Annotated in this window: 52 protein-coding genes (2 of these 52 running past the window's edge); 30 read left to right on the top strand and 22 right to left on the bottom strand. The window is 70.6% G+C overall.

Annotated elements, in window-relative coordinates; translation table 11 throughout:
- From C4V41_RS38105 to tsaD, 10 genes are all read left to right on the top strand, one after another.
- Positions 1–1,305, top strand: partial view of an NAD(P)H-hydrate dehydratase gene (locus C4V41_RS38105; protein WP_103960849.1) — the 3' portion only. 147 nt of this gene lie to the left of the window's left edge; 1,305 of the gene's 1,452 nt are visible here — the last part of the coding sequence; its start codon lies beyond the left edge, outside the window; it ends in the stop codon at positions 1,303–1,305.
- A gap of 77 nt (positions 1,306–1,382) precedes the next feature.
- Positions 1,383–2,504, top strand: coding sequence for an alanine racemase (alr, locus tag C4V41_RS38100; RefSeq protein ID WP_103960848.1), 1,122 nt, complete (start codon positions 1,383–1,385; stop codon positions 2,502–2,504).
- Between the two features lie 60 nt (positions 2,505–2,564).
- The gene (locus C4V41_RS38095) at positions 2,565–3,614 is read left to right on the top strand and encodes an alpha/beta fold hydrolase (RefSeq protein ID WP_103960847.1); all 1,050 of its coding nucleotides are present in this window, start codon (positions 2,565–2,567) and stop codon (positions 3,612–3,614) included.
- Positions 3,614–4,072, top strand: coding sequence for a tRNA (adenosine(37)-N6)-threonylcarbamoyltransferase complex ATPase subunit type 1 TsaE (gene tsaE / locus C4V41_RS38090; protein WP_268808738.1), 459 nt, complete (start codon positions 3,614–3,616; stop codon positions 4,070–4,072). The genes C4V41_RS38095 and tsaE overlap by 1 nt, the downstream gene beginning before the upstream one ends.
- A 210-nt stretch (positions 4,073–4,282) precedes the next feature.
- A complete protein-coding gene (locus tag C4V41_RS38085; protein ID WP_146103942.1) occupies positions 4,283–4,933 on the top strand; it encodes a hypothetical protein in 651 nt (216 codons plus the stop codon).
- A gap of 3 nt (positions 4,934–4,936) precedes the next feature.
- Positions 4,937–5,473, top strand: a complete 537-nt coding sequence (locus C4V41_RS38080; RefSeq protein WP_235030640.1) for a class F sortase — start codon at positions 4,937–4,939, stop codon at positions 5,471–5,473.
- 32 nt (positions 5,474–5,505) lie between these two features.
- Positions 5,506–6,435: an aminoglycoside phosphotransferase family protein gene (locus C4V41_RS38075; RefSeq protein ID WP_103960845.1), complete on the top strand. Its 930-nt coding sequence runs from the start codon at positions 5,506–5,508 to the stop codon at positions 6,433–6,435.
- A 55-nt stretch (positions 6,436–6,490) separates the two neighbouring features.
- Complete coding sequence (gene tsaB, locus C4V41_RS38070) at positions 6,491–7,138, top strand: tRNA (adenosine(37)-N6)-threonylcarbamoyltransferase complex dimerization subunit type 1 TsaB (protein ID WP_103960844.1); 648 nt, start codon at positions 6,491–6,493, stop codon at positions 7,136–7,138.
- A gap of 11 nt (positions 7,139–7,149) precedes the next feature.
- The gene (gene rimI / locus C4V41_RS38065; protein ID WP_103960843.1) at positions 7,150–7,581 is read left to right on the top strand and encodes a ribosomal protein S18-alanine N-acetyltransferase; all 432 of its coding nucleotides are present in this window, start codon (positions 7,150–7,152) and stop codon (positions 7,579–7,581) included.
- A complete protein-coding gene (gene tsaD / locus C4V41_RS38060) occupies positions 7,574–8,605 on the top strand; it encodes a tRNA (adenosine(37)-N6)-threonylcarbamoyltransferase complex transferase subunit TsaD (RefSeq protein WP_103960842.1) in 1,032 nt (343 codons plus the stop codon). The genes rimI and tsaD overlap by 8 nt, the downstream gene beginning before the upstream one ends.
- Positions 8,606–8,638: 33 nt before the next feature.
- Here tsaD and C4V41_RS38055 read toward each other — a convergent pair whose 3' ends face one another.
- On the bottom strand, positions 8,639–10,471 hold the full coding sequence (locus C4V41_RS38055; RefSeq protein WP_103960841.1) for a hypothetical protein: 1,833 nt from the start codon (positions 10,469–10,471) through the stop codon (positions 8,639–8,641).
- Between the two features lie 257 nt (positions 10,472–10,728).
- Entirely contained in the window at positions 10,729–11,895 is a 1,167-nt protein-coding gene (locus C4V41_RS38050; protein WP_103960840.1) for a class I SAM-dependent methyltransferase, read from the bottom strand.
- A gap of 303 nt (positions 11,896–12,198) precedes the next feature.
- Here C4V41_RS38050 and groES point away from each other — a divergent pair, with 303 nt between their 5' ends.
- Entirely contained in the window at positions 12,199–12,510 is a 312-nt protein-coding gene (gene groES, locus C4V41_RS38045) for a co-chaperone GroES (RefSeq protein ID WP_043623565.1), read from the top strand.
- 70 nt (positions 12,511–12,580) lie between these two features.
- Complete coding sequence (groL, locus tag C4V41_RS38040; RefSeq protein WP_103960839.1) at positions 12,581–14,200, top strand: chaperonin GroEL; 1,620 nt, start codon at positions 12,581–12,583, stop codon at positions 14,198–14,200.
- Between the two features lie 368 nt (positions 14,201–14,568).
- Here the strand turns inward: groL and C4V41_RS38035 are convergent, their stop codons facing one another.
- Both C4V41_RS38035 and C4V41_RS38030 read right to left on the bottom strand, forming a co-directional pair.
- Positions 14,569–16,233 carry an RNA polymerase sigma factor gene (locus tag C4V41_RS38035; protein ID WP_235030639.1) on the bottom strand — a complete coding sequence of 555 codons (1,665 nt, stop codon included), beginning with the start codon at positions 16,231–16,233 and terminating at the stop codon, positions 14,569–14,571.
- A complete protein-coding gene (locus tag C4V41_RS38030) occupies positions 16,230–16,580 on the bottom strand; it encodes a YciI family protein (RefSeq protein ID WP_103960838.1) in 351 nt (116 codons plus the stop codon). The genes C4V41_RS38035 and C4V41_RS38030 overlap by 4 nt, the downstream gene beginning before the upstream one ends.
- Positions 16,581–16,703: 123 nt before the next feature.
- On the opposite strand from C4V41_RS38030, the gene C4V41_RS38025 reads away from it, so the two are divergent.
- Positions 16,704–17,297 (top strand): DUF7711 family protein, encoded by a 594-nt coding sequence (locus tag C4V41_RS38025; RefSeq protein ID WP_146103941.1) that lies wholly within the window; start codon positions 16,704–16,706, stop codon positions 17,295–17,297.
- A 16-nt stretch (positions 17,298–17,313) separates the two neighbouring features.
- Here C4V41_RS38025 and C4V41_RS38020 read toward each other — a convergent pair whose 3' ends face one another.
- Entirely contained in the window at positions 17,314–17,541 is a 228-nt protein-coding gene (locus C4V41_RS38020) for a hypothetical protein (protein ID WP_103960836.1), read from the bottom strand.
- Positions 17,538–18,140: a type IV toxin-antitoxin system AbiEi family antitoxin domain-containing protein gene (locus C4V41_RS38015; protein WP_103960835.1), complete on the bottom strand. Its 603-nt coding sequence runs from the start codon at positions 18,138–18,140 to the stop codon at positions 17,538–17,540. The genes C4V41_RS38020 and C4V41_RS38015 overlap by 4 nt, the downstream gene beginning before the upstream one ends.
- Positions 18,141–18,464: 324 nt before the next feature.
- Here C4V41_RS38015 and C4V41_RS38010 point away from each other — a divergent pair, with 324 nt between their 5' ends.
- Positions 18,465–19,100, top strand: a complete 636-nt coding sequence (locus C4V41_RS38010) for a sigma-70 family RNA polymerase sigma factor (RefSeq protein WP_103960916.1) — start codon at positions 18,465–18,467, stop codon at positions 19,098–19,100.
- Positions 19,101–19,209: 109 nt separating this feature from the next.
- On the opposite strand, the gene C4V41_RS38005 is transcribed toward C4V41_RS38010, so the two are convergent.
- Together C4V41_RS38005 and C4V41_RS38000 are read right to left on the bottom strand one after the other, a co-directional pair.
- Positions 19,210–19,587: a DUF5319 domain-containing protein gene (locus C4V41_RS38005; protein ID WP_103960834.1), complete on the bottom strand. Its 378-nt coding sequence runs from the start codon at positions 19,585–19,587 to the stop codon at positions 19,210–19,212.
- 39 nt (positions 19,588–19,626) lie between these two features.
- On the bottom strand, positions 19,627–20,616 hold the full coding sequence (locus C4V41_RS38000; protein WP_235030638.1) for a helix-turn-helix transcriptional regulator: 990 nt from the start codon (positions 20,614–20,616) through the stop codon (positions 19,627–19,629).
- Positions 20,617–21,055: 439 nt separating this feature from the next.
- Between C4V41_RS38000 and guaB the strand changes: the two genes are divergently transcribed.
- The 5 genes from guaB to C4V41_RS37975 all read left to right on the top strand — a co-directional run bounded on the left by guaB (position 21,056) and on the right by C4V41_RS37975 (position 26,021).
- The gene (guaB, locus tag C4V41_RS37995; RefSeq protein ID WP_103960832.1) at positions 21,056–22,537 is read left to right on the top strand and encodes an IMP dehydrogenase; all 1,482 of its coding nucleotides are present in this window, start codon (positions 21,056–21,058) and stop codon (positions 22,535–22,537) included.
- Between the two features lie 16 nt (positions 22,538–22,553).
- Positions 22,554–23,663: a GuaB3 family IMP dehydrogenase-related protein gene (locus C4V41_RS37990; protein ID WP_103960915.1), complete on the top strand. Its 1,110-nt coding sequence runs from the start codon at positions 22,554–22,556 to the stop codon at positions 23,661–23,663.
- Positions 23,664–23,783: 120 nt separating this feature from the next.
- Positions 23,784–24,032, top strand: coding sequence for a hypothetical protein (locus tag C4V41_RS37985; protein WP_103960831.1), 249 nt, complete (start codon positions 23,784–23,786; stop codon positions 24,030–24,032).
- Positions 24,029–25,204, top strand: coding sequence for an RNA polymerase sigma factor (locus tag C4V41_RS37980; protein WP_103960830.1), 1,176 nt, complete (start codon positions 24,029–24,031; stop codon positions 25,202–25,204). Before C4V41_RS37985 ends, C4V41_RS37980 begins: the two co-directional genes overlap by 4 nt.
- Positions 25,205–25,235: 31 nt before the next feature.
- On the top strand, positions 25,236–26,021 hold the full coding sequence (locus C4V41_RS37975; protein WP_103960829.1) for a GNAT family N-acetyltransferase: 786 nt from the start codon (positions 25,236–25,238) through the stop codon (positions 26,019–26,021).
- On the opposite strand, the gene C4V41_RS37970 is transcribed toward C4V41_RS37975, so the two are convergent.
- Genes C4V41_RS37970 through C4V41_RS37955 form a run of 4 tightly spaced genes read right to left on the bottom strand, consistent with a single transcriptional unit; the run spans position 26,011 to position 29,756 of the window.
- A complete protein-coding gene (locus C4V41_RS37970; RefSeq protein ID WP_103960828.1) occupies positions 26,011–26,835 on the bottom strand; it encodes a class II fructose-bisphosphate aldolase in 825 nt (274 codons plus the stop codon). The genes C4V41_RS37975 and C4V41_RS37970 overlap by 11 nt on opposite strands.
- A gap of 10 nt (positions 26,836–26,845) precedes the next feature.
- Positions 26,846–27,754 carry a 1-phosphofructokinase family hexose kinase gene (locus C4V41_RS37965; protein ID WP_103960827.1) on the bottom strand — a complete coding sequence of 303 codons (909 nt, stop codon included), beginning with the start codon at positions 27,752–27,754 and terminating at the stop codon, positions 26,846–26,848.
- Positions 27,754–28,887 carry an N-acetylglucosamine-6-phosphate deacetylase gene (nagA, locus tag C4V41_RS37960; protein WP_103960826.1) on the bottom strand — a complete coding sequence of 378 codons (1,134 nt, stop codon included), beginning with the start codon at positions 28,885–28,887 and terminating at the stop codon, positions 27,754–27,756. Before nagA ends, C4V41_RS37965 begins: the two co-directional genes overlap by 1 nt.
- A complete protein-coding gene (locus tag C4V41_RS37955) occupies positions 28,884–29,756 on the bottom strand; it encodes an SIS domain-containing protein (protein WP_103960825.1) in 873 nt (290 codons plus the stop codon). Before C4V41_RS37955 ends, nagA begins: the two co-directional genes overlap by 4 nt.
- Before the next feature lie 326 nt (positions 29,757–30,082).
- On the opposite strand from C4V41_RS37955, the gene C4V41_RS37950 reads away from it, so the two are divergent.
- Together C4V41_RS37950 and C4V41_RS37945 are read left to right on the top strand one after the other, a co-directional pair.
- Positions 30,083–30,853, top strand: a complete 771-nt coding sequence (locus C4V41_RS37950) for a DeoR/GlpR family DNA-binding transcription regulator (RefSeq protein WP_103960824.1) — start codon at positions 30,083–30,085, stop codon at positions 30,851–30,853.
- A gap of 72 nt (positions 30,854–30,925) precedes the next feature.
- A complete protein-coding gene (locus C4V41_RS37945) occupies positions 30,926–32,680 on the top strand; it encodes a glycerol-3-phosphate dehydrogenase/oxidase (RefSeq protein WP_103960823.1) in 1,755 nt (584 codons plus the stop codon).
- 68 nt (positions 32,681–32,748) lie between these two features.
- Here C4V41_RS37945 and C4V41_RS37940 read toward each other — a convergent pair whose 3' ends face one another.
- The 3 genes from C4V41_RS37940 to C4V41_RS37930 all read right to left on the bottom strand — a co-directional run bounded on the left by C4V41_RS37940 (position 32,749) and on the right by C4V41_RS37930 (position 38,288).
- A complete protein-coding gene (locus C4V41_RS37940; RefSeq protein WP_103960822.1) occupies positions 32,749–33,990 on the bottom strand; it encodes a S8 family peptidase in 1,242 nt (413 codons plus the stop codon).
- A 150-nt stretch (positions 33,991–34,140) separates the two neighbouring features.
- The gene (locus C4V41_RS37935; RefSeq protein WP_200824489.1) at positions 34,141–36,066 is read right to left on the bottom strand and encodes a beta-propeller domain-containing protein; all 1,926 of its coding nucleotides are present in this window, start codon (positions 36,064–36,066) and stop codon (positions 34,141–34,143) included.
- Positions 36,067–36,098: 32 nt separating this feature from the next.
- Positions 36,099–38,288, bottom strand: a complete 2,190-nt coding sequence (locus C4V41_RS37930; protein WP_160150524.1) for a WD40 repeat domain-containing serine/threonine protein kinase — start codon at positions 38,286–38,288, stop codon at positions 36,099–36,101.
- A gap of 123 nt (positions 38,289–38,411) precedes the next feature.
- Here C4V41_RS37930 and C4V41_RS37925 point away from each other — a divergent pair, with 123 nt between their 5' ends.
- The 3 genes from C4V41_RS37925 (at position 38,412) to C4V41_RS37915 (ending at position 41,589) form a co-directional block, all read left to right on the top strand.
- Positions 38,412–39,917 carry a succinic semialdehyde dehydrogenase gene (locus C4V41_RS37925; RefSeq protein ID WP_103960820.1) on the top strand — a complete coding sequence of 502 codons (1,506 nt, stop codon included), beginning with the start codon at positions 38,412–38,414 and terminating at the stop codon, positions 39,915–39,917.
- A 16-nt stretch (positions 39,918–39,933) separates the two neighbouring features.
- Complete coding sequence (locus C4V41_RS37920; RefSeq protein ID WP_103960819.1) at positions 39,934–40,527, top strand: TetR/AcrR family transcriptional regulator; 594 nt, start codon at positions 39,934–39,936, stop codon at positions 40,525–40,527.
- Positions 40,528–40,605: 78 nt separating this feature from the next.
- A complete protein-coding gene (locus C4V41_RS37915) occupies positions 40,606–41,589 on the top strand; it encodes a PLP-dependent cysteine synthase family protein (RefSeq protein ID WP_103960818.1) in 984 nt (327 codons plus the stop codon).
- On the opposite strand, the gene C4V41_RS37910 is transcribed toward C4V41_RS37915, so the two are convergent.
- Entirely contained in the window at positions 41,570–42,313 is a 744-nt protein-coding gene (locus C4V41_RS37910; protein ID WP_103960817.1) for a GNAT family N-acetyltransferase, read from the bottom strand. The two genes, C4V41_RS37915 and C4V41_RS37910, sit on opposite strands and share 20 nt — an antisense overlap.
- A 54-nt stretch (positions 42,314–42,367) precedes the next feature.
- On the opposite strand from C4V41_RS37910, the gene C4V41_RS37905 reads away from it, so the two are divergent.
- Together C4V41_RS37905 and C4V41_RS37900 are read left to right on the top strand one after the other, a co-directional pair.
- On the top strand, positions 42,368–43,861 hold the full coding sequence (locus C4V41_RS37905; protein WP_103960816.1) for a DUF885 family protein: 1,494 nt from the start codon (positions 42,368–42,370) through the stop codon (positions 43,859–43,861).
- 57 nt (positions 43,862–43,918) lie between these two features.
- On the top strand, positions 43,919–44,734 hold the full coding sequence (locus C4V41_RS37900) for an SDR family NAD(P)-dependent oxidoreductase (protein WP_160150523.1): 816 nt from the start codon (positions 43,919–43,921) through the stop codon (positions 44,732–44,734).
- On the opposite strand, the gene C4V41_RS37895 is transcribed toward C4V41_RS37900, so the two are convergent.
- Positions 44,731–45,648 (bottom strand): hypothetical protein, encoded by a 918-nt coding sequence (locus tag C4V41_RS37895; protein ID WP_146103940.1) that lies wholly within the window; start codon positions 45,646–45,648, stop codon positions 44,731–44,733. The genes C4V41_RS37900 and C4V41_RS37895 overlap by 4 nt on opposite strands.
- Before the next feature lie 61 nt (positions 45,649–45,709).
- On the opposite strand from C4V41_RS37895, the gene guaA reads away from it, so the two are divergent.
- Positions 45,710–47,293, top strand: a complete 1,584-nt coding sequence (gene guaA / locus C4V41_RS37890) for a glutamine-hydrolyzing GMP synthase (protein ID WP_407670124.1) — start codon at positions 45,710–45,712, stop codon at positions 47,291–47,293.
- Positions 47,294–47,359: 66 nt separating this feature from the next.
- Here guaA and C4V41_RS37885 read toward each other — a convergent pair whose 3' ends face one another.
- A complete protein-coding gene (locus C4V41_RS37885) occupies positions 47,360–48,958 on the bottom strand; it encodes a DUF1996 domain-containing protein (RefSeq protein ID WP_146103939.1) in 1,599 nt (532 codons plus the stop codon).
- Between the two features lie 399 nt (positions 48,959–49,357).
- Here C4V41_RS37885 and C4V41_RS37880 point away from each other — a divergent pair, with 399 nt between their 5' ends.
- From C4V41_RS37880 to C4V41_RS37870, 3 genes are read left to right on the top strand one after another with little or no spacing between them, the layout of a single operon-like run.
- A complete protein-coding gene (locus C4V41_RS37880) occupies positions 49,358–50,533 on the top strand; it encodes a PP2C family protein-serine/threonine phosphatase (protein WP_103960811.1) in 1,176 nt (391 codons plus the stop codon).
- Positions 50,530–52,146: a sensor histidine kinase gene (locus C4V41_RS37875; protein ID WP_103960810.1), complete on the top strand. Its 1,617-nt coding sequence runs from the start codon at positions 50,530–50,532 to the stop codon at positions 52,144–52,146. The genes C4V41_RS37880 and C4V41_RS37875 overlap by 4 nt, the downstream gene beginning before the upstream one ends.
- The gene (locus C4V41_RS37870) at positions 52,143–52,601 is read left to right on the top strand and encodes a response regulator (protein WP_103960809.1); all 459 of its coding nucleotides are present in this window, start codon (positions 52,143–52,145) and stop codon (positions 52,599–52,601) included. The genes C4V41_RS37875 and C4V41_RS37870 overlap by 4 nt, the downstream gene beginning before the upstream one ends.
- On the opposite strand, the gene C4V41_RS37865 is transcribed toward C4V41_RS37870, so the two are convergent.
- The 4 genes from C4V41_RS37865 to C4V41_RS37850 all read right to left on the bottom strand — a co-directional run.
- Entirely contained in the window at positions 52,602–54,044 is a 1,443-nt protein-coding gene (locus C4V41_RS37865; protein WP_103960808.1) for a hypothetical protein, read from the bottom strand.
- Positions 54,045–54,073: 29 nt separating this feature from the next.
- Positions 54,074–54,742 (bottom strand): polysaccharide deacetylase family protein, encoded by a 669-nt coding sequence (locus C4V41_RS37860; RefSeq protein WP_160150522.1) that lies wholly within the window; start codon positions 54,740–54,742, stop codon positions 54,074–54,076.
- A gap of 64 nt (positions 54,743–54,806) precedes the next feature.
- Entirely contained in the window at positions 54,807–55,505 is a 699-nt protein-coding gene (locus C4V41_RS37855; RefSeq protein ID WP_103960806.1) for a class I SAM-dependent methyltransferase, read from the bottom strand.
- Between the two features lie 4 nt (positions 55,506–55,509).
- Positions 55,510–56,645, bottom strand: partial view of a glycosyltransferase gene (locus C4V41_RS37850; RefSeq protein ID WP_103960805.1) — the 3' portion only. The gene runs 73 nt beyond the window's last position; the window shows 1,136 of its 1,209 coding nt (coding positions 74–1,209); the start codon falls outside the window, past its right edge; the stop codon is at positions 55,510–55,512.

Raw genomic sequence — 56,645 nt, 5'->3', positions numbered from 1 at the left:
GTCGTCCTCCTCGTCGGCAGCGGCGACAACGGCGGGGACGCGCTCTACGCCGGTGAGCGCCTGGCCAGGCGCGGGGCGTGGGTGGGTGCCATCCTGGCCGGGTCCAAGACGCACGAGGAGGGGCTGCTGGCGCTGCGGCGGGCCGGTGGGCGGGTGGCCGACCGGTCGGCGATCGACACGGCCGACCTGATCATGGACGGGCTCGTGGGCATCGGGGCCTCCGGGGCGTTGCGTGAGCCGTACGCGGAGCTGGCCTCGTCGGCGAACGCCGCCAGGGCGCCGATCGTGGCCGTGGACGTGCCGAGTGGCGTGGACGCGAGTAGCGGGCGGGTTCAGGGGGCCGCGGTGCGGGCCAGGGTGACCGTGACGATGGGGGCGTACAAGACGGGGTTGCTGGTCGATCCCGGGGCCTCCTTCACCGGGGCGGTCGAGCTGGTGGACATCGGGCTCGGGCCCTACCTGCCCGATCCCGACGTGGCGGCGCTGACCCGCGGCGACGTCGAGGACCTGCTGCCGCGACCCGGCGATGAGTCGGACAAATACCGCAGGGGCGTGCTGGGCGTCGCCGCCGGCAGCGACCGCTACACCGGCGCCGCCGTGCTGGCCGTGGGCGGCGCGCTGCGGGCCGGGGCCGGCATGGTGCGCTACGCCGGGACGCACGAGCCCGTCGCGCTGGTGCGCGCGCACTGGCCGGAGGCCGTGATCACGCCGCTGGAGCGGCCCTCGATCGACGACGTGGGGCGCGTGCAGGCGTGGGTGCTCGGGCCCGGGCTCGGCACCGGCGACTGGGCCCACGAGCTGGCGGCCCGGGTGCTCGCCTCCAACGTCCCCGTGCTGATCGACGCCGACGGGCTGACCCTGGTGGCCAAGGACCGCGGCCTGCTCCGGCGTACCGCGCCGGTCCTGATCACACCGCACGCGGGGGAGCTGGCACGGCTGCTGCGCGCCGACCGCGACGACATCGAGGCCGCCCGGCTCGACCACGCCCGCAGGGCGGCGGCCGAGCTGGGCGTGACCGTCCTGCTCAAGGGCTCCACCACGGTGGTGGCCGAGGACGCCAGGCCGGTACGCGTCAACCGCACCGGCACCCCCTGGCTGGCCACCGGCGGCACCGGCGACGTGCTGTCCGGCGTGGCCGGCGCTCTGCTCGCCCAGGGGCTGAGCTGCTACGACGCCGCCTCGTGCGGCGCCTACCTGCACGGCGTGGCCGGACACCTGGCCGCCGACGGCGCACCCCTGACGGCGGCGGAGGTCGCCACGTCCGTCCCCGCCGCCATCCGGGCCGTGACCAGGACGGCCGGGTGAGCGGCATGAGCCGCCTGCCGTGAAAATGGCGCTCGACCACGTGCGCGAGCTGCCACACTAGAAGGATGTACTCCCCGATGGCCACGCCCGCGGAGGCCCGGGTCGACCTGGCCGCCGTCAGGCAGAACGTGGCCCTGCTCAAGGAGCTGGCCGGCGGCGCGGAGGTCATGGGCGCCGTCAAGGCCGACGCCTACGGTCACGGGCTGGTGCCCACGTCCGAGGCCGTGCTCCAGGGCGGGGCGAGCCGGTTGGGGACCGCGTTCATCAGTGAGGCGCTCGCGCTGCGCGCGGGCGGCGTGACCGCGCCGATCCTGTCCTGGTTGATCACCCCGGGCGAGCCGCTCGACGAGGCGCTCACCCACGACGTCGAGCTGTCGGCCGCCGACGTGCGGCTGCTCGACGAGATCGCCGCCGCCGCCCGCCGCACGGGGCGCACCGCGCTGATGCACCTGGAGGCCGACACCGGCATGAGCAGGGGCGGCTCCCCGCTGGCCGCCTGGCCGCGACTGCTGGCCAGGGCGCTGGAGCTGCGGGCCGAGGGCGTCATCGAGATCGTCGGGCTCTGGTCCCACTTCGCCTGCGCCGACATCCCCGGCCATCCGTCGATCGCGCGGCAGCTTGAGGCGTACGAGACGGCGCTGAAGCTGGCCGAGCAGGCCGGCGCGGCCGGCTCCCACGTGATCAGGCACCTGTCCAACTCGGCCGCCATCGTGACGCTCCCCGAGGCCCGCTACGACCTGGTCAGGCCCGGCATCGCGATGTACGGCCTGAGCCCCATCCCCGAGCTCGGCGACTTCGGCCTCCGGCAGGCGATGACGCTCGTGGCCCGGATCGGCCTGGTCAAGCGGGTCGCCGAGGGCTCGGGAGTCTCCTACGGCCACCTCTACACCACCGAACGCGAGACCACGCTCGGCCTCGTCCCCATCGGCTACGCCGACGGGATACTCCGCCACGCGACGGGGCGGGCCGAGGTCCTGGCGGGCGGGCGGCGCCGGCTGGTCGCGGGCCGGGTGTGCATGGACCAGTTCATGATCGACATGGGTGACGACCCACTGGCGGCGGGCGACGAGGTGGTGCTGTTCGGGCCGGGTGACGGGGGCGAGCCGACCGTTCAGGAGTGGGCGGATACTCTCGGCACGATCACGCATGAGATCGTGACCAGGATCGGCTCGCGTGTCCCGCGGGTCTATGGGCAGTAAAGGAGCTCGGAGTGACCGAGGGCACTTCGCGGCGGCCATGAGCGGAGAAGGATCGGGGAGATGACGACGACAACACGGCGCAGGGTAGGGATCGCCGGCGCGCTCGTCGGTGCGGCTTCCGCCGGTGTCGCCGCGGCGGCGCTGGCCAAGCGCTACGCGGTCGGCCGGATCAGGCTGCGCCCCGACAACGAGGCCAGCGAGCCCTTCGGCGAGCTGCGGGGCCGGGAGCGCACGCTCATCACCTCCGACGGGATGGCCCTGCACATCGAGGTCGATGGTCCTGACGACGCTCCGCTGACGATCGTGTTCTGTCATGGTTACTGCCTCAACCTGGAATCATGGCACTACCAGCGCAAAGACCTGCGCGAGAACTACCGGATCGTGCTGTGGGACCAGCGCTCGCACGGCCGCTCCCAGCGCTGCGGCGCCGAGGACAGCACGATCGACCGGCTCGGCGAGGACCTCGCCGAAGTGATCGAGAAGTTCGTACCGGGTCCGTGCGTGCTCGTCGGCCACTCCATGGGCGGCATGACGATCATGGCGCTGGCCGACCGCTACCCCGAGCTGTTCGGCGACAAGATCCGCGCGGTGGCGCTCATCGCGACCTCGGCGGGCAAGCTGGCCGAGCTCACGCTGGGCCTGCCCGCGCTGCTCTCCAAGGCCGTCCACAAGGTCGCCCCCTCCACGATCTCGATGTTGGGCAAGCGGGGCACGCTGATCGACAGGACCCGCCACGCGGGCAGCGACATCGCCTTCCTGATCACCCGCTACATGGGCTTCGGTGACTCCAAGAACGTCAGCCCGACCCTGGTCGACTTCGCCGAGTCGATGATCAGGGCGACGCCGACCGAGGTGTTCGCCGACTTCTACCCGGCGCTGATGAACCACGACAAACTCTCCGCGCTGCACGTGCTCGACCCGGTGCCGACCGCGATCCTGGTGGGCGACAGCGACTGGCTGACCCCGCCCGACCACAGCAAGGCGATCGCCGCCGCCCTGCCCAAGGCGCACCTCACCGAGGTGCCCGACACCTCGCACCTGATCCAGCTGGAACGGCCGGGCGTCGTCAACGACGCGCTGCGCGACCTGGTCAAGAGAGTGGAGCCGTAGTGAGGCTGGCGACCGCCGAGGACATGCGCTCGTACGGCGCCCGCCTGGCCGCGAAGCTGCGCCCCGGCGACCTGCTGGTCCTGTCCGGCCCACTCGGCGCCGGCAAGACCACGCTCGTGCAGGGCATCGCCGAAGGGCTCAAAGTACGCGGCCCGATCACCTCGCCCACGTTCGTGATCGCCAGGGTGCACCCCTCGCTGCGCCAGGGCCCGCCGCTCGTCCACGTGGACGCCTACCGGCTGGGCGGCGACCTCGAAGTCGACGACCTCGACCTGGACGCCTCGCTGGAAGAGTCGGTCACCGTCGTCGAATGGGGCGAAGGGCTCGTCGAGGGCCTCGCCGACGACCGGCTGGAGATCCACATCGACCGCGAGACCGGCGACGAGGCCCGTCTCGTGACGCTGCGCGGAGTGGGAACCAGGTGGGCCGACACGCCGTCTGATCCGGTAGAAGGCTAAAAACGCGATCAAGTCCCGGTATGCCTGGCACCCTGGAGTCACCGGGCCGACGATTTAAATCATGATCGTTGGTCAGGGATTCGCCCAGATTTTCTGGGTATCAGGAGGGGCGACATCCACATTTTTGGTGGATGCTGGGTTGCAAGACGGCAAAGTGGGGTGCGGCCGGTGCTCAGGGTCAGGCGTGTCGCTTATGCGGGAGCCATCGTCATGATCGGTCTGACCGGGTGCACGGCTTCGGCCGAGTCCGGCGGACCGACGTCAACGCCAAGTGGTTCTCCCAGCCCCTCGGTCACGGCCACCAACACCACCACGACGACGGCCAGCCCCAGGCCCTCCGCCACCAGGCAGACCGTGCTGGTCGAGGTCAATCCCGACCGGGTCACCGCCGGCGAGACGTCCACCGTGTGGGTCATGGCCAACTGCCCGGTCCCGGGTGGCGGCCCCGCGCACACCGGCACCGCCACGTCCCGGGCCTTCGTCAACGGCGTGGCGCTCTCCCCGGTCCCCGCGGCGTCGCTCACCCCCACCCCCACCAACGGCTCGGGCTCGCCCTGGGTGCGCGGTGAGGCGCGGGTCGGCGGGGCGGTCCGGCGCGGCACCTACCCGGTCGAGGTCAAGTGCGACGGCACCAACCACACCGGCAAGGGCACGCTCAGGGTGGTCCGCGCGGAGTCCGACGCCGACGACGACGTGCCGACCGGCGTGCCCACCAGGGCGCCCAGGGCGGGCGGCGGCGGCACGTACGCGCAGGACGTGAGCGACGAGTCCTCGATCCCGCTCGGCCCGGCCGGCGTGGTGGTCGCCCTGGCCCTGGCCGCGGGCATCGGGTTCGCGGTCAAGCGCCGCAACCGGGCGTAGGCCATGGCCCGTCCAGGACGGGTGGTGCTCGCGGGCGCCATCACAGGACTGGTGCTGGTCGCGTTCGGCAAGAGCATGCAGACCGGGTCCACGCCCGCCGCGGCCGTCGTGCCCGAGAGCATCGACATCCCCTCGATCGAGGTCGAGGCCGACCTGATGAAGCTCGGCCTGGCCAAGAACGGCGAGGTCGAGCTGCCGCCCTATGAGAAACCGAAGGTGGCCGGCTGGTACACCGGCAGCGCCGTGCCCGGCGAGAAGGGCGCCTCGGTGATCATCGGCCACGTCGACACCAAGACCGCGCCCGCCGTGTTCTACAAGCTCAGGCAGTTACGCAAGGGCCAGACCGTCAAGGTCGAGCGCAGCGACGGCAAGACCGTCGAGTTCAAGGTCGACAAGATCGAGCAGGTGCACAAGGACCGCTTCCCCACCAAGCGCGTCTACGTCGAGGACGGGCTCAAGCTCGTGACCTGCGGCGGCAAGTTCGACTACGCCACCGGCGAATACATGGACAACATCATCGTGTACGCCTCCAAAGCCTGAAAAGCGTTTGCGCCCGCCGGGACCATGGAGAGATGAGCGTAGAGACCAGCCCGCCGGCGTCCGGCACGCGCGTGCCCTGGGACCAGGTGCACCCGCCGGTCCGCGCGGCGGTGGAGGAGTTTCTCGGCGGGCGGGTGGTGGCGGCGGCCACCCAGCCGGGCGGCTTCTCGCCGGCGGCCGCGGTGCGCCTGCGTACCGAGGGTGGCGGGCGCGCCTTCGTCAAGGCCGTCGGCCCCGAGCCCAACCCCGACAGCGTCCGCCTCTACCAGGCCGAGCTCAGGATCGCCGCGGCCCTGCCGGAGTCCGTGCCCGCCCCCAGGCTGCTGACCGGCTTCGAGCTGGACGGCTGGGTGGCGCTGGTCTTCGAGGACGTCGAAGGCGCGCACCCCGAGCTGCCGTGGCGGCGCGACCAGCTCGACCGGGTGCTGGCGGCCGTCAAGGAGATGTCCGCGGCGCTCACGCCGTCCCCGATCGACGTTCCCGCGGTCGGGGAGGTGTTCCATGAGGAGTTCCAGGGCTGGCGGCGGCTGCTGACCGAGGACACCACGGGGCTCGACCCATGGGCGCTGCGTCACCTCGGCGAGCTGGCCGGGCTGGAGTCCGGGTGGGCCGCCGCGGCGGCTGGCGACACCCTGGTCCACGCCGACCTGCGGGCCGACAACATCCTGCTCGCCGGTGACCGCGTCTACGTCGTCGACTGGCCGTGGGCCTGCCTGGGAGCGCCCTGGTTCGACGTCGTGGGCATGCTGCCGTCGGTGGGCATGCAGGGCGGGCCGGCCGCCGAGGAGCTGTTCGACCTGCCAGGGGAGAAGGTCACCCGGGTTCTGGCCGCGCTCACCGGCTTCTTCGTCCGGCAGAGCCGTCAGCCCGCTCCGCCCGGGTTGCCGACGGTCAGGGCGTTCCAGCGGGCGCAGGGTGTGGTGGCGCTCGGCTGGCTGCGGCGGCGTACCGGCTGGGTGTGACCTCTCGCGCGGTAGCGGCCGGGTGGGAGTCGTGCGGCGGGTAGGCTAAACAGTCGTGCTGGTCCTGGCCTTTGATACCGCGACGCCCGCCGTCACCGCCGCGCTCCACGACGGCGAGCGCGTGCTCGCCGAGTCCACGACGATCGACGCCCGCCGCCACGGCGAGCTGCTCGTGCCCACCATCGAGGCCGTGCTGGGCGAGGCGCGCGCCTCGCTGCGCGACGTGACGGCCATCGTGGCGGGCAGCGGCCCCGGCCCCTACACCGGCCTGCGCGTCGGGCTGATGACCGCGCAGGGGCTCGCCACCACGCTGGGCGTGCCCGCATACGGCATCTGCACGCTTGACGCGGTCGCCTACGGCAGCGGGCGCACCGAGCCGTTCCTGGTGGCCACCGACGCGCGCCGCAAAGAGGTGTTCTGGGGGCGTTACTCCGATCTGCGCACCCGGCTCGACGGCCCCTTCGTCGACCGGCCCGCCGACGTGCCCGTCGAAGGGCTGCCGGTCGTCGGAGCCGGTGCCGGGCTCTACGCCGAGGTGCTGGGCGACGGCGGCGACGCACCGCCCTATCCCTACGCCGGCGCGCTGGCCGCCCTGGCGGCCGAGCGGCTGGCACGCGACGTTCCGCTCGACCCGCCGCGCCCGATCTACCTGCGCAGGCCCGACGCCGTGGTGCCGGGCGCGCCCAAGAGGGTGACGGCGTGATACTCAGGCAGATGACCGTCGCGGACCTGCCGGCGGTCATGGCGATCGAGCGGGCCATGTTCCCGCTCGACGCGTGGAGCGAGGGCATGATGCGCGGCGAGCTGGCCGACATGCCGCGTTCGCGCCACTACGTGGTGGCGCTGGTCGACGACGAGATCGTGGCCTACGCCGGGCTCGCCGCCGCGGCCGACCAGGCCGACGTGCAGACCATCGCGGTGCTGGAGAAGCACCAGGGCACCGGCATCGGCAGCGCGATGCTGACCGAACTGCTGGCCGAGGCCCGGCGCAGGCGCGTACGCGAGATCTTCCTGGAAGTCCGCGCCGACAACCCGCGCGCGCAGGCGGTCTACCGGCATTTCGAGTTCGAGGAGATCGGCACCCGCCGCCGCTACTACGACGACGGCACCGACGCGATCATGATGAGAAGGAAGCTGGATGGCTGACGAACCTCTGGTGCTGGGCATCGAGACGTCCTGCGACGAGACCGGCATCGGCATCGTCAGAGGCCACACGCTGCTGGCCAACACGATCGCCTCCAGCATGGACGAGCACGCCAGATACGGCGGCGTGGTGCCCGAGGTCGCCTCGCGCGCCCACCTGGAGGCCATGACACCGACCGTGGAGGCCGCGCTGGCGGCGGCCGGGCTCACGTTCGGAGACATCGACGCCATCGCCGTGACGGCCGGTCCTGGGCTCGCCGGGGCGCTGCTGGTCGGCGTGGCGGCGGCCAAGTCCTACGCGCTCGGCCTCGGCGTGCCTCTCTACGGCGTCAACCACCTGGCCGCCCACGTCGCCGTCGACCAGCTCGAACACGGGCCGCTGCCCAAGCCGTGCATCGCCATGCTGGTCTCGGGCGGGCACTCCTCGCTGCTGCTCGTGCCCGACGTGGCGAAAGACGTCATCTCGCTCGGCTCGACCGTGGACGACGCGGCCGGAGAGGCGTTCGACAAGGTCGCGCGGGTGCTGGGGCTGCCGTTCCCCGGCGGGCCCTACATCGACAAGGCCGCCCGTGACGGCTCCGGCACGGCGATCAAGTTCCCGCGCGGCAAGATCGACGACGGCACGCTCGACTTCTCCTTCTCCGGGCTCAAGACGGCCGTGGCGCGCTGGGTCGAGGCCCGCGAGGCGTCGGGGCAGTCGGTGCACGTGCCCGACGTGGCCGCCTCGTTCCAGGAGGCCGTGGTCGACGTGCTGACCCGCAAGGCGCTGCAGGCGTGCCGCAAATACGACGTGCACGACCTGCTGATCGGCGGCGGTGTGGCGGCCAACTCGCGGCTGCGGGCGCTGGCCCAGGAGCGGTGCGAGGCGGCCGGCGTGCGACTGCGCGTGCCCCGGCCCGGGCTGTGCACCGACAACGGCGCGATGGTCGCGGCCCTGGGCTCCGACCTGGTCGCCGCCGGGATCACGCCGTCGACGCTGCGGATCCCGGCCGACTCCTCGCTGCCGATCACGACCGTTCACGTGTAGCCGCCGTCACGGCCGTGACGGCGGCTCGGCGCGTCAGTCCTTGACCCTGGTCGGGCGCAGCAGGGCCTCGGCCAGGGCCAGCATGGTCTCCTCCAGGGCGCCGAGACGCTTGTTGAGGTCGTTGCTGGCGGGCTGGACGATGCCCGTGACCGTGTCGGCCAGCTCGTCGCGGTCGGGCCGCGACTTGACCAGCTCGGTGAGCGCGTCGGCGGCGGCCACCAGGCGCTCGGCCTGCTCGCCGGAGTGCGACCGGACGATCTCGGGGATGGCCAGCGTGGTGGGGAGCTGACCCACGCGCTGGTTGACGGCCTCGATGCGGTCGTCGACCGCCTCCAGGTGCTCGCCGGCCTGCTCGGCGCGGGTGGCCAGGCCGTTGAGGTGGGTGTCGAGGCCGTTGAAGCGGGTGTCGAGCCCGCCGAACTGGCCGTCGATCGCCTCAAGGCGGCTGCTCAGATGCTCCTCGGCCTCGACCAGGCGCTCGTCGATGGCGTCGATCTGGTTGTCGAGCTTGTTGAAGCGGCCCTCGCTGCGGGTCGCGCCCTCACTGAGGTGCTGGTCGGTGGTGGAAATGCGCTCGTCGAGCGAGGTGAAGCGGGCGTCGATCCGTACGTCGAGCGCGTCGAACCGGTCGTCGTGGCGGCCCAGGTGGCCGTCGAGGATGCCCAGCCGCTTGTCGACCCCGCCGAGCTGGGTGTCCACGGACATGAGCCGCTTGTCCACGCCGCCCATCCGGCCGTCGAGGCCGTCGAGCCTGGTGTCGATGTCGGCCAGGCACTCGTCGGCGGACTCCAGGCGGCTGTCGAAGCCGGTGAGCCGGCCGTCGAGGCCCACGAGCCGGCCCTCGGCGCGGTCGAGCCGGGCGTCCACGCCGGTGAGCCGGGCCGTCAGGCGCTGCTCGCTCTCGCCGAGCTGGACGGCGAGGTGCTGGTCGGCCTCATCTAGTCGCGTGGTCAGGCGCTGCTCGACGAGGCCGAGGTGGCCGGTGAGCTGCTCGTCGGCCTCCTTGAGGCGGGTGGCGAGGCGCTCGTCCGCCTCCAGCAGGGCCCTGGCCAGGCGCTGGTCGGTCTCGTCCAGCCGGTCGGCGACCGCCTGGTCGCTCTGGTCGAGGCGGGCGGAGACCCGCTGGCCGGTCTCGTCGAGGCGGACGGTCAGCCGCCGGTCCGTCTCGTCGAGCCGGGTGCTCAGGCGCTGGTCGGTCTGGTCGAGCAGGCCGCTCAGCCGCTGGTCGGTCTCGTCGAGGCGCGCGGTGAACCGCTGCTCGGCGGCCTCGACCTGCTCGGCCGTGCCCGCCAGGCGCTCGGTGATGCTCTCGGACAGGTCGGTGACCACGCCCTCGACCCGGTCGGTACGGTTGGACAGCTCCGCCATCGACTTGTCGAGCCTGCTGAACCGGCTGGCCGCGGCCTCCATGCTGGAGTTGAGGCCGGTCAGCTTGGCGGCGAACTCGGACATGCCCTTGGTGAGGCCGTCGGTGGTGTCGAGGACGATCTGCAGGCGGGTGAGCGCCTCGTCCACCCCCTCGCCCACGGTGCCCAGGTCGGCCCACAGGCTCGGCAACTCGGCCACCGGGGTCACCCGGGCGTCGACGTGGCCCACCTTCTCGCCGACGGCGTCCACGTGGTCGCGTACGGCCTCGACGTGCTGCGCCAGGCCCTCCGCCCACATCGGCGGCTTGGTGGTGATGTCGTCGAGCCGCCCGCTGACCGACTCAAGAGTGCCACTCAGGCCGCCGAGCTCGCGCTCACGGACCTCGCGCAGCAGCCACTCCATGCCTTCGAGCCGCTGCCGTATCTCGTCGAGCACGGCACCTTGGGTGCGCTGCTCGTAAACATGGTCCTGGGCGGCCCGGGCGAGCAGGTCTCGCATCCTCTCGGAGACTGCGGCGTGGGCTCCTGCCTGAAGAAGGGTGGTGTGGTTGGAATGGTCCACCGAAAGCTCCTTCGCTCGCCGACGGTCTGCCGCGCAGCGGTGGGGTAAGTCCGGTTTGCAGATGAAAGAGCGGAAACGCGGAAAACCGCATTAGGGGGGAGAACTCCCGCCCGCCCACCTTAGCCTTTCGATCAAGGTCCGTCAGGGGTGAAGTGAAAGATCGCGGTTAACGGGAGAATGACCGATTTGACGGTTCAGGCAGGTGAGAGGGGTCTGCAGATGAGAACCGAAGGGCGGTCTATGATCCTGGTAAGGATTATTACCGAAGAATTGTCGCCTTTGAGGCGCAAATCGGCGCGCAGGCGTTCGATGTCGAGAGCGGAGCCGCGCTTTTTGATCGTGACATTCCCGATTTGTCGCTCGCGGAGGGCGGTGCGGAGCTTTTTCAGGGAAAAAGGGAGCACGTCTTCTACTTCGTATCTGGTGGCCCATGGGGTGTCCACCGGGTCGTCGGCCGCGATGTAGGCGATCATCGGGTCGAGCAGGCGGCCGCCGACGATCTCGGCCACCTCGCCGACGAGGTGCGCGCGGATGGCCGCGCCGTCGGGCTCGTAGACGTAGCGCCCGGTGGGGCCGACCGGGGCTTGGACGCCGGTCGCCGTCATGGTGTGACCGCCGGGCAGCAGGGTGGCGCGGCGGGCCGCCTCACGGCCGGTCCAGATCGTGGCCTCCTTGACCTCGCCCTTGTACGACACCCACTCGGCCTCGGCGCCCTCGGGGATGAACTCGTACGGGATGCCGGGGGCGACCTTGAGACACGCCAGCCCGGCCCGCGAGAGCAGGTCGAGCACCACGGGCCAGGGCGGCGAGTAGGCCAGGGGATCGAACGTCCTGCCCCTGCTCGTCCGCCGGGCCGGGTCGGCGAAGAGCACGTCGTAGTCCTCGGGACGCACATCGGCCGCGTCCGCGACGGTCACCGTGGCCTCCAGGCCGAGCGCCTCGGCGTTGGCCCTGGCCACGGCGACGGTCAGCGGGTCGGTGTCCACGGCCGTCACGGCGCAGCCGGCCCGGGCCAGGGCGAGCAGGTCGCCGCCGATCCCGCAGCAGGCGTCCACCACCTTGGGGGCGCCGGGGAACGCTTCGAGCAGGCGGCGGGCGCGGTGCTCGGCGACCTCCGCCCGGGTGGACTGTTCGAGGCCGTGCGGCGTGAAATACATCACCCCCGCGTCCTGGCCGAACTTGGCCCTGGCCCGCTCCCTGAGCCCCGCCTGGGTGAGGGCGGCGGAGGTGAGGGTGGCGTCGTACGTCTTGCGCAGGGTGGTGGCGGCGGCCACCGGATCGGCGCCCGCCAGCTCCCCGGCCTCCGCGAGAGCGCGCTGCCCGCGCGGGGTCAGCAACTCGGTGAAGGCGTCGAGGTCCACGTCACCTGACGTTAGCGCGACGGCGGACCGGTCTTGTGTCGTCCGGTGGCGCGGCGTGGTGCGGCGGCGGACGTTCACGCACGTGGGAGACTTGGCGAAACCGATCGCGGCCGGGGGGTTCCGGGTCTGATCGCTCAGAGCAGACGCGTTCGTGTTGACTGTCAAGCCCCGCTTGCATATGTTTCCTGTTGGCACTCTCCCCTTGAGAGTGCCAACGTGCGACGAGGCAGGTCTGACACCCGCGACGGCAGGCCCAGCTGGTCGCCTCTTCTAGATCTTTCAATCTGAAGGGGAGGTCCGATCGTGACGACCGCCACCAAGGTTCCCGTTAAGCCGCTCGGCGACCGCATTGTGGTTCAGCCGCTTGAGGCCGAGCAGACCACCGCTTCCGGCCTGGTCATCCCAGACACCGCCAAGGAGAAGCCGCAAGAGGGCAAGGTCCTCGCGGTGGGCCCCGGCAACTGGGATGAGGACGGCGACAAGCGGATTCCGCTCGACGTCTCCGAGGGCGACATCGTCCTCTACAGCAAGTACGGCGGCACCGAGGTCAAGTACGGCGGCGAGGAGTACCTCGTGCTCTCCGCCCGCGATGTTCTCGCGATCATCGAGAAGTAAGCCGGTTGTGTCGGGCCCCGGGCGCTCTTGAGGCGGCCGGGGCTTTCGACGCCAGGAGAGGACTTTCAGCATGGCGAAGATCCTGGAGTTCGACGAGGACGCCCGCCGCGCGCTCGAGCGCGGTGTGAACGCCCTCGCGGACGCCGTGAAGGTTACCCTCGGCCCGCGTGGCCGCAACGTCGTCATCGACAAGAAGTTCGGTGCTCCGACGATCACGAACGACGGTGTCACCATCGCTCGTGAGATCGAGCTGGAAGAGCGCTACGAGAACCTCGGCGCCCAGCTCGCCAAGGAAGTTGCCACCAAGACCAACGACATCGCGGGCGACGGCACCACCACCGCGACCGTCCTGGCCCAGGCGATGGTCCGTGAGGGCCTGCGCAACGTGGCCGCCGGCGCCTCGCCGCTGTCGCTCAAGCGCGGCATCGACAAGGCCGCCAAGGTGATCAGCGACAAGCTGCTCGCCAGCGCCCGTGAGGTCGGCGACAAGAAGGAGATCGCGAACGTCGCGACGATCTCCGCTCAGGACGCGCAGATCGGCGAGCTGATCGCCGAGGCGTTCGACAAGGTGGGCAAGGACGGTGTCCTCACCGTCGAAGAGTCCAACGCCATGGGCATGGAGCTCGAGTTCACCGAGGGCATGCAGTTCGACAAGGGCTACCTGTCGGCCTACATGGTCACCGACCCCGAGCGGATGGAGTCCGTCCTCGAGGACGCCTACATCCTGATCACCCAGGGCAAGATCTCCTCCATCGCGGACTTCCTGCCGCTGCTGGAGAAGATCGCCCAGACGAAGAAGCCGCTCCTCGTGATCGCCGAGGACGTCGAGGGCGAGGCCCTGGCCGTCCTGGTCACCAACAAGATCCGCGGCACCTTCACCTCCGTGGCCGTCAAGGCCCCGGGCTTCGGCGACCGCCGTAAGGCCATGCTGCAGGACATCGCCATCCTCACCGGTGGCCAGGTCGTCAGCGAAGAGGTCGGTCTCAAGCTGGAGCACGTCGGCACCGAGGTGCTCGGCACCGCCCGCCGCGTCGTGGTGACCAAGGACACGACCACCATCGTCGACGGCGCCGGCGACGCGCAGGGCATCGAGGACCGCGTCAAGGAGATCAAGATTGCCATCGAGCAGTCCGACTCCGACTGGGACCGCGAGAAGCTGCAGGAGCGCCTGGCCAAGCTCGCCGGCGGTGTGTGCGTGCTGCGTGTCGGCGCCGCCACCGAGGTGGAGCTGAAGGAGAAGAAGCACCGCCTCGAGGACGCGATCTCCGCGACGCGCGCCGCGATCGAGGAGGGCATCGTCTCCGGCGGTGGCTCCGCGCTCATCCACGTCGGCAAGGAGCTCGACGACCTCGGCCTGACGGGCGACGAGGCCACCGGTGTCGGCGTCGTGCGCCGCGCCCTGGTGGAGCCCGCCCGCTGGATCGCCGAGAACGCCGGTCTCGAGGGCTACGTGGTGACGCACAAGGTCGCCGAGCTGAAGGCCGGCGAGGGCTTCAACGCCGCCACCGGCGAATACGGCAACCTGATCGACCAGGGCGTCATCGACCCGGTCAAGGTCACGCGCTCGGCCGTGCAGAACGCGGCTTCGATCGCGGGCATGCTGCTCACCACCGAGGTGCTCGTGGTGGACAAGCCCGAGGAGGAGGCCCCCGCCGCCGGCGGTGGCCACGGTCACGGCCACGGCCACTGACCTGCCTCACATCCGTTACGGCCCGCACTCTCTTGGGAGTGCGGGCCGTACGGTTTTCCGACCCTCGGTACGCCACCAGGACCTCGGGTCTTCCGGTACCTTTGCACGCTCCCGGCTGCCCGGCCCTCCCGGCTCTCGGTGCCTGGCTCCCGGCCTCTATGCCCCCGGCGTGCCCTAGTTTGGGCTCCGGGCACAGGGATGTTGGGCGCCGGGTGTCGGCCGGACATCGGCCGGCCATGCGGTTGCGGTGGGTGGGTGTGGTCGGCGGTTTCGTGGCGGGGACGGGTGCCGTCAGCGGTCTTGCGGCGGGTAGGTGAGCCGCGGCGGGCGGCCAGGCGCTGCGATGCTGTAGTCGGGTGGTGGTGGCGTTAGAGGTCGGCCAGGCGGTCGGTCAGGAAGTGGCGTTCGGCCTCGTTTTCGGTGAGTGCCATGGCTTCCCGGTAGGCGGTGGCGGCTTCGGTGGGGCGGCCCAGGCGGCGTAGCAGGTCGGCTTTGATGGCCGGGAGGTACTGGTAGCCCGCCAGCCGGCCGTCCCGTTCCAGCTCCTCGACCTCCGCCAGGGCTCGCGCGGGCCCCTGAGTCCGCGCGAGCGCCACGGTGCGGTTCAGTGCCACCACGGGTGACGGCCAGACGCGCAGCAGTTCGTCGTACAACGTCACGATCTGCGGCCAGTCCGTGTGCTCGAAGTCGGGCGCCTCGGCGTACACCGACGCGATGGCGGCCTGCAGCACGTACCGTCCGGGCCGTCCGCCGCGCAGGCCGTCCACGATGAGGTCGTGCGCCTCCGCGATCGCGGCCGCGTCCCACAGCGACCGGTCCTGATCCTCAAGGCGCAGCAGCCGGCCCTCGGCGTCGGTCCTGGTGGCGCGGCGGGCGTCGGTGACCAGCAGCAGGGCGAGCAGGCCCCAGACCTCCCGCTCGTCGGGCATCAGCTCGCGCAGCATGCGGGCCAGGTGCAGCGCCTGGTCCACCAGGTCGGTACGCATGAGCGTGGCGCCTGAGGGAGCGGTGTACCCGGCGGTGAACAGCAGGTGGATCACCCCCAGGACCGCCCGGAGCCGGTCCGGCAGCGCGGCCGCGCCCGGCACCCGGTACGGGATCCTGGCGGCCGAGATCTTCTTCTTCGCCCTGGTCAGCCGGGCCGCCATCGTCGTCTCCGACACCAGGAACGCCTTGGCGACGTCCCCGGTCGGCACCCCGCACACCAGTCGCAGCGTGAGGGCGAGCTGCGCCTCCTGGGCCAGTGCCGGGTGGCAGCACATGAAGATCAGCCGCAGTCGCTCGTCCGGTACGGCGTCCTCCTCGACCGGTCGGTTCATCGCCACCTCCTCGTCCGCCGTCTCCTCGGGCTCCACCAGCAACGGCAGCTTCGAGCGGAACACCCGCTCGCGGCGTACCGCGTCCATCGCCCGTCGTTTGGCGGTGGTCGTGAGCCAGGCGGCCGGGGTGGCGGGGATCCCGTCGCGGGCCCAGCTCACGAGCGCCGCCGCGTACGCCTCCTGGACACACTCCTCGGCCAGATCCAGATCCCCGGCCACCCGCGCCGTCGCGGCCAGCACCAGAGCCCACCCCTGACGGTGCGCCTCCGCGACGGCCCGTTGGGTCAGGGCCGCGCCTGGGCCTGCTTGGTCGTCGACCTCGCGTGTGCTCGTGACGACCCGCCGGCCCCAGTCCGCGTCCTGGTCCGCGTCCTGGTCCGCGTCCTGGTCCGTCGCCTCGACGTCGTGTGCGTCCGCGACGGCCCGCAGGCCCTGGCCCGCTCGCTGGGCCTCGTGCGCCTCCACGTCGGCATGCTCGACGCCGCGCACGTCCTCGGCGGCACCCCGCGCCGTGTCCGCGTCCGCGAGGGCCTGCTGGACCTCATGCGCGTTCGCGCCGGACTGCCGGGCCTCGCTGGTGTCCGCCTCGTCAGCCGCCCGCTCTAGCTCGCCCGCGTCCATGGCCGCTCGCTGCACCTTGCCCGCGTCCACGGCCGCCCGCTGCACCGCACGCGCGTCCATGGTCGTTCGCTCGGCCCTCTCCGGATCTGTCATTCGGCGGTGGGTGGTCTGACGAAGCCGGAGGCGACCGGGCGGACCTCGACGCCGCCGCCCTGCCGGGTGGCGGGGTTGCGCTGGGCGATTTCCAGGGCGGCGTCGAGGTCCGGGGCCTCGATCACGTAGAAGCCGGCCACGACCTCCTTGGCGTCCAGGAAGGGCCCGTCCGTCATGACGTCGCCGCGGATCGAGGTCGCCGTCGTGCTGGGCTGGAGCGCGAACGCCGTGACCATGGCGTCCCCCACCTCGTCGCCGTGCCGCTGATGCGCCTGGCGCGCCTCCTCGGACAGGTCGTCGGCGTCGGCGGGGGCGGGAACGAACAGCAGGATCGCGTACTGGGCCATCGGGGGGTTCCTTTCGGTGGCGCTTCGTCCTTACACCCTTACGTCGGACGGCCGGCGCGGATTCGACAGCTCCCGCCAAGATTAGATCCAGGTTTCTCGCGACGGCTGTCCTAGGCTGGTCGGATGCGGTACGGGCGGGCGGTGGAGCGGTTGCGGATGCTGGCCGCGGCGTGCGAGCAGACGAGACGCGTACCGGCGGAGGAGCCGTTCCTGCGCGAGGCGTACGTGTTCGGCGACCTGCTGACCGGAGCCGACCCGATCGAGGTCATCGAGGCCGTCTTCGTGCTCAACCTGCCACCGGACCAGGTCTCCTGGGGCACCCAGCCGCCCGGCACCGCGTGGCTGGTCGACTTCCTGCGGCTGGACAAGGGCGGGGTCACCTACTGGTGGCGCTCCCGCGACGATCCCGTCGCGAACCATGTCATCCGCGACCCGGTCCGGTTCTGGTCGCTGGACGGCCCGGACCAGGACGTACTCGACGCGCTGGCCCAGCGCCGCTTCGACCTGCCGCGCGGCCCAGTGCCGGAGGCGGGCAAGGAGCGGGCGCAGATCGCCGACGAGCTGCGGACGGCGCTGGAGCATCTGCGGACCGTGCACGACTCGTACTGGGACCGCCGGTGGCGGCGGGAGCACCGGGGGATCGGCCGCTACCCGGAGCACCACCTCTGGGAGGCGGTCCAGGGCTACCTGGAACTGCTGGACGCGAGCGACGACTGACGCTGATCTCGAGGGCTCAGCCGACCTGGGCGGTTTCCCGCGCTCGTGCCCAGAAGCCACGCAGCGGGCAGAGCCCGTCGGTGAGATCTGCGCCGGCCTGGGTGAGGCCCTCGGCCAGTGTGGGGCAGTCGGCCTTCCACGAGGGAAGCAGTCGGCCGAGGTCGCTTCCGCATCGGTCGGCCTGGGTCTTGAGCCGGGCTTCCAGAGCTCGCCCGAGATCGACCGGACCGGCGTAGCGGATCATGTGAGCTCCGCGCGAACGGCTCGCTCAACCGCAAGTTCGGCCCGGACGCCGACTCGCTGGGCGGCCGTGAGCAACTGGCTCCTGGTCGCCAGGCCGCGATCGAGCAACTCCATGACGGCGGCGTCGACCACGTCCTGGCCGGCGCCGTCTTCGGCCGACTCCGCGAGGGCACGTAGCGGTCTCGTCACCCGGAACCCCTCATGCTCCTCAACATCATCCTCGGTCAGTCGCGCCGGATGGAGAATCACGGAGGAGTCTCGCCGGCGGAAACCGGGCGGGACCGTGAGATGGATCGGGGCGGGATTCGCGATGCCCAAACCGTGCACGCTGAGCGCCGTGGTGTGGGAGATCACCGCTCGGCCGCGGCTCCACATGATCCAGCGAACCAGATGATCATGCTCTCCCGCCGGAAGGTCGGTGAACTCGCGGAAGCGGTGGATGCCATGGCCGACGCGGGTCCAGTGGCCGCGGTGCAGCTGGTAATACTGCGACTGATACGAGTAGCCGTCTTCCAGGGCTTGCGCCGAGGTGAAGTAGCCGCGCTGGCGCGCCGCCCTCCGCCACAGCCGCGTCCGGGGCGTGTCTTCGCCTGGCTCCACACCGTCAGTCTAACTCCTACAAGAAATTTTTAGGTTCTTGCGCGCTCCTGCGCGAACCTAAAGACCGTTTGGATCTTGGTACGGCGGCACCGACGGGATGAGTTGGGGAGAACTGGGGGAAAAGGTGGAATGTTGGAGTAAACCGGGTGTGGGGGATAAGCGTCAGGGTCTGGCAATTGTCGTTCATTCCGGGTTATCGGGTGAAACATTATGTCAGCAGTTAAGGCTTAGTGTGGTCATTTGATTACTGGTGGTTATCGTCGCTTCAATGTGACCAATCCGTAGCCGTTCGCTATGACGACAGGCCGGATCAGTGCGGGCATCATGCCTATCGTGAGCGAGGGAAGCGTCGCCGACGCCAAAATTGGGGTAAGGCTCGCGTCGAGACTTCCGGCACGGACGGATGACTCCGACCTAAGGGAACTGACGAGCCTCGCCGTGCAGGGAGATCGCAGTGCGATCGAATCTCTGCTCGGTGAGTTGCGTCCGATGGTGGTGCGGTATTGCCGTGCCAGACTGGGCAGGGTTTCAGGGCAATATCACATTGCAGATGACGTAGCCCAGGAGGTGTGCATCGCGGTGTTGTCCGCGCTGCCGCGATACCGGGACATGGGGCGGCCGTTCGCCTCCTTCGTGTTCGGGATCGCCTCGCACAAGGTGGCCGATGCGCTGCGGAGTTCGGTGCGCTCGGCCGTACCGACGCAGGATCTGCCGGACGGGCCCGACGAGAGGCCAGGGCCTGAGGAGACCGTGGTCCGTTACATCGAGGTGGAGCACGCGCGGCGGCTGCTGGCCCGGCTGCCCGAGAATCAGCGAGAGTTGCTGTTGTTGCGGGTGGTGTCGGGGCTGTCGGCCGAGGAGACCGGTAATGTACTCGGTATGTCACCGGGTGCGGTCCGTGTCGCGCAGCATCGTGCGCTGGCCAGATTGCGGCAGATGGCGGAGCTGGAGTCCGCTTGACGCCAGAGGAGGAGACCGACGCGCTGCTCGATGCGCTCGGTCGTGGAGAGATGCCTGATTCAGGCGATCCAGCCGTGCGGTTGCTGGCCGCGTTGCTCGATGATGTCGGTCAGCGGCGCTCCTCCGTGTCGATGACGCCGTCGACGTAGCCTCTGGCGTAGTCCCAGCTGACGTAGTCTGCCGGGTCGGGGTGGAAGGCCGGCTCGTGGACCTGCGGCTGGCCTTTCTCGATCATCTGCCGCAGGTTGCCGCGCAGCAGCTCCCAGTCGAAGAAGTGCTGCTCGCCGCACTCAGGGCAGTCGAGCACGAGCCCGAGCACGCCCTGCGGTTCGAGCAGTGAGCGAAAGACCTCGACGTCGGCGAGGTCGGTGATGGCCTCGTCTCGTTCCGACGCCGTGAGCGGCTCGGCGTCGTCGAGTGCGCCCATTGCCGAGGACGGGTCGTTCGGGTCGTCCGCGAACGGATCGCGGGGGACGTCTTCCAGCACCTTCCCACCATATGACCGAAGCGGCCTCAGCGGTGGGGATTACCTCAGCCATCCGCGCCGGGCGGCCTCCACACCTGCGTGAAAGCGGGACTGAGCACCCAACTCGGTCATGGCGTCGGCGAACCTGGCCCGGACCGTACGGACCGAAACACCGAGCTGCCTGGCGATCGAGTCGTCGCACATGCCCTGCGCGGCCAGGCGCAGGACCTGGACCATGCCGTCGCCCCTGCGGCCCCACGGAAGGGGTACGGCCCTGGCCCACAGCTCGTCGAAGAGCGATCGGAGCACGCCCGCGACGACCGCGGTGCGTACCAGATAGAAGTTGTACGCGTGGTCGGGCAGGTTGCCGCCCCAGAGCGCGGGCAGGCCGGCCACCTCGGGGCCCGCGGTCATGAACCAGCTCGGCACCCGGTCGAGAGTGCGCACCCGGCCGCCGGTCTCGACCAGGCTGGTGAGCTGGTCGCGGACGCCGGGCAGGACGAGGCTGGAGACGGGAATGATTGCATGAACCGTGAGAAGGTTTCGTTTTTGCGCGTCAATCCATGGATCCGCAAATTTCCGGGCAAAGTCGGTCATGGTGCGCTCGTCGGGAATCGCCGTTAGTAATTGCATGGGTGGCGATTGCACTGCTATGCCGAGCACGCTTTCGTACAGGATGTCGGCCCCGTTAGCCTTCTCCACCGTGAAAGCGCCGCTACGGTAGTCGCGGCCGGCGTCGTAGTCGCGGATCAGGCCGCGAATCGAGCCCAGCGCCGAGTCGATCATCCGGCTCTCCTCGGCCAGCCGGTCGAGGCGTTCGGCGATCACTCGCCCGAGGGCGGCGGCGGGGTGTCTGGCCAGGTATTGTCCTGATTGTTCGTGGATGACCCCGAGCTTGACGAGGTCGTCGAGCTGGCGGCCAACTTTGTCGACCGAACCGTCCATGGCTTGCGCGAGATCGGAGCGGGTCGCTCTGTGGAGACGGAGCACCGCCGAGTAGAGCGCGGTTTGGGCAGGGTCGAGGCCCAGCGTCTCGAAGGGGTCGGACACGGTTCGGGGCTCGTTGCGCATTATGGGCAGCTCCGTCGGGGGGACACGGGCGTGACGCGAGGATAACCCCGCATTACGCGTGTGTCCGTTCGTTGCGCCGACTGCTTCGCCCGGACGTGCAACTTCGTGCAATTGCACGTTTTCACATTGCGTTGTTCCGTTGAGTAACGCACTCTTTACCTAGCGTCGGCATCCACAAAAGGGCGCGACGGCGCTGCCCGCGGGACGCGGAGGGGGGTTCGGTGGTGCGTGCGCCACCACGCCCGGATGCCGGTGGCCGGGGGATGGGACGGATCACCGACCGTCCCATCCCCCGGCACTTTTGGGTGCCGGGGGTACGACGGGCCGTGGGGGCCATCGTCCTCCCGGCATCAGTGCGTTTTGGTGCCAGGCCCTAGACTTAGCTGAATCAAGCGCATCGGCAGGAGGGGGCCGCAGCATGTCCAAGTTCACCGAAACAGGTTTGACCTTCGACGACGTGCTGCTCGTGCCCGGATACTCAGACCTGCAGCCAGGGGAGGCGGAGACCCGATCACGCCTGTCCAAGGGCATCACGCTGTCCATCCCGCTGGTCTCCGCGGCCATGGACACCGTGACCGAGGCCCGCATGGCGGTCGCCATGGCGCGGCAGGGCGGCATCGGCATCCTGCACCGCAACCTGTCGGTCGAGGAGCAGGCCCAGCAGGTCGACCTGGTCAAGCGGTCCGAGGCCGGCATGGTCACCAACCCGGTGACGTGCAGCCCTGACGACACGCTGGCCGACGTGGAGCGGCTGTGCGCCACGTACCGGATCTCCGGGGTGCCCGTGACGGACGTGTCCGGCACGCTGGTCGGCATCGTGACCAACCGCGACATGCGCTTCGAGACCGACCAGTCGCGGCCCGTGCGCGAGGTCATGAGCAAGATGCCGCTGGTCACCGCGCCGGTCGGGGTCTCGCGTGACGACGCCTTCGCGCTGCTCAGGCAGAACAAGATCGAGAAGCTGCCGCTGGTCGACGCCGACGGCCGGCTGCGCGGTCTGATCACGGTCAAAGACTTCACCAAGAGCGAGCAATATCCGCTGTCCACCAAGGACGCCGACGGGCGGCTCATCGTCGGGGCGGCCGTGGGCGTCGGCGGCGACGCCGAGCTGCGGGCCAAGGCCCTGATCGAGGCCGGGGTCGACGTGGTGGTCGTGGACGTGGCCCACGGCCACTCCAAGGGGCTGGCCGACATGATCGCCAAGGTCAAGGCCAACAGCAAGGTCGAGGTCATCGGCGGCAACATCGCGACCAGGGCCGGCGCCCAGATGCTGGTCGACGCGGGCGCCGACGCGGTCAAGGTGGGCGTGGGCCCGGGCTCCATCTGCACCACCCGCGTGGTGGCCGGGGTCGGCGCGCCGCAGGTCACGGCCATTTACGAGGCGTCCAAGGCGTGCGCCCCCGCCGGGGTGCCGGTGATCGGCGACGGCGGGCTGCAATACTCCGGCGACATCGTCAAGGCGATCGCCGCCGGCGCCGACACGGTCATGCTGGGCTCGCTGCTCGCCGGGTGCGAGGAGTCACCCGGTGAGCTGATCTTCATCAACGGCAAGCAGTTCAAGTCCTATCGGGGCATGGGGTCGCTGGGCGCCGTACGCAACCGCGAGCGCGGCGGCATGTCCTTCAGCAAGGACCGCTACGCCCAGGCGGACGTCGGCGGCGAGGACAAGTACATCCCCGAGGGCATCGAGGGCCAGGTCCCCTACCGGGGGCCGGTCGCGGCCGTCGCCCACCAGCTCATCGGCGGTCTGCGCCAGGGCATGTGGTACGCGGGCTGCCGCACGATCTCCCAGATGCACACCGACTGCGAGCTCATGCCGATCACGGCGGCGGGCCTCAAGGAGAGCCATCCCCACGACATCCAGATGACCGTGGAAGCTCCGAACTATCACAGAAGGTAAGTGGATGACTCAGCAGGTGGAGATCGGCCGGGGCAAGGCCGGCCGGCGGGCATACTCGCTGGACGAGATCGGCCTGGTGCCCTCGCGGCGCACGCGTGACCCGGAGGAGGTCTCGATCGCCTGGCAGATCGACGCCTACCGGTTCGAGCTGCCCGTGGTCGTCGCTCCCATGGACAGCGTGGCCTCGCCGGCCACCGCCATCGAGATCGGCCGGCTCGGCGGCCTGGCACCCCTCGACCTTGAGGGGATCTGGACGCGTTACGAGGACCCGTTGCCGCTGCTGGAGGAGTGCGCCGCCCTCGACGCCGAGGCGGCCACCAAGCGGCTCCAGGAGATCTACGCGGCGCCGATCCAGGAAGAGCTGATCGGCCGGCGGATCGCGGAGATCCGCGCCTCCGGGGTGACCACCGCCGTGCGGCTGTCGCCGCAGCGTACGGTCCAATACCACAAGGCCGTGATCGACGCGGGCGTGGACATCTTCGTCATCCGTGGCACCACCGTCTCGGCCGAGCACGTGTCCGGCCGGGCCGAGCCGCTCAACCTGAAGCAGTTCATCTACGAGCTCGACGTGCCGGTCATCGTGGGCGGCTGCGCCACCTACACGGCGGCCCTGCACCTGATGCGCACCGGCGCGGCCGGCGTGCTGGTGGGCTTCGGCGGCGGCGCCTCGCACACGACGCGCAACGTGCTCGGCGTGGCCGTGCCGATGGCCACCGCGATCTCCGACGTGGCGGCGGCGCGGCGCGACTACATGGACGAGTCCGGCGGCCGCTACGTGCACGTGATCGCCGACGGCGGCATGGGCACCTCCGGCGACATCGCCAAGGCCATCGCCTGCGGGGCCGACGCCGTGATGGTGGGCTCGCCGCTGGCGCGCGCGGCCGAGGCGCCGGGGCACGGGTTCCACTGGGGCTCCGAGGCACACCACCCGGACCTGCCGCGTGGGCGGCGGGTCGCGTTCGGGACGGTGGGGACCCTGGAGCAGATCCTGCACGGGCCCTCCAGCGTGGCCGACGGCTCGATGAACCTGATGGGCGCGCTGAAGCGGACCATGGCCTCCACCGGCTACTCCGACATCAAGGAGTTCCAGCGCGTCGAGGTCGTCGTCGCGCCCATCCAGCGCTGAAGCGGCCTCCAGCTCGCACCCATCCAGCGCTGAAGCGCCTTCCAGCTCGCGCCCATCCAGCGCTGAGCCGAGAAGCTCCCGGTCACCGTTCGTGGTGGCCGGGAGCATAGGGTTTCCGGCATGGAATCCCTTGAGCAGCGAATTGCCCGGCTTGAGAAGCAGGTCGCCTATCTGCAGCGCCATCTCGGCATCGACCCCGCGGTGATCGACTCCATTCCCAACGGCTCGGCCCTGCCGCCGCAGTTCTACCAGGAGCTGCGCAACGGGAAGACCATCATGGCGATCAAGATCTACCGCAAGGCCACCGGCGCCTCGCTGCTGGAGGCCAAGAACGCCGTAGAGGCCATGGAGCGGCAGCTCGGGACGTGATCGAGCGGGTGTTCCGCGAGGAGTACGGCCGGGCGGTCGCCGTGCTCGTCCGCGTCTTCGGCGACATCGACCTCGCCGAGGAGGCGGTGCAGGAGGCGTTCGCCGTGGCGGTACGCCAGTGGCCGGAGTCCGGGCCACCGCCGAGCCCGGCCGGCTGGATCATCATCACTGCCCGCAACCGGGCCATCGACCGCCTGCGCAGGGAGTCGGCGCGGCCGGGCAAGCACGCCCAGGCCGCCCTCCTGCACGACCCCGGCGAGCCCGTGGACGAGGGTGCCGTGCGTGACGACCGGCTCCGCCTCATCTTCACCTGCTGCCATCCGGCGCTGGCCATGCCCGCGCGGGTGGCGCTCACGCTGCGGCTGCTGGGCGGGCTCACGACCGCGGAGATCGCCCGCGCGTTCCTGGTGCCCGAGGCGACGATGGCGGCCCGGCTGACCAGGGCGAAGAAGAAGATCTCGGCGGCCGGGATCCCGTACCGGGTGCCGGAGGAGGCCGATCTGCCGCAGCGGCTGCGGGCCGTGCTGGCGGTGATCTACCTGATCTTCAACGAGGGATACACCGCCGGCTCCGGCGACCGGCTCGTCCGCGAGGACCTGTGCGCCGAGGCCATCCGGCTCGGGCGGCTGCTGGCGGCGCTCATGCCGGACGAGCCCGAGGTCGTGGGGCTGCTCGCGCTGATGCTGCTCATCGAGGCACGGCGGGCGGCCAGGACGACGGCGAGCGGGGAGCTCGTGCCGCTGGCGGAGCAGGACCGGGGGCTGTGGGATCGCGGGCTGGTCGAGGAGGGCCAGGAGCTGGTCAGGTGGTGCCTGCGGCGGGACCTGCCGGGCCCTTACCAGGTGCAGGCCGCCATCAACGCCGTGCACGGCGACGTGGGGGAGACGGACTGGGGACAGATCCTGCGGCTGTACGACCTACTGCTGACCTTCGACCCGAGTCCGGTGGTGGCGCTGAACCGGGCCGTGGCCGTGGCCGAGGTGGAGGGGCCGGCGGCGGCCTTGCGGCTGGTGGACGGGCTTGAGGTGGGCGATTATTACCTGTTCCATGCCGTACGGGCTGACCTGCTGCGCCGGATGGGGCGGACGGCGGAGGCCGCCGAGGCGTACGAGGCGGCGATCGCGCGGTCGGGGAACGAGGTGGAGCGGGAGTTCCTGCGGAGGAGGATGTGATGAGGAGGTCGGCGCCGTCCTAGCATGCGGGATGGCTGATCTTGCGCATGTCAACGATCTGGCGTACGAGGGCGACCGCGTCATCAAGCGGTACGTCACGACCAGGCCCGATGCGGCCGAGCGCGAGTGGCGGGCACTGACCCTGCTGGCCGAGCACGTCCCCGGGCTGGCGCCGGAGCCACCGGCCTGCGAGGAAGGCGTCACGCCGGTGTTCGGGGCGGGCGACGGCAACCTGGCCAACTTCCTGTGGGACGGCACCAGGGTCCGGATCGTCGACTTCGAGGACTCCGGGCACAGCGACCTGGCCTATGAGGTGGCGGAGCCGCAACCCGCCCGGCACCTTCGGGCGGCAGGTCGAACGGGTCCTGGCAAGATTGGGCGCATGAGACTGGCGGGAGCGGGCGACAGGGAGGTCGTGGAGCGGCTGGTCCACGACGCCTACGCGCCGTGGATCGAGGTCATCGGCATGCGGCCGCTGCCGATGGAGGCCGACTACGCGGCGCTCATCGCGGCGGGCCGGGTGCACGTCACCGACGAGCTCGACGGGCTGATCGTGCTCGTTCCCGAGGACGGCGTGCTGCTGGTGGAGAACGTCGCCGTCCGTCCCGAGGCGCGGGGCAAGGGCCTCGGGCGGGGGTTGATGGCGTACGCGGAGGAAGAGGCGCGCCGGCTGGGGCTGGCCGCGCTGCGCCTCTACACCAACGTGAAGATGGCCTCCAACATCGCCTTGTACGAGTCTCTCGGCTACGTCGAGACCGGCCGCGAGGGCGTCGAGGGCCGCTCGGCGGTCCTGATGCGCAAACAGCTCAGCCCGTGAGCACCCCGAGCAGGTGCGTGACCTCGCGCGCCACCGCGTCCCGGCCCGCCTTGACGTATTTGCGCGGGTCCACGACCCGCTCGTCGTGGGCCAGGTAGTCGCGCAGCGCGCCGGTGAACGCCTTGTTCAGGTGGGTCGCGATGTTGATCTTCTTCATGCCCTCCCGCACCGCCTCGCGCAGCACGTCGTCGGGCACCCCCGACGAGCCGTGCAGCACCAGCGGCACCGGCACGGCGGCCCGCAGCTCGGCGATGAGCTCCAGGTCGAGCACCGCGTCCTTGGTCGTCATGGCATGTGAGGTGCCCACGGCCACGGCCAGCGCGTCCACGCCGGTCCTGGCCACGTAGTCCACCGCCTCGTGCGGTTTGGTACGGGCCCCAGGCGCGTGCACGCCGTCCTTGCCCCCGACCTCGCCCAGCTCGGCCTCCACCCACACGCCGCGCTCGTGGCACCAGGCCACCACCTCGGCGGTGGCGGCGACGTTGTCCTCGTCGGGCAGGGCGGAGGCGTCGTACATGACCGAGCCCAGGCCCAGCAGGACCGCCTCCTCGACGAGCGCGCGGTCGGTGGCGTGGTCGAGGTGGACGGCCACCGGCACGTCGGCCTGCCGGGCGACCGAGAGCGCGGCCAGCGCGATCGGTTCGAGCGCGCCGTGGTAGCGCACGCAGTTTTCGCTGATCTGCAGGACGACCGGCAGGGCCAGGGCCTCGGCGCCGGTCACGATGGCGGTGGCGTGCTCAAGCTGGATCACGTTGAACGCGCCCACGCCCGCGGGCGACTGACTGACGATGTCGCCGATGGTGGCGAGGGGCATGGCGGGCTCCTTACGTGATGATGATCTGGGGGTGGATCTCGGTGTAGACGTCTCGGTCGAACTCCCCGGCCACCGGCCTGGCCACGGCCGCCGCGCCCAGCGCCGCGGCCCGCCTGAGCCGCTCGGGCCACGGATCCGACTCGACCAGGCCCAGCGCCAGCCCGGCGACCAGCGAGTCGCCGGCCCCGGTCGGGTTGCCCCGCACGGTGTACGGCATCCGCGCCCGGAACGTTCCCTCCCCGGTGACGGCCAGCAGCCCGTCGGCGCCCATGGACACCACCACCGCCTCGGCGCCCTGGCTGCGCAGCTCCTGCGCGCCCTCGACCGGGGTGCCGCCGGGCACGGCCCTGGCCAGTTCCTCGGCGTTGGGCTTGACGACGGAGGGGCGCCCCTTGGGCGCGTGGCGCAGGGGCTCGCCGTCCGCGTCGACGATGGCCGGGACGCCCTGACCTGCCGCGATGGCCGCCAGGGTGGCGTAGGTGCCGGCGGGGACGCCGCGCGGCAGGCTGCCCGAGATGACCACCGCCTCCGCCGTCGCCAACAGGTCCTCATACGTTGTCATGAAATTTCGGAGCTCGTCCGGGGTTACCTCAGGGCCGGGCTCGTTGAACAGCGCCGTCCGCGGATCGGCCGTGTCGGACACCGTGAGGGTCGAGCGGGAGTCGGCGGCGACGGGGCACAGCGTGTGCCGCAGGCCCGCCGCGCGCAGGTCGGCCTGGACCGCCTGCCCGGTCGGCCCGCCGGCCAGGCCCGTGACCAGCACGTCACGGCCGAGCGTGGCCAGCACCCTGGCCACGTTGACGCCTTTCCCGCCCGCACGCCTGTGCACCGCGCCGACCCGGTTGACACCGTCCCAGTCGACGCCGGGCACCTGGTAGGTCACATCGAGGGCGAGGTTGAGCGTCACCGTGAGAATCATCAGGGCTCCGTGATCCAGACGCCGTCCTTCAGCACGCCGTCGACCTCCAGCGAGTCGGAGAGAACCACCAGGTCGGCCGCCTTGCCGACGGCGATCGAGCCGATCCTGTCGGCCAGGCCGAGCACCCGGGCGGGCGTCAGCGAGGCCACCTGCACAGCGTCGGGCAGCGACATTTCCATGTCCTGGACGCCGCGCCGGAACGCCACGTCCATGGTCAGCGTCGAGCCCGCGATCGAGCCGCCCTCGACCAGCCGGGCCACGCCGCCGTCCACCCGGACCCGCATGGGGCCCAGCACGTAGTCGCCGTCGCCCAGGCCGGCGGCCGACATCGCGTCGGTGATCAGCACGGTCCTGCCGGGGCCCGCCACCTCGTACGCCAGCCGCAGCATGGCCGGATGCACGTGCGTGCCGTCGTTGATCAGCTCGACCGTCACCCGCTCGTCGTCGAGCAGCGCCGCCACGGGCCCGGGGGCGCGGTGGCCGAGCGGCGGCATCGCGTTGTAGAGATGCGTGGCCACGGTCGCGCCCGCCTCGATGCCCGCGATCGTCTGGTCGTAGTCGGCGTCACTGTGGCCCACGGCCGCGATCACGCCTTCCGCCACGGCCATCCTGATCGTGTCGAGCGCGCCGGGCAGCTCGGCCGCGATGGTCACCATGCGCACGTGCCCGCGCCCGGCCTCGACCAGCCCGGCGAACTCCTTCGGCGACGGCTCACGCAACAGCGTCGGGTCATGCGCGCCACAGCGGGCCTTGGCGATGTAGGGGCCCTCGAAGTGGATGCCGGCCAGCAGACCGTCGTCGCACAACTCGGCCAGCGCCGCCGCCGCCCTGGTCAGACCCTCGATGGAGTCGGTGACCAGACTGGCCACGGTCGTGGTGGTGCCGTGGCGGCGGTGCAGCGCCACGGCGTCGCGCGCCTTGTCCTGCTCACCGGTGGGAAACGAGCCGCCGGCGCCGCCGTGGTTGTGGATGTCCACGAAGCCGGGCACGACGTGCCGCCCGCCCACGCTGAGGCCCGGACCTGGGGCGGATCCATGACCGACATGCGTGATGCGGCCGTCTTCGATGGTCAGCCACCCCTCGTGAACTCCCTCGGGCGTCACGATCCTGGCGTCGGCAAGAGTAAGGCTCATGAAGAAAGGATCACAGATCGCGTGAGGTGCATGGGCTCGTCCGGGTCGAGCCCACGGGCGAAGGCTCTGGCGACCGCCACCCGCTGGGCGCGGATCAGCTCGGCCATCGGGTCGAGCCCGGTCTCGAAGAACGTGCCGCCGGTCTCCTCGACCTGCGCGCGCAGGCCCTCGGGAGCGGTGCCGAGCATCCACGTCACCCGCCCGGGCGCGGCGATGCTGATCGGGCCGTGCCGGTATTCCATCGCCGGGTACGCCTCCGTCCACGAACGGGACGCCTCACGCATCTTCAGCGCGGCCTCCTGGGCCAGGCCGACCGACCAGCCGGTGCCGAGGAAGCTGAACTGCTCGGCGTCGACCAGCTCACCGGGCAGCGGCGCGGACACGGCCTGCTCGGCGTCCGCGATCGCCTGGGTGAGGTCCTCGCCCAGGCCGGCGCGGAGCAGGGCGAGCTGCGTGGTGGCGAACCTGGTCTGCACGACCGAGCGCTCGTCGGCGTAGTCGAGCACGATCAGCTCGTCGGCGGCCGTCATGATCGGCGTGTCGGGGTCGGCGGTGATGGCCGTGGTCTTCGTGGTGGTCCGGGAGAGCAGCTCCAGCACCTCGGTCGTGGTGCCCGAGCGCGACAGGGCCAGCACACGGTCGTAGGCGCGCCCGGCGGGGAACTCGGAGGCGGCGAACGCGTCGGTCTCGCCCTGCCCGGCCCGCTCGCGCAGCACCGCGTACGCCATCGCGATGAACCACGACGTACCGCAGCCGACGACGGCCACCCGCTCACCTTCGCGCGGCAGCGCGTCGGCGGGCACGTTCGCGACGGCGCGCCGCCAGCACGACGGCTGGGACGCGATCTCGGCCTCGGTGTGGGTGGTCACCACTTACCTCCCGTGATTGATTGTTTCTGCTGTTTTTATATCAGCTCAGAGCATGAATGAACACCGTTGGCTCTGGAGTTCCAGGTTGTGGCACGCTGTGTGGATCCGCAGCGGAGCGAGGACATCCACGCAGCGTTCCGAGCGGAGCTCGGCAGGTGGACACTGTGTGGATCCGCAGCGGAGCGAGGACATCCACACAGCCTTCCGGGCGGAGGCTCGGCAGTTGGACACTGTGTGGATCCGCAGCGGAGCGAGGACATCCACACAGGCTTCCGAGCGGAGCTCGGCAGATAGGCACTGTGCGTACTCATCTCAGGGAGGCCTTCGTGTCCCGCTACGACCGCTGGAACGCCATCCTCGAGCTGCTCTCCCAGGAGGGAAGGCTGTCGGTGGAGGAGGCCGCTCAGGCGCTCGACGTGTCCACCGCGACCATCCGGCGGGACTTCGACCAGCTCGCTCAGCAGCAGATGCTCATGCGCACCCGAGGCGGCGCCGTCGCCCAGAGCGTCAGCTACGACCTGCCCCTGCGCTACAAGACCGCCAGGCACGCCGACGAGAAGCACCGCATCGCGGCCGCCGCGGCCGAGCTGGTGGCGCCCGGCGGCGTGGTCGGGCTCAACGGCGGCACCACCACCTCCGAGCTGGCGCGCACCCTCGCCACGCTGTCCACGCTGGAGAGCGGCTTCACGGTCGTCACGAACGCGCTCAACATCGCCGCCGAGCTGACCGTCCGCCGGCACGTCAAGCTCGTGGTGACCGGCGGGGTGGCCAGGCAGCAGTCCTACGAGCTCATCGGGCCGCTGGCCAACGGCGTGCTGGAGCAGGTGACGCTCGACGTGGCCTTCCTCGGGGTGGACGCGCTCGACGTCGAGCTGGGCGCCTCGGCCCACCACGAGGGCGAGGCCAGCGTCAACCACCTGCTGATCAGCCGGGCCGCGCAGGTCGTCGTGGTGGCCGACTCCTCGAAGGTGGGCAAGCGGGCCTTCTCCCGCATCTGCCCGATCAGCCAGATAGACACGCTGGTGACCGACGCCCAGCTCTCCGACGCGGCCGCGGGCCGGCTCACCGACGCGGGGGTCAAGGTCGTCCGCGCCTGACCTTTTGTTACAGGTAGCTCCCTCTGCGGGTAGGTATGCAACGCAGGGGACAAAGCCGTCGCAGGGGGAGATATGACGTCGGGAAGGAGCGCGGCCCGGCTCGGGCCCGCCGAACGGGCCGAGGCGCTGGAGCTGATGACGACCCAGGAGCTCGACGTGGTCGTGGTGGGCGGTGGCGTCGTAGGGGCCGGCGTCGCGCTCGACGCCGTGACACGCGGGCTCGATGTCGGCTTGGTCGAGGCCAGGGACTTCGCCTCGGGCACGTCGTCGCGGTCGTCCAAGCTCATCCACGGTGGCCTGCGCTACCTGGAACAGCTCAACTTCGAGCTGGTACGCGAGGCGCTGCGCGAACGCGCACTACTGCTCCAGCGGATCGCCCCGCACCTGGTCAGGCCGGTGCCGTTCCTGTTCCCGATGACACACTACGGCTGGGAACGCCCCTACGTCGGCGCGGGTGTGGCGCTCTACGACACGCTGGGCTTGGCCGCCGGGCAGGCCCGCGGCGTGCCGGGGCACCGGCACCTGTCCAGATCGCGGGCGCTACGGCTGGCCCCGGCGCTGAAGAAGAGCGCGTTCACCGGCGCCATCCAGTACTGGGACGCGCAGGTCGACGACGCGCGTTACGTCATGACCATGCTGCGCACCGCCGCCACCTACGGCGCGCACGTCTCGCCCAGGGCGCAGGTGGTGGGCTTCCTGCGGGAGGGCGAGCGGGTCACCGGCGTGCGCGTACGCGACCTGGAGAGCGGCGCGGAGCTGGAGGTACGCGCCCAGCAGGTGGTCAACGCCACCGGCGTCTGGACCGACGACATTCAGGAGCTGGTCGGCGGGCGCGGCCAGATCCACGTACGCGCCTCCAAGGGCATCCACCTGGTGGTGCCGCGCGACCGGATCCACTCGCGGACCGGGATCATCCTGCGCACGGAGAAGTCGGTGCTGTTCGTGATCCCCTGGGGCCGCCACTGGATCATCGGCACCACCGACACGGAGTGGACGCTCGACAAGGGCCATCCGGCCGCCTCCCGGGTGGACATCGACTACCTGCTCGACCACGTGAACGCCGTGCTGTCCGTGCCCCTGACCCGCGACGACGTCGAAGGTGTGTACGCGGGGCTGCGGCCGCTGCTGTCCGGCGAGTCCGACGAGACCTCCAAGCTGTCCAGGGAGCACGTGGTCGCCCATCCCGTGCCGGGGCTGGTGATGATCGCCGGCGGGAAGTACACGACGTACCGGGTCATGGCCGAGGACGCGGTGAACGCGGTGGCCCACGGGCTCGACCAGCGGGTGCCGCGGTCGTGCACCGACCGGGTGCCGCTGGTGGGGGCCGAGGGCTACCAGGCGCTGTGGAACTCCAGGCACCGCATCGCGCAGAGCTCCGGGCTGCACGTGGCCAGGATCGAGCACCTGCTGCAGCGCTACGGCTCGCTGATCGACGAGGTGCTGGAGCTGATCGAGGACGACCCGTCGCTGGCGCGGCCGCTGAGCGGGGCCGACGACTACCTGCGGGCCGAGATCGTCTACGCCGCCACCCACGAGGGCGCCCGGCATCTCAACGACGTGCTGACCCGGCGTACCCGCATCTCCATCGAGACCTTCCACCGCGGCCTGGCCGTGGCGCAGGAGGCCGCCGAGCTGATGGGCGGGCCCCTCGACTGGGACGGCGAGCAGGTGAAGCGGGAGGTCGAGTACTACACCAAGCGGGTGGAGGCCGAGCGGCGCTCCCAGGAGCAGGACTCCGACCAGGGGGCCGACGCGATCAGGCTGGGCGCCCCCGAGATCGTCCCGGTCGTCGTGCCGGAAGACGCGGTCGCGCCGGAACACACATAGGAGGGGGCGGCCCGCGGCGCTGCGGGGTCCGCGGACCGCCCTATCCAGGATGGTTCTAGATCACGGCGTTAGTAGCGCGTCGCGTCGTGCACGTCGAGCAGCGGCTCCTTGACGCCGTCGCCCGAGTCGTCGGTCCAGTTGGAGTTGCCGGTCGCGATCAGCGTGCTGCGGACGGCCAGCGAACCCGCCCGCGTGGTCGGCTTGCGGGTGCCCGAGGTGAGGATCCCGGCCGCGCCGGCCACGTGCGGGCTGGCCATCGAGGTGCCGCTGATCGTGCTGTAGCCGCCGCCCCGCCAGGTCGAGTAGATGCAGGTGCCCGGCGCGGTGATCTCCACCGTGGCACCGAAGTTGGAGTAGAAGGCCGAAGTGTCGTCCTGGTCGGTTTCGCTGCGGCACGACAGCGTGCTGCCCCCGGCGCCGCCCGGCAAACCGTCGTTGTCGGTCAGCGCCGAGACGGTGACCACGTCGGGGTGGTTGGCGGGGAAGAACGAGGACGTGTTCACGTGGCTGTTGCCCGCGGCGACGACGACCACGATGCCGGCGTTGACCGCGTTCGTGATCGCGTTGCTGATGGCGCTGCTCGAACAGCCGTTGCAGCCCAGGCTCAGGTTGATGACCTCGATGGTGGCGGCGCGTGCCACCACCCAGTTGAGGCCGGCGGCGATGCCGGCCAGGGTGCCGGAGCCGGCCGCGTTGAGCACCTTGACGCCGTGGATGCGGGCGCCGGGCGCGACGCCCACCGGGCCGATGGTGTTGTCGAGGGCGCCGACGGTGCCCGCGACGTGCGTTCCGTGGCCGTTGTCGTCGGTGCCGGAGTTGTTCACGCACAGGCCGGTGAGGCAGTTGGCGCGGGCGACCACGTTCAGGTCGGGATGGGTCTGGTCCACGCCGCTGTCGACGACGGCGACATCCACATTGATGCGTACGTCGTCGGTGCCGTCGATGTCCAGGTTGGGGTTGGCGGGGCCGAAGATGCGCCGTACGCCGGTGGGGACGGTCTGCGGGAAGCCGATGACCTCGGCGTCGGGCTCCACGGTGAGGACGTTCGGGTTCCGCTTGAGCTGTTCGGCGGCGCTCGCGCTCAGGCGGGCGGTGTAGCCCTTGAAGGCGTGTTCGTAGACGCCGACGAGCTCGCCGCCGACCTGCGCCATCTGGTCCTGGGCGGCGGTGCGGGGCGCCTTGCCCAGCGTGGGCCTGAGCTGGACGATGTACGTCCCCTCGGCGCTCTCCTGGGCGGCCGCGGGAATCGGGACGGTGAGTAAGGCCAGTGCGGTGACGAGCGATGCGAGCAGGGGGGTGCGTGATCGCATGGCGGCCTTTCTTGGGACGGGGACCGGAGTCCGCGATCTGACACGCCTCGTCCGATCCGACTTGATGGTGTAAGTAAAGCTTTCATCATTTGTACGGATAAGTCCATAAAAAAGGTGCCGATTCGTTACGAATCGGCACCGGATGGTCGCTTAACGGAACGGGATCCACGCCTGTGAGGCGAGCGTGGCGGCGTCGTTGACCTGGACGCCCTCATGGGAGAGCGTCCAGATGGCGTCCCCGATGACCATCGACCGGTCGATGCCGGGCTGGAAGGTGAACTCGTCCCCCTCCTGCTTCACCTTCGGGTGCTCGATCATGCCGACCTTGCTCACGCCCGCGTCGTCGATCTTCAGGACGAGAGCGCCCGACTCCTTCTGCGACGACAGCGGGATCACCGACAGGCCGGTCTTGGGCCAGTACAGGAACGCGTGCGGGTCCCACTCCGCGCCTGAGCCCGAGTCCTTCTGGAAGAGCTGCGACAGCCTGCGCGGCGCGGCCGGGTCGCTGACGTCGAACAGCGAGACCTGCGTGCCGAGCGTCCTGCCCTTCTCACTGGCCTCCTGGCCGATGCCGATCAGCCGGCCCTCGTTGCCCGGGTGCAGGTACGCCGAGTAGCCCGTGATCTTCAGCTCGCCCGTCACCTTGGGGGCCGCCGGGTCGCGCAGGTCGAGTGTGTAGAGCGGGTCCACCTGCTTGAAGGTGACCACGTAGCCGACCGCGCCGATGAACCGCACCGAGTAGATGCGCTCGCCCGCGCCGAGACCGCCGACCTCGCCCGTCTTGGCCATGGTGTCGGCCTTGAGCACATGGACGGTGCTCGAACTGGTCTTGCCGTCGGACGAGGTGAGCGTGGTGGCGGCGCGGAGGTGGCCGTCGTGCTCCGACAGCGAGTACTGGTTCAGCAGCCGGCCCTGGACCTTGCCCGAGGCCACGTATTTGGGTGCGCCGGGCGCCGTGACGTCGAGCCGGTGGATCTCGGTCTCCTCCGGCGGGGCCGTGGGCGTGACCGCGGGCTCGCCGGGCGTGGGGTCGTCGGCCGGGGCGACCGGGGTGTCCACGACGGGGGTGGGCATCCACCAGCGGGGGTTGCTGGCGACGTACAGGCTCTGGCCGGTGCCGTAGACGATGTCGCCGTCGGCGGCCAGGCTGATCGGGTCGGTGCCCGAGTCGGTGACGCCCTGCGCGAGGTCGAGGGTGTGCACGGTCAGCAGCGAGGTGCCGGTGTAGTCGGCGGGGTGGCTGACCCGCTCGCACTTGACCGCGTCCTGCCTGACCTTGCCGGCGGCGTCCGTGATCTCGACCTTGGGCAGCCAGGCTTCGGCGGGGGCCTTGCGTACCACGGCCTGGTTGGCCTTGACCTGCGCGGCCTCGTTGAAGTCGCCGGTGGGCTGGGGGAACTCGATGTCGGGCTGGCTGCGGGTGACGATCCTGACCGTGGAGCCGATCATTCTGGCGTCCACGTACGAGCCCTGGGGCTTGATCGTGCTCAGGACCTTGGGCGTTCCCGCGAGATCGACCAGCACGTAGCGGGTGTCGGCGGGCGGGGCGAACGAGCGCGCCTTGTACATGATGTCGCCGCCGCGCATGAGCACCAGCGCGCGGTCACCCGAGATCAGCAGGTCGGCGGGGGCGCTCGGGCCGTCGCCCTCCGTCAGCTTGAGGGAGGCGGTGATCTTCTTGGTGGCGGTGTCGATGATCCGCAGGGTTCCGTCCGAGACCACGAAGATCCGGTTGCCATCGGTCTTGACCAGGTCGGGCTCGTCCACGCCGGCCTCGTGCACGTTGGTCGTGGAGTGCTCGGGCGCCGCCTGGGACCTGCCCTTGGCGGCGACCGCGGAGTCCTCCATGTACGCGATCGGCATGACGCCGCCGAAGCCGTACGCGGTGACGTTCTGGAGAGCGCGTTCGCGCAGCCCGCCGAGCAGGTCGTCACAACTGCTGTAGGCCACCAGCCGGATCTGTGGCAGGGAAACCGGTTTACCCTTCCCGGTCGGCCCTTCTGGCGATGACGTGCAGGCGGCCGTGACCACCGCGAGCGCCGCGGCGGTCACGGCCGTACGGATCAGCGTCTTCATGACCTCCATCACGGCTCACCGGGCGGGATGGTTCAGAAGCCCTTGGCCGGGTTGTAGGTGAAAGTGGGGCTGAAGTCGACGTCGTTGGGCACTTCCAGCATCTTGCGCAGCAGTTCGCCCTCGAAGTCGATCACCTGGACGCTGTCGGTGGTGGTGCTGTTGTCCTGCTCCCAGCAGTAGAGGTGGGTCTCGTCGTAGAAGCCGAGGACCTTGTCGCAGTCGGACTGGAACGTCCGCAGGCGCTTGCCCGAGGACGAGTCCCAGATGCAGTGGTCGCTGTCGCCGCCGTCGGGGCAGTTGGTGACGAACGCCTTGCCGGAGGGCGAGAAGATGTCCTGGGTGCCCGCCGACAGCGTGCCGATGCCCGCCGTGGAGCGCGTGGCCTCGCCCTCGACGTCGAAGAAGCGCAGGCGGCGGTTCTTCTCGTCGCCGTAGATGTTGACCGCGCCCGTGTCCTCGCCGTCGAAGCCGAAGGCCGTCTCACGGATGGAGGTGTCGTCCACGTCGACCCTGGTGATCTTCTTCGTGGCCCGGTCCACGACGACGAACCCGAGGTAGCGCCAGTTGCTGCCGACCTTCCGCTCGATGTTCAGCAGGATCTTCGAGCCGTCCTTCGACCAGGCCCTGATGCTGCTGATCAGCGGTTCCTTGACGGTCTTGATCGTCGAACGCTCGTCGGTCTGACGGTCGGTGACGACGATGAAGTCGTAGCTGTCGCTGCTGTAACTCCGGCCCCTGCTCGCCAGGTAGCGGCCGTCGGGGGAGACCATCGACTCCCAGTTGGCCGCGTATTTGGCGAACGTGCCGCGCAGCGAGCCCCTGGCGTAGTCGATCCAGTCGTCTTCCTTCTTGTTGTAGATCTCATAGGAGGTCAGGATGATCGCGTCCGCGGGGTTCTCCCACAGGGAGATCGTTCCGCCGGGGAGCGTTCTCTTGCTGCCGGTACGCGGGACGGCGACCGGGGTGGGGGACGGGGGCTGGGTGCTCTTCCTGGGGCGCTCCGTGGTCGGGGTCCGCGTGGGGTCGGCGGTCACCGACGCTCTGTCGATCTGGACGATCACCACCACGACGGCGAGCAGGAGCAGGGCCACCGCGACCGTGATGCCGGCGATCACCGGGCCCTTGTTGCTCTTGCGCGGTGTGGCCGGGTGGGCGCGGTGGGGCGGCATCGTGGTCTGCTGCTGCCAGGTCGCCGGGGGCCGGCCCATGGGGGCGCCGTGCTGGTTCGCGTAGGGGACGGGGCCTGAGGCGGGGCCGTACGGCGGGCCCGAGGGCGGCCCGGACGGCGGCCCTCCCACCGGTCCCGACGGGTGGCCCGAGGGCGGGCCTGCCATCGGCCCGGAAGGCGGCCCGGACGGGTGGCCGGACGGCGGGCCTCCCATCGGACCGGACGGGGGTGCGAAGGGTTGTTGTAGAGGGGCCGCCTCCGCGGCGGCCTGCGCGAGCATGCCGGAGTTCGCCGTCGGCTGCTGCAGCAGGCGCATGATCACCTGCTCGGCCGTCGGCCGCTGCGCCGGGTCCTTGGCCAGGCACGCGATCACCACCTCGCGCAGCGGACCCGCGCCGAGCGCCCCCAGGTCGGGGTTCTGGTTGAGCACCCGGTTGATCACCGCGGGCATCGTGTCGCTGCCGAACGGCGCCCGCCCCGAGGCGGCGAACACCATCGCCCCGGCCCACGCGAACATGTCCGCGGCCGGCCCGACCGTGTGCCCCATGATCTGCTCGGGCGGCATGTACGCCGGCGTGCCCACGACCATGCTGCTGATCGTGGAGGTGGCGTTCAGCGCCCGCGCGATGCCGAAGTCGATCACCCGGGGCCCGTCGGTCCCGATGATCACGTTGGCCGGCTTGAAGTCGCGGTGCACGATCCCGGCCTGGTGGATGGCGGCCAGGGCGGTGGCGGTGCCGATGGCCAGCCGGTGCAGGACGGACCCCGTGCGCGGCCCCTCCTCCTGAACGACCCGCTGTAACGAGGGCCCCTCGATGAACTCGCTGACGATGAAGGGCCGCTCCTGTTCGAGCCCCGTGCCCAGGACGGCGGCCGTACAGAACGGCGCAACCTGCTGAGCCACCTGGACCTCGCGCAGGAACCGCTCCACGCTCACCTGGTCGCCCGCCTGATCGGGCCGCAGCCACTTGACCGCGACGTTGGTGCCCGAATGATCTTTGGCGAGGTAGACGACGCCCTGACCGCCCTCTCCGAGGCGGCCGAGGAGATCCATTCCCCCAGTCGCTGTGGATCTCCGGGTCGTAGCGGAGCGAAGGATGCCATGAGGGGATTCTGGCCCCATGCGCCTCTTCCGCAAAAACTACCGGCGGGTAGCGGGGCGGAATATCCTTCTGTCATGCAGGTGACGTCCAGTGGCAGGACACGGAACATCATCGCCCCCTTTACCGGCGAAACCCTCGCTGAGCTGCCCATATCGGGGCCAGACGACGTACGGAAGGCGTACGAGAAGGCCAGGGCCGCCCACATCGACTGGGCCGGCAGACCGGCCGCCGCGCGCGCGAGACCGTTCCTGCTCCTGCACGACGCGATCCTCGACCGCAGGGACGAGATCCTCGACATCGTCCAGAACGAGACCGGCAAGGCGCGCAAGCACGCCTTCGAAGAGGTGCTCGACGTCGCGGGCTGCGGTCTCTACTACGCCCGGCGCGCCGCGCGCCTGCTCGCCCCGCGCGCCCGCAAGGGCATCTTCCCCGTCGCCACCCGCGTCATGGAGCTGCGCCAGCCCAAGGGCGTGGTCGCGCTGATCTCCCCGTGGAACTATCCGCTCTCGCTCGGCGTCACCGACGCGGTGCCCGCGCTGCTGGCCGGAAACGCCCTCGTGCACAAGCCGGACACGCAGACCGCCCTGTCCACGCTGTGGACCATCGACCTGCTCGCCGAGCTGGGCATGCCGCGCGAGATCTGGCAGGTCGTGCTGGGCGAGCCGGCCGACATCGGCGACGCGCTGCTGGACCACGCCGACTACGTGGCGTTCACGGGCTCGACGCGCGGCGGCAGGAAGATCGCGGAGGAGGCGGCCAAGCGGCTCATCGGCTGCTCGCTCGAACTCGGCGGTAAGAACCCGATGGTGGTGCTCGACGACGCCGACCTCGATGTGGCCGTTCAGGGCGCGCTGCGTGGCTGTTTCACCAACGCCGGTCAGCTCTGCCTGTCCATCGAGCGCCTGTACGTGCACGCGTCCGTGTTCGACGCCTTCACCGAACGCTTCGTGAAGCAGGTCAAGGCGCTCAAGCTGGGGCCCGGCCGCGACTGGTCGGTGGAGATGGGCTCGCTCACCTCGCGGCGCCAGCTCGACGCGGTCAGCGCGCACGTGGCCGACGCGGTGGCCAAGGGCGCGACGCTGCTGACCGGCGGCAGGGCCAGGCCCGACCTCGGCCCGCTGTTCTACGAGCCGACCGTGCTCACCGGCGTCGGCGAGGACATGGATCTGTGCCGCAACGAGACATTCGGCCCGGTGGTCGCGCTCTACCCGTTCTCCTCCGACGAGGAGGTGGCCGAGCTGGCCAACGACACCATCTACGGCCTCAACGCCTCCATCTGGACCGCCAGCCTCCCGCGCGCCCGGCGGCTGGCCGCCCGGGTCAAGGCCGGCACGGTCAACATCAACGAGGGGTACGCCTCCGCGTACGCCTCCTATGACGCGCCCATGGGCGGGATGAAGGCGTCGGGGCTGGGGCGCAGACACGGGGCCGAGGGGCTGCTGCGCTACACGGAGGTCAAGACCGTGGCCTCGCAGGCGGGGTGGCTGGGGTTCGAGCCGCCGCGCGGGGTGCCGTACGAGAAGTGGGCGGGGGCGCTGGCCACCACGCTGAAGGCGATGCGGAGGCTCAGGCTGAAGTGAGGTCTACGCTGTATACATGAGTGAGCGGGGTACGGCCGGGCGCATCGTGGAGGTCGCGCGGGCCATCCTCGTCGCGGAGGGGGCGGGCGCGGTCAGCATGCGGCGCGTGGGAGACGCCGTGGGCATCACCGCCATGGCCATCTACCGGCACTACCCGAACAGGGACGCGCTGCTGCGGGCCGTCGCGGACCGGTCCGCGCGTGAGCTGGCGGAGGCGTGGACCCTGCGGTCGTCTTCCGGGGAGCTGGCTGACCGGATGTCGGTGGCGCTCGACGACTTTCTGGACTTCGCACTGGGGAGTCCGCATCTGTACCGATTTCTGACCTCCGACGCCTGGGCGGGGGCTCGGCGTTTCCCCGAGGACTTCCGCGATGGGCAGGGGCCGCCGTTCAGCGTGGTGGCGGCGCTGGTGGAGGAGGGGATGCGGACGGGGTTCATGCGGGAGGACGATCCGCTGGAGACGACCATGGTGGTGACGTCTTGTGCGCAGGGGCTGGTGCAGCAGTATTTGAGCGGGCGGATCGGGATGGACGAGGCCGACTTCCGCGCGCTGTGCCACCGGTCCACGTGGCGGCTCCTCAACGGCCTCCTGACGAACCGCCACCCGTGATGGCGCGCCGCCGTCGGGGCTGTCGGCTTGTGGCGAACGGGGCCGGTGGGGTGGGTGCGTGGATGGGAAGGTGGCTGGGTGAGCTGGAATGAGCGGGCCCTCAAGGTGCTGACGGCGGGGGAGGTCACTCCGCTGATCGACGTCCCCGTGCGGGTGCCCGGCGTCAGGCTGGTGTTGAAGGACGAGTCGGCCCAGCCCACCGGGAGTCTGCGGCACCGGCATGCCAGGGCGTTGTTCCGTCAGGCCGTGCGAGACGGGCTGATCGGTGAGGGCACGACCGTGGTCGAGGCGACGGGCGGCAACGCGGCCGTGGCGCAGGCGTGGCACGCCAGGCGGCTCGGGTTGCCGTACATCGTGGTCATGCCCGGCAAAAGGGGCGAGCAGCGGGCCAGGCCCGTGGGGGAACTGGGCGGTGAGTGCAGGTTCGTGACGCCGCCTCCGGCCATCTATGACGCGGCCCGCCGGATCGAGGGGCACTTTCTCGACCAGTTCGGCCGGGCGGCCGAGCACGATCTGGCGGAGGAGTTGTTCGGGCAGATCAAGCCCGACTGGGTGGTGACGGGCGCGGGGACGGGGGCGACCTCGGCCACGCTGGGCCGGTGGGTCCGGGAGCGGGGGGAGAGGTGCCGGGTCGCGGTGGCGGATCCGGAGAATTCGGCGTATTTCCCGGGATGGACCCTCGACGCGCCCGACTACGCCACCGGGATGCCCTCGCGGATCGAGGGCATCGGGCGGCCCCGCATGGAGCCCGGGTTCCGTCCCGATCTCGTCGATCGGGTGATCCCCGTTCCCGACGCGGCGAGTACGGCGGCGGCCAGGCACATCAGGGAGATCACCGGAGCGCCGGTCGGCGGCTCGTCGGGCACCGCGCTGTGGGCGGCCCTGGAGCTGATCGAGCGCATGCGGGAGCGAGGGGAGACCGGCACGGTGGTGTCCCTGATCGGCGACGCGGCCGACCGGCACCTGACGACCTACCACGACGACGGCTGGGCCGCCGAGCGGGCACTCGACCTCGCCCCGTACACCGCCAGGTTGAGCCTGCTCAGACCAGTGGGTGGGTGACCCAGACGTTGGGCTCCACATAGACGGCGTGGTCCTGTTCGGCGTCGCAGTGCACCGGGCTGAGCGCCCCCGGCACCTCGACGGCGCCGGAGCGGTCGAAGGGCAGGCCGGTCCACGTACGCCACTCCGCCAGCGTGCCCGCCACCACCATGGAGCGCGGCGCCACCTTGACGATCTTCCCGCCGGCGCGCACGTGCACCCGCAGCCAGGCGTCGTGGGGCAGGCCGTCGGAGCGGGTCCGGTGGGCGTACTCGGTCATGGGGGTGTGCGGTTCGAGGTGTTTGCGGCTGGGGCGTACCGGTGCGACGAGTTCGGCGTAACCGAGGCGGGCGGCCAGGTCGCGCATGGCGGCCAGCATCACCGAGGACAGCCCTTTGCCCTGCAGGTCGCGCCGTACGGTGACCTCCAGCGCGGAGACGGCGTTGGCGCGCAGGCCCCGCGCGCGGGCCAGCCAGGCGGACCGGAGCACGCCGTCCCACCCGTCGTCGGGCAGTTCGCCCCCATCCGACCGGTACGGCACCATGCACCCTCGCGCCACCAACCGCCCCGGCTCGCTGGAGTCGTCGGCCACGAGCACCCAGTCGGCGTACATCGTCGTGGCGAGCGGATAGAACAGGTCGGCGAGGGGATCGTTCAGCACGAACTCCTGCCACGTATGGTCCATGTCCCATAACGACGACGCGAACTCGGGACGCTCGGCGAGCGTCGTGATCTTGAGGGGCATGGCAGCATCTTCGCACCATTTCCGGCATGAGTACCGTGCGCTAGCGTCGGCGACATGACAGAACTTGACGCCAGGCTGCGCGCGATCGCCGACCTGATCGCGCCCGAGGCTCGCGAGGGCGGCGGCAGGCACGAGTACGACGGCCGAATCCAGGACCTGTCGCCGGAGGGCGTACGGGCCGGGCTGGCGCGGCTCGGCGAGGGAGCCGCACCCGCCGATCCCCACGACGCCAGGCATCTCCAGGTGTTCGAGGAGAGTCTGCGTTACCAGTTCGGCGACCTCGAACTGCACCGCAAGAACCCCCTGGTCCACCTGTCCAACCTCGACCTCGCCTGCTACGACCGCGACTACGCCCCGGAGGCGGAGCGCGCCGCGGCCAAGGCGGACCATCTCGCGCTCTGGCCCGAGGCAGTCGAGCACGCGATCGCCGCGCTCGACCAGGTGCCGGCCCCGGTCGCGACGTCCCTGATCGGGGCGTTGCGCGGACTGTCCGCCGGGATCACGGACGAGGCCGCGCTCCAGGCCCACGCCCGGCTCGTCGCCCACGTCGAGACCGCCGCCACCGACGGCGACCCCGACGCGGCCCTCGGGGGCGAGGCGCTGGCCAGGCTGATGGGCACCGCGGAAGGGCTGCCCGTCGACCTCGGCCGGCTGGCGGAGCGAGCCGACGCCGAGCGCGACCGGCTGATGGCGCTGCTCGCCGAGTCCTGCGCCAAGCTGGGGGAGAAGGACAGGGCGCCGCTCGACGTCGTACGCGAGCTGGTCAAGGACCACCCCACCCCCGACGGCGTGATCGAGGCGGCCAGGATCGGCACCGAGAAGGCCATCGCGTTCACCCGCGAGAAGGACCTCGTCCCCTACCACGACGGAGAGTGCCTGGTCGGGCTGGCGCCCGAGTCACGCCGCTGGGCGATGGCCATGATGGCGTGGAACGCGCCCGGCGAGGCCGAGGGCCCGTCGTGGTACCACATCACGCCGCCCGACACCTCCTGGCCGGAACAGGACCAGGAGGAGTGGCTGGAGATCTTCAGCAGGACGACGCTGCCGGCGATCAACGTCCACGAGGTGGCTCCCGGCCACTTCTCGCACGCCAGGGCCCTGCGGCGGGCGCCGTCGGAGGTGCGCAGGCTGCTGCAGTCGATGGCGTTCATCGAGGGATGGGCGCACTACGCCGAGGAACTGTGCGTCGAGGAGGGCTTCGAGCCCGACGACCCGCGCTTCGAGATCGGTGTCTGGGTGGAGGCGCTCATCCGCGTCACCCGGCTGGCCTGCGCGATCGGCGTGCACACCGGCCAGATGACGGTCGAGGAGGGCGCCAGGCGCTTCGCCGCGGACACGCACCTGGCGGGCCCCGCGGCGCTGTCGGAGGCCCGGCGGGCGTCGTTCGACCCGACGTACGGGCGCTACACCTGGGGCAAGCTGCTCATCCTCGACCTGCGGGAACGGGCGCGCAAGGAGTGGGGCGCGGGCTACACCCCGCAGCGCTTCCACAAGTCCCTGCTCGACCTCGGCTCGCCGCCTCTGGGACTGATCGACGCCATCCTGTAGCGTCGGCCCCGGTCGGAAAGGACCGGCAGGGAAGGCATTGGCCAGGGAGGTCGATCCGTGCGCGAGCTGTCCGGCAAGGTCGCCGTGGTGACGGGTGCGGCGAGCGGCATCGGGCGGGCGCTGGCCCTCCGGTTCGCCGCCGAAGGCATGACGCTGATGCTCGCCGACGTGGACTACGGCGGACTCGCGGAGACGGCCGCCCTGGCGGGGGAGGCCAAGGTGCTGACGCAGATCACCGACGTCTCCGACGCCGCCGCCGTCCGCCACCTGGCCAACCGCTGTTTCGGGGAGCTCGGCGCCGTCCACGTCCTCTGCAACAACGCCGGCGTCTTCCAGGGCGGCCACATGTGGACCCGGGCCGAGGAGGACTTCGCCTGGCTGCTCGGCGTGAACCTGTGGGGCGTGCTGCACGGCATCCACGAGTTCGTGCCGCGCATGATCGAGCAGGACACCGAGGGCCACATCGTCAACACGATCTCCGTGGCGGGGCTGTTCGCGTCACGGGGATCGGGCGGGTACGCGGTCACCAAGTACGCCGCCCTGGCCGCCTCCCAAGCTCTCGCCCAAGACCTGGCCGCCGCCGGTGCCAAGCTCCGCGTGACCGCGCTCTGCCCCGGCGCGGTCAGGACGCGCATCGGCGACTCCGACCGCGTACGCCCGTCCGGCCCGGTCGACATGCCCACGCCGGATGAGCGGGAATCGCGGGAGCAGGTCGGCAGGGCGGTCACGGAGGGCATCGAGCCGTCTGAGGTGGCCGACCTGGTCGTGACGGCCATCCACGAGGAGCGGTTCCTGCTGCTGACCGACCCGAAATACGCCGCCCGGCTGCGCCTCCAGACCGAGACCCTGCTCACCGGCCACCTACCCGGCTAATGGTGACGGTCGTGGGCCAGCATCCGCACCACCGTCCCGTCGGGCGGCCTGACCAGCAGCCGGACCGAGTCGCCCGGTAGCACGTCCTGATAGAGGCACTGCTCGACCACGAACGCCGTCGCCGTACGCGAGCTGCCGTCGTGCAGGGCGATGTAGTAGTGACGGGGCTCGGCGTCCACCCACCGCTTGACGACGTGCCCGGTCACCTCCTGCCGCCCCGGGCCGCGCGGCGAGGCGGGCTCGATCTCCCCGGTCTGCCAGCCGCTGCCGGTGAAGATCCACTCCTGCCGCGGGTTCACCGGGCCGGTCCCGGCGATCTCCTTGCCGCGCGGCGTGAGCAGGAATCCCCGCCCGCCCATGAGCAGCGAGATCCCCGCGACGAACGAGACCATCGTCGCGATTCCCCCGGCCCACCCGATGCCGGCCACCGTCACGGTGGTGTACCAGGGCACGACGAGCGCCGCCGCCAGCAGCAGCGGCACGGCGAGGCTCGGCCAGCGCCGCCGCGCCAGGCCGAGGTCGATGGCGCACTGCCGGACGAGGGGGACGAACCCGCCGTCCAGATCGACGCCTTCGGGCATGAGAGCGATCTCCGGCGCCTGCGGTGCTCCCGCCAGGCGCGCGCGTACCCGTTCCAGCACCCACTTCTCGTACGGCCGCGGCGGCTCTTCCAGGGCCTCGCCCAGCGACAGGCGGTCGCCCTCGATCGTCACCCAGCCGCGCCCGGCCAGCTCGAACAGCGCCGAGTGGAACACGTCCTGAGCTCGCATCCCACGTAAGAGCTCGGCCACGGGAGCGGGCACCGGATCATCGGCGCCCCTCTCCCCGGCGTCGCGGCGAGCGGACAACTTGAAGGCGGCGGCCAGCGTGGCGGCCCACGCCACCCACGCCATGACCGGCCAGACAAGATCCATTGTTCTGTGTTAGCACGTGTGCCCGTCCCAGGCCAGGCGTAATACGCAAGGCCGATACACTGTGGTCACCGCATTTCGCCTTTGGGGAGGGTCTCGAGTGTCTGAATTCGACACGGTCCTGGTGGTCGACTTCGGCGCACAGTACGCGCAGCTCATCGCCAGGCGTGTGCGTGAGTGCCACGTCTACTCCGAGATCGTGCCCTCGACCATGACGGTCGAGGAGATGATGGCCAAGAACCCCAAGGCGATCATCCTGTCCGGCGGCCCCTCCTCGGTCTATGCCGAGGGCGCCCCGCCGGTGCCGCACGGGCTGTTCGCTACGGGCGTGCCGACGTTCGGCATCTGTTACGGCTTCCAGGCCATGGCCCAGGCGCTGGGCGGCGACGTGGCCCGCACGGGCACCGCCGAATACGGCGGCACCGCGCTCGAAGTGCTCAACGAGGGCGTCATCTTCGCCGGCCTGCCCGCCAGCCAGAAGGTCTGGATGTCCCACGGCGACAGCGTGGCCGCGGCCCCCGAGGGCTTCACGGTGACCGCCTCGACCGATGAGACGCCGGTCGCCGCCTTCGAGCACCCCGACCGCGGCCTCTACGGCGTGCAGTTCCACCCCGAGGTGCTGCACTCCGAGCACGGCCAGGCGGTCCTCAAGCACTTCCTCGACGCGGCCGGCTGCCGTCCTTCGTGGACCATGCTCAACATCGTCGAAGACTCCGTCGAGGCCGTGCGCCGCCAGGTCGGCGAGGGCCGCGCGATCTGCGCGCTGTCGGGCGGCGTCGACTCGGCGGTGGCCGCCGCGATCGTCCAGCGCGCCATCGGCGAGCGGCTGACCTGCGTCTTCGTCGACCACGGCCTGTTGCGCAAGGGCGAGGCCGAGCAGGTCGAGCGCGACTTCGTGGCCGTCACGGGCGTCAAGCTGCGCGTGGTCGACGCCGCCGACCGCTTCCTGAAGGCTCTTGAGGGCGTCACCGACCCCGAGGAGAAGCGCAAGATCATCGGCCGCGAGTTCATCCGCGTCTTCGAGGACGAGCAGCGCGCCATCATGGCCGACGGCCCGGTGGAGTTCCTGGTCCAGGGCACGCTCTACCCCGACGTGGTCGAGTCGGGCGGCGGCACCGGCACCGCCAACATCAAGTCCCACCACAACGTCGGCGGCCTGCCGGAAGACCTGCAGTTCAAGCTGGTCGAGCCGCTGCGGGCGCTGTTCAAGGACGAGGTCAGGCGGGCGGGCGAGGAGCTCGGCCTGCCCGCGGCCATGGTCTGGCGCCAGCCGTTCCCCGGCCCCGGCCTCGGCATCCGCATCGTCGGCGAGGTCACCCGCGACCGCCTGGCCCTGCTCCGCGAGGCCGACGCGATCGCCCGCGAAGAGCTGTCCAGGGCCGGGCTCGACCGGCAGATCTGGCAGTGCCCGGTGGTGCTGCTGGCCGACGTACGCTCGGTCGGCGTCCAGGGCGACGGCCGCACCTACGGCCACCCGGTGGTGCTGCGGCCGGTGACGTCGGAGGACGCCATGACGGCCGACTGGGCGCGGGTGCCCTACGACGTGCTGTCGCGCATCTCGACCCGGATCACCAACGAGGTTCGCGAGGTCAACCGGGTGGTCCTCGACGTGACCAGCAAGCCTCCGGGCACCATCGAGTGGGAGTGATCTCCTAGGCGGAAACGAAGGGCACCACACCTCTTGGAGGCGTGGTGCCCTTTCACGTTCGCGGCTTCAGCATTTCTTGTTGCTGTTGACGCAGTTCACGACCTTGTCCATGAGTGCCTCCGACATCACGCCGACGGCGCCGGCATGGTCGGTGTTCGGGCTGTTCTGTTCGCTGTCCAGGCCGTCCACCACGAAGGGGACGTCGGTGCCGTTCGCCGCGGGGGCGGGCACGTCGTTGTCATAGGTCAGCGTGATCCGTAGTTGCGGAACGGCCTCCGTACCGCTCGGGCAGGCACCGCTCTCGTCCGGGAAGGCGAGATGCGCACGGTGGTCGGCACTGTCGAGGTTCTGGCCGTCCCAGCAGCTGGGCATGTCGAAGACACGGACCACATCACTGTTGGACGGGCAGATCGGATACTTGTCGGTCAGGCGGTCGGTGAAGCCGGTGCAACTGAACGTCGGGCGCGCGTTGTCGCCGCCGTTGCTCGCGGCCCTGGCGTCGCCGGAGAGCATCCTGAGGAACTGCGGTGCCGCCTTGACGTCCGTGGAGGCGTTGCCGCGATACTCCAGCCGCACCTTCGCGGGCTGTACGGGAGCGTCGGCGACACGGAGCACCGGCCAGAAGTACGCTGACTGGTCGGCCTCATTGCGGCAGGTGGTGTCGGCGTCGGCGAGGCTGTCGTTGGTGGACAGGGCGTTGGCGGACATGTTGCCCACGTACTCGTACTGGGCCTGGGCTCCGTCGGTCACGCCGGGGGCGGTGATGACGTTGCCGGAGTTGCTGTTGTTCTCACCCTTCGTAGCGCATTGGGAGACGAACGTGCCCGTCGAGCCGTTCTCGCCGGCCTTGGGCTGATCCGCGGGCGTGACGTCCTGGATGTCGACGAAGTCGGCGGTCGTCACGCCGGTCGTGGACGTATTGCCGGCACTGTCGAGGGTGCAGGTGGCGAGGGAGTCGAGGCCGGTGGGGCGCTCGGCGACGCGGCCGATGGCGATGGCGATGCGGTCGAGGGCGGCGGCTCGCTTGTCGGCGAGGGGGCCGAGGATGGCGTTCTGGACGAAGTTGGCGCCGCCTTGTCCGGCGGAGTCGGCTAGGCGGTCGTTGGCCTCCTGGAGTTGTTTGTCGAGCTGGGCGACATTGCGGTCGACTTCGGCCTGGGCGGCGGCGGGGACCTCTTGGAGCTGGTCCGTCACGTTCGGGCAGGTGATGGTCTGACCGTCACCGGCGCTCGCGCTCGCCGAAGGCGACGGAGAGTCCGAGGGCGCCGCCGACTCGGAAGGAGCCGGTGAATCTGAAGGCGCCGGCGAGTCGGAAGGTGCCGGAGTGCCGGTGTTGTCGCCGTCGAGGGTGCAGGTGGCGAGGGAGTCGAGGCCCGTGGGGCGCTCCGCGACGCGGCCGATGGCGATGGCGATGCGGTCGAGGGCGGCGGCTCGCTTGTCGGCGAGGGGGCCGAGGATGGCGTTCTGGACGAAGTTGGCGCCGCCTTGTCCGGCGGAATTGGCTAGGCGGTCGTTGGCCTCCTGGAGTTGTTTGTCGAGCTGGGCGAGGTTACGGTCGACTTCGGCCTGGGCGGCGGCGGGGACCTCTTGGAGCTGGTCCGCCACGTTCGGGCAGGTGATGGTCTCAGCCGCGGGTCCCTCCGCGCTGACCTCCAGCTTCACCACGCCGGCACCCGCTGATACCGGGGACCCCGCCAGCACGAGCGCGATGCTCGTCCCGAAGAGGAAAGTCCCCGTCAAGGGCCTGAATCGCCGTCCCCCCGATCGATTCCGCATGCGACTACTCCTTCCGATGGGCAGGAAAGTCCGGTCTTGGGGAGGTACGGGACCCGCACGCGAAAGGGTTCAGCCGACTGAAGGAAAACATGCCGTCCGGAAGCGGGGGTTCCACCCTGAGGGCTGACATGATCGGTATTGGCCGGCCGCTCCGCGCATACTGGTGAGATCGGCGGGAAGTGGGGCTATCCCTGGGCCGACTCCAGACCGTGGTTGGCCGTGGGATACCTGAGGCGAGACGACTTTGGGTGCTCTGTGCGCGGTCCGAGAAGGGTGGCAAGGTCCTGCATGGCCCATGCGAGTGAGTACGGTCAGCCATTGGTGCTGCTCGTCGAAGACGACCCGCAGGACGCGCTGATCGTCCAGGAACTGCTGGAGGACAGCAGCCTCGCCGTGCGCCTGGAGTGGGCGCGTTCGGTGGACGAGGCGCGCCGCGCGCTGGTCCGGCTGCGCCCCCAGTGCGTGGTGCTGGACCTCGGCCTGCCCGACGCGTACGAGTTCTCCGCGCTGTCCGCCGTGATCGAGGAGGCCGGCGACGCGGCCGTCGTGGTGCTGACCGGCCTGGCGGACGAGGGCGCCGGTCTCGCGGCGGTGACAGCGGGAGCCCAGGACTACCTGGTCAAAGGCCGGGTGGAGGCCGATTGGCTGGGCCGGACGCTGCGCTACGCCATGCAGCGCAAGCAGGCCGAGCAGGCCGCCGTCGCGCTGCACGCCGAGCGCATGCGCGCCAAGGAGAACGCCCGCCTGGAGCGCGGCCTGCTCCCGACGCCGCTGCTGCAGAGCATGCCGCTCGAAGTGGCCTCCCGCTACCGGGCCAGCCGGGGCTCGGCCACGCTCGGCGGCGACTTCTTCGACGTCGTCGAGTCCGACGACAAGACCGTGCACGCGGTGATCGGCGACGTGTGCGGCCACGGCCCCGACGAGGCGGCCCTCGGCGTCTGCCTGCGCATCGCCTGGCGAGCGCTGGTGCTCAGCGGCGTGACGGGCGCGGCCCTGCTGCGCCAGCTCGAACGCATCCTGGAGGCCGAGCGGGGCGGGTCGGAGATCTTCGTGACGATGTCCACACTCGTCCTGGAGCCCGACCAGCGCACGGTCCGCGTGTGGCGGGCCGGCCACCCTGGCATGCTGCTGCACGACGGCGACCAGGTCTCCTTCGCCGACCCCGGGCACAGTTTCGCGCTGGGCCTGCCGGTCGAGGCCGACTGGCACCAGGACGTGCTGGAGCTGCCCCAGGGCGGCGGCCTCACCCTCTACACCGACGGCCTGTTCGAGCGCCGCCTGCCCGGCCTGCCGCCGCGCTGGCTGGGTGAGGAGGGCCTGCTGGAGCTGGCCGCCCGGCACGCACACCTCGACGGCGAGCACTTCCTCGACGCGGTGATCGCCGACGTGGAGTCGATCACCGCGCCCGAGGCGCCCGCCGACGACCTGGCCGTCGTACACCTGCGCTGGAAAGACCCCTCATGAGCGATAACTCCCCTGCTCCGGCGAACGGCTGGAGCCGTATGACGGTGCACGGCTGGTTCGTGCTGATGATCGCGGCCATCACGGTGCTGATCGCCGTCTGCGCCGTGGTGGGCACCGTCATGCTCGACCGCACCAGCACGCTGTCCGACCAGCTCACCGCGCGCATCTCGCCGGCCAGCATCGAGGCGGCCAAGCTGCAGAAGGCCCTGGTCGACCAGGAGACCGGGATCCGGGGCTACCTGCTGACCGGCAGCGAGGAGTTCCTGCAGCCGTACGAGGAGGGCGTGGACGCCGAGCGGCGCAGCCACACACAGGTGACGGCCCTCATCGCGGAGCGGCCTGAGCTGCTGTCCGGGCTGAACGTCATCCACGACCAGGCGGCGGCCTGGCGCGCCGGCTACGCCGAGCCGATGATCGCGGCCAAGCGCGACGACGGCACGGTCCCCGCCGCCACGGTCGCGAGCGGCAAGCGGGCGTTCGACGAGATCAGGGCGCTGCTGGAGCGGCAGAACGGCCTCCTGGCGCAGGCGCGCGCCCGGGCCAAGGCGGACCTGAGCCAGGCGGAGGGGATCCGCAACTGGGCCTTCATCGCCATGATCGTGGTGTTCCCGCTGGCCGCGCTGGCGATGGCCATCCTGCTGCGCCGCGCCATCGGCCGGCCGCTCGACCAGCTTCGCGGCGCCTCCCGGCACATCGCGGCCGGTGACTTCGACCGCGCCATCCCGGCCCACGGCCCGGCCGACATCCGCCAGGTCGCGGGCGACGTCGAGCTGATGCGGCTGCGCATCGTCCAGGCCCTGGCCGACTCGCACCGGCAGCAGGTGCAGTTGCGCGAGCAGGCGGCCGACCTGGACTCCCAGGCGATGGAGCTGCGCCGCTCGAACGCCGAGCTGGAGCAGTTCGCGTACGTGGCCTCGCACGACCTGCAGGAGCCGCTGCGCAAGGTCGCCACCTTCTGCCAGCTCCTGGAGAAGCGCTACGGGCAGGTGCTGGACGAGCGCGGAGCCCAGTACATCCGCTTCGCCGTCGACGGCGCCACCCGGATGCAGGTCCTCATCAACGACCTGCTCAGCTTCTCGCGCGTCGGCCGCCTGTACGACGACCGCGAGCCCGTCGAGCTGGACCTGACCCTCGACAAGGTCATCGACGACCTGTCGGCCGCCATCGAGGAGTCCGACGCCAAGATCGAACGCTCCGGCCCGCTGCCCAGCGTCGTCGGCGACCCCACGATGCTCGGCCTGCTCTGGCAGAACCTCATCAGCAACGCCATCAAGTTCCGCGACCCCGATCGCCCGCCGCTCATCACGATCGGCTGCGAGCCGGCCGGCGAGGAGGGCTGGCGCTTCTCGGTGTCGGACAACGGCATCGGCATCGAGGCCGAGTTCGCCGAGAAGATCTTCGTCATCTTCCAGCGCCTGCACAGCCGCGAGACCTACAGCGGCACGGGGATCGGTTTGGCGATGTGCAAGAAGATCGTCGAGAATCACGGGGGCGGGATCTGGCTGGACACCGCCCATTCCGGCGGTGCCCGCATATGCTTCACGCTGCCAGCCGACTCCAACCAGTCCCGGACGCAGCTAGCGGCCGCCGACGCAGAAGGACCCAGCTCATGACGACCGGGCAACCCATCGAAGTGCTACTCGTCGAAGACGACCCCGGTGACGAGCTCATCACGCGCGAGGCGTTCGAGGACAACAAGATCCGCAACAACCTCCACGTCGTCAGAGACGGCCTGGAGGCGCTCGACTTCGTCTACCAGCGGGGCGCGCACGTGGGCGCGCCCCGGCCCGACCTGGTCCTGCTCGATCTCAACCTGCCCAAATACGACGGCCGGCAGGTGCTGGAGAAGCTCAAGGGCGACCCCGAGCTGCGCTCGATCCCCGTGGTCGTCCTCACCACCTCCTCGGCGGAGGAGGACATCCTGCGCAGCTACTCGCTGTTCGCGAACGCGTACGTGACCAAGCCCGTCGACCTCGACCGGTTCATGGAGGTCATCCGGCAGATCGACGAGTTCTTCGTCACGGTGGTCCGGCTGCCCGGCCGGGCCCGCACTCCCGGCGGCGGCTGATCAGGCGGCGGGCTTCGGCCGTAGCCGCCGCCAGGTCCTGCGGACGAGCGCCAGGGCCAGCCGTCCCACGCTCCCGAGCAGCAGCGGCACCAGCAGCGCCCCGATGATGATGGGCGCGGCCATGTAGCGGAAGTCCTGGGCCGAGATGTTGGCCAGGACGGTGAGCTGCTGCCCGGCGACCACCGCCGCCACGCCCAGGACATACCGGTTCCGCCGCGCCATGGCCGCCAGCGCCACGGCCGCGTACGACACGTACGACCACAGCGCCCCCCGCCACAGGATCCAGTCGTACTCGGGCGCCAGCGATCCCGTCAGCCACGGATCCGCCACCAGGTACAGCTCCAGCGACAGCGGTCGCAGCGAGAACACCCACCGCTCGGTGAAGTCCGCGATCTTGTACGTCCCCACGTACGAGTCCGCCGTCGGCCGGCGCGAGAGCCGGTACGTCATCCCCCCGGTCGCCTGCTCGTCCCGCACCGGCCGCCAGGCGATGGCCCCCCGGCACAGCCGGGTCTCGATGACCATCTCCGGCTCGGTGACCAGCAGCCGCCGCCACAGCTCCAGCAGCTCGGCCGCGCGCAGGTCGGCCATCCACCAGTTGAAGTCCCGCCGCCAGATCAGCGGGTTGATCGTCGAGCAGGTGCCCCCTTCCCACCACCGCTTCAACGGCGCCACCTCCGTCAGGAGGCTGATGTCCTGCGGCGTGAACAGCCCGGGACGCTCCCGGTAGGCGACCGCGATGTCGCCGTAGGCGGTGTGGTAGACGTACGTCTTGGACGGGGCCATGATGCCGAACTGCGGGAACACCAGGTTCGTGAGCAGCAGCGGCACGGCGGCGGCCAGCGTGCCGGTGAGCAGCAGGCGTACCCGCATGGTCTTGACGATCACCACCAGCGCCACCACGGCCACGCCCACGACGAGGAAGCCGTTCGCCCGGAAGAGCCCCAGCACGATCATGAGCGTGCCGAGCCCGGCCAGGGCGGGCCACGTGACGGCCCGCCGGGCCGCGATCCGCGCGCACACGCCGGCGATCGCCACCGCGCAGATCGTGAACGGCACGTCCTTCCACAACGCCACCGTGAACGCGCCCACCGGCGGCGCCAGCGGCAGCAGCATCGCCACCAGGGTGGTCGGCAGGCGCGGCGCGCCGAGCGCCTTGAGCGACTGCGCCAGGTAGGTCAGCGCCCCCGCCATGGCCGTGGTCTGCGCGAAGGTGACGGCGCCCAGGTCAGTGGTGTGCGCGTAGCTCAGCCACACCATCGCGTCGTAGAGCACCGAGTGGTCGCTCACCCACGGCCCCACCATGGTGTGGCTGAGGTAGAGGACCGAGTCGCGGCTGAACAGGCCGGGGTAGAGGGCCGCCCACCAGCAGCCGAGCACCGCCTGAATGATCAGGAAGGTCGCGAGAGCGACCCACGGCCTCGGCTTGGTGTCTCTGGCCATGAATTTCCGTCCCGAAATCGCCGGGAGTGCTAGAAGTAGCTGACCCCGGCGACCGGCCCCTTGCCGCGCAGCAGCGTCGGCACGGTGACGAGGTGGTAGCCCTGCTTCTTGAGCTCCTTGAGGATCGCCGGCATGACCTTCACGGTCTGCGGGACCACGTCGTGCATGAGGATCACGCCATCGCGCTTGGCCAGCTTCAGTACGGCGGCCTTGATCTTCTTGGCGTCACGGAGCTGCCAGTCGAGCGTCGTGCCCGTCCACAGGATCTCGGCGAGCCCCACCTCGTCGGCCAGCCCGAGCACGCGCTCGTCGGTGTGCCCGTACGGCGGGCGGAACATCGTCGGCCGCACCCCGGTGGCCTGCTCGATCGCCTCCTGGGTGACCTTGAGCTCCTCCAGGATCTCGTCGTCGAGGTGGGAAGGCAGCGAGGCGTGGGAGTAGGTGTGGTTGCCGATCGCGTGCCCCCGCTTGACGATCTGCCTGGCCCCGCCGGGCCGCTCCTCAACCCGCTTGCCGACCAGGAAGAACGTCGCCTTCGCGCCCGCCTTCTGGAACGTTTTCAGCAAGGCCGGCGTGTGCGCCCCCGGGCCGTCGTCGAAGGTCAGCGCCAGGCACTTGACCCGGCTGCAGTCGGCCGCGGTCTGGGCGGGCAGGGAGGTAAAGGCCAGAGAGGCCGCCAGTAGGGCATGAATCACCACATGAGACAGCCTAAAGCGAACCCGCTCGACCGGATGACGACCTAATGTCTCAATCTGGGCACCGTCACCTGCCGAGTCTGGCCCGCAGGAACAGCGTCACCCCTTTGAGCGACCGTACCGGCAGGTAGCGCTCCGCCGCGACCACCGCCGCCAGGCCCGCGTTGACCAGGAAGGGCACCTTCCGCAGGTCGCTGCCCCCGGAGCGGCGCCGGTGCCGGACCACGAGCGGGCGCAGGAGAACGTTCCAGCTCCAGACGTGATCGACCTTCAGCCCGGCCTTCTCCACGACGACGGTCAGGGAGTCGCGGTCGTAGCGGCGTACGTGGCCGACGGCGTCGTCGTGGGGCGACCACAGCGACATGTCGCACGGCACCGCGATCAGCGCGTGGCCGCCGGGCGCCAGCACCCGGGCGATCTCCTCGGTGACCAGGTGGTCCTCGCGAATGTGCTCCAGCACGTCGAACGCGGTCACCAGGTCGACGCTCCGGGGCTCGAACGGCAGCGACCGCGCGTCCGCGCGCACCGCCTTGAGCCCGCGCTGCCTGGCCATCTCCACCGCCGTCTCGCAATTGTCCGTCGCCATGGCGTCCCAGCCCGCCTCGACCAGCACCCTGGTGTTCCCGCCCGCCGCCGCGCCGATGTCCAGCGCCCGCCCTGGCCGGCCCAGCTCAGCCAGCTCCCTGCGCAGGATGGCCCGGCGTTCGCGGTACCACCAGTGGGTGTCCTCGAGCGCGGCCAGACGGCGGATCTCTGAGATGTCCATCGTTTTAGTTCCTTGTACGGGAGAAGACCCAGCGGTCCAGGGCGGTGAAGCGGAGGAGGGTGAGCAGGCAGTACGTGGCCACGACCGCGCTCACCTCGACCAGCGGGCCGGCGCCGGGCGGCACCGAGAGCACGGCGACGGTGGTGAGGGCGTAGTTGGCCAGGAAGAGGACCAGCGCCCGGAAGAGCACCGTGGTGCGCCGTTTGAAGGTCCACCGGCGGTTGGCCTCGGTGTTGATGACCCCGGTCAGCGTGAGGGCGGCAAGGTTCGTCATCGCCGGTGACCAGAATTCGCGGAGCGGGAGGTAGATCAGCGCATACAGAATTACCGAAATAACGCCTATAGCGGCGAACGAGGTGAATTTCGCCATTGTCACCGCTCGCGGCCGGGCCAGCACCGCGTCCGGATGCGTGGGCGTCGGCTCGGACCGCGCCACCTCGACCCGCGCCCGCCCCATCGACATCGACCAGGCCACCCTGGCCAGGCCCTTGAGGTCGTCGATCGCGGTCTTGACCACCCGCACGCGCGAGTCGGTGTCCTCGATCCAGTCGACCGGCACCTCGTGCACGCGCAGCCCGTTGTGCTCGGCCAGCAGCAGCAACTCGGTGTCGAAGAACCAGGAGTCGTCCTCGATCTTGTCCATCAGCGGCCTGACCACGCCGGTCCTGGCCGCCTTGAAGCCGCACTGGGCGTCGCTGAACCGGACGCCGAAGCCGTACCTGAGCAGGGCGTTGTAGGCGCGCGACACCACCTCGCGGCGCAGCGAGCGGCGGGTTCGCGAGCCGTGCGCCAGCCGGGTGCCGATGGCGACCTCGGAGTGCCCGCTCGCCACCGAGGCGACCAGCGGGAACAGGGCGTCGAGGTCGGTGGACAGGTCGACGTCCATGTACGCGACGATGTCGGCGGGGCTGTCCTGCCAGGCGGCCCGCAGCGCCGCGCCCCGGCCGCGGATGTCGAGGCGCGTGGCGTGCACGTGCTCGAACTCCGAGGCCAGCGCGGTGGCGACCGGCCAGGTGGCGTCAGTGCTGCCGTTGTCCACGATCGTGATGCGCCACGGCAGCGGGAAGCCGTCCAGGAACTCGGTCAGCGTGCGTACGCAGCCGGGCAGGGCGCGTTCCTCGTTGAGCACGGGGATCACGA

Source organism: Nonomuraea solani (genome assembly GCF_900108335.1).
Taxonomy (GTDB): domain Bacteria; phylum Actinomycetota; class Actinomycetes; order Streptosporangiales; family Streptosporangiaceae; genus Nonomuraea; species Nonomuraea solani.
The sequence above is the reverse complement of the archived record's forward strand: the minus strand, read 5'-3'. Positions and strand labels throughout refer to the sequence as shown.

Bases quoted from the DNA above. Each gene is read 5' to 3' on its own strand.
- alr (WP_103960848.1), top strand. From the start codon at position 1,383: ATGGCCACGCCCGCGGAGGCCCGGGTCGACCTGGCCGCCGTCAGGCAG.
- C4V41_RS38095 (WP_103960847.1), top strand. From the start codon at position 2,565: ATGACGACGACAACACGGCGCAGGGTAGGGATCGCCGGCGCGCTCGTC.
- C4V41_RS38085 (WP_146103942.1), top strand. From the start codon at position 4,283: ATGATCGGTCTGACCGGGTGCACGGCTTCGGCCGAGTCCGGCGGACCG.
- C4V41_RS38080 (WP_235030640.1), top strand. From the start codon at position 4,937: ATGGCCCGTCCAGGACGGGTGGTGCTCGCGGGCGCCATCACAGGACTG.
- C4V41_RS38075 (WP_103960845.1), top strand. From the start codon at position 5,506: ATGAGCGTAGAGACCAGCCCGCCGGCGTCCGGCACGCGCGTGCCCTGG.
- rimI (WP_103960843.1), top strand. From the start codon at position 7,150: ATGACCGTCGCGGACCTGCCGGCGGTCATGGCGATCGAGCGGGCCATG.
- tsaD (WP_103960842.1), top strand. From the start codon at position 7,574: ATGGCTGACGAACCTCTGGTGCTGGGCATCGAGACGTCCTGCGACGAG.
- C4V41_RS38055 (WP_103960841.1), bottom strand. From the start codon at position 10,471: ATGCGAGACCTGCTCGCCCGGGCCGCCCAGGACCATGTTTACGAGCAG.
- groL (WP_103960839.1), top strand. From the start codon at position 12,581: ATGGCGAAGATCCTGGAGTTCGACGAGGACGCCCGCCGCGCGCTCGAG.
- C4V41_RS38035 (WP_235030639.1), bottom strand. From the start codon at position 16,233: ATGACAGATCCGGAGAGGGCCGAGCGAACGACCATGGACGCGCGTGCG.
- C4V41_RS38030 (WP_103960838.1), bottom strand. From the start codon at position 16,580: ATGGCCCAGTACGCGATCCTGCTGTTCGTTCCCGCCCCCGCCGACGCC.
- C4V41_RS38025 (WP_146103941.1), top strand. From the start codon at position 16,704: ATGCGGTACGGGCGGGCGGTGGAGCGGTTGCGGATGCTGGCCGCGGCG.
- C4V41_RS38020 (WP_103960836.1), bottom strand. From the start codon at position 17,541: ATGATCCGCTACGCCGGTCCGGTCGATCTCGGGCGAGCTCTGGAAGCC.
- C4V41_RS38010 (WP_103960916.1), top strand. From the start codon at position 18,465: ATGCCTATCGTGAGCGAGGGAAGCGTCGCCGACGCCAAAATTGGGGTA.
- guaB (WP_103960832.1), top strand. From the start codon at position 21,056: ATGTCCAAGTTCACCGAAACAGGTTTGACCTTCGACGACGTGCTGCTC.
- C4V41_RS37985 (WP_103960831.1), top strand. From the start codon at position 23,784: ATGGAATCCCTTGAGCAGCGAATTGCCCGGCTTGAGAAGCAGGTCGCC.
- C4V41_RS37975 (WP_103960829.1), top strand. From the start codon at position 25,236: ATGGCTGATCTTGCGCATGTCAACGATCTGGCGTACGAGGGCGACCGC.
- C4V41_RS37970 (WP_103960828.1), bottom strand. From the start codon at position 26,835: ATGCCCCTCGCCACCATCGGCGACATCGTCAGTCAGTCGCCCGCGGGC.
- C4V41_RS37965 (WP_103960827.1), bottom strand. From the start codon at position 27,754: ATGATTCTCACGGTGACGCTCAACCTCGCCCTCGATGTGACCTACCAG.
- nagA (WP_103960826.1), bottom strand. From the start codon at position 28,887: ATGAGCCTTACTCTTGCCGACGCCAGGATCGTGACGCCCGAGGGAGTT.
- C4V41_RS37945 (WP_103960823.1), top strand. From the start codon at position 30,926: ATGACGTCGGGAAGGAGCGCGGCCCGGCTCGGGCCCGCCGAACGGGCC.
- C4V41_RS37940 (WP_103960822.1), bottom strand. From the start codon at position 33,990: ATGCGATCACGCACCCCCCTGCTCGCATCGCTCGTCACCGCACTGGCC.
- C4V41_RS37935 (WP_200824489.1), bottom strand. From the start codon at position 36,066: ATGAAGACGCTGATCCGTACGGCCGTGACCGCCGCGGCGCTCGCGGTG.
- C4V41_RS37930 (WP_160150524.1), bottom strand. From the start codon at position 38,288: ATGGATCTCCTCGGCCGCCTCGGAGAGGGCGGTCAGGGCGTCGTCTAC.
- C4V41_RS37925 (WP_103960820.1), top strand. From the start codon at position 38,412: ATGCAGGTGACGTCCAGTGGCAGGACACGGAACATCATCGCCCCCTTT.
- C4V41_RS37920 (WP_103960819.1), top strand. From the start codon at position 39,934: ATGAGTGAGCGGGGTACGGCCGGGCGCATCGTGGAGGTCGCGCGGGCC.
- C4V41_RS37910 (WP_103960817.1), bottom strand. From the start codon at position 42,313: ATGCCCCTCAAGATCACGACGCTCGCCGAGCGTCCCGAGTTCGCGTCG.
- C4V41_RS37905 (WP_103960816.1), top strand. From the start codon at position 42,368: ATGACAGAACTTGACGCCAGGCTGCGCGCGATCGCCGACCTGATCGCG.
- C4V41_RS37895 (WP_146103940.1), bottom strand. From the start codon at position 45,648: ATGGATCTTGTCTGGCCGGTCATGGCGTGGGTGGCGTGGGCCGCCACG.
- C4V41_RS37880 (WP_103960811.1), top strand. From the start codon at position 49,358: ATGGCCCATGCGAGTGAGTACGGTCAGCCATTGGTGCTGCTCGTCGAA.
- C4V41_RS37875 (WP_103960810.1), top strand. From the start codon at position 50,530: ATGAGCGATAACTCCCCTGCTCCGGCGAACGGCTGGAGCCGTATGACG.
- C4V41_RS37870 (WP_103960809.1), top strand. From the start codon at position 52,143: ATGACGACCGGGCAACCCATCGAAGTGCTACTCGTCGAAGACGACCCC.
- C4V41_RS37865 (WP_103960808.1), bottom strand. From the start codon at position 54,044: ATGGCCAGAGACACCAAGCCGAGGCCGTGGGTCGCTCTCGCGACCTTC.
- C4V41_RS37855 (WP_103960806.1), bottom strand. From the start codon at position 55,505: ATGGACATCTCAGAGATCCGCCGTCTGGCCGCGCTCGAGGACACCCAC.